The following is a 56,382-nucleotide window of genomic DNA, read 5'->3' as shown; positions in this document are numbered from 1 at the left end:
CGTCGTTACGTGTCGCGTCTGGGATCAACTAGATGATTCATTACTGCCCGTGCGCCGCAGGGCCAGCTTCCGCGCACCCGTTCCGCACCGTACTGGGGCTGGCTCTACTATCCACGACCTGCGCGATCCTGTCGCCGTCGGCCGCCTCGGCGCAGACCGCGCCGACGACCGACATCGAGCTCGGCGAGCTCAGCGTCACCGGCGAGGGCGCCGGCCGCAGCCTCGGCGGCACGCTCTACGGACCGGGCGGTGCGTCCGGTGCGGTCCCCGGTTACGTCGCCAGCCGCAGCACCGTCGCCACCAAGACCGATACGCCGATCATCGAGACCGCGCAGTCGATCTCGGTGATCGGGCGCAAGCAGATCGAGGACCAGAACGCGCTCACCGTGAACCAGGCCCTACGCTACACGCCCGGCGTCACCACCGAGCAGCGCGGCGGCGCCGGCTCGACCCGGTTGGAGCAGTTCCTGATCCGTGGATTCAACGCGCCGATCTTCCTCGACGGCATGGCACTCATCGCCGGCCGCGACGCCAACGCCACCATCGACCCCTATCGGCTGGAGCGGGTCGACGTGATCAAGGGGCCGGCCTCGGTGCTGTACGGGCAGTCGGGGCCAGGCGGCATCGTCAACCTGGTCTCGAAGATCCCGCAATTCGTCCGGCACGGCGAAGTCTTCGTCCAGGGCGGCGGCTTCAACGAGGTCCGCGGCGGCGTCGACGTGGGCGGGCCGATCCAGTCCGAGGTGCCGTGGCTCGCCGATCAGTTCGCCTACCGCATCGTCGGTTCCGGCTGGAACGGCGACGGCCCGGTGGACACGACGCGGGTCGAGCGCGCCTTCGTCAATCCGAGCGTGACCTGGCGGGCCTCGACCGACACGCAGCTCACGATCATCGGCAACTACCAGCGCGACCCGTTCTCCGGCTTCTACGGCGGCTTCCCGGCGGTCGGCACGGTGTTCCCGCGTGACTTCGGCAACGGCGTGATCGGGCGCCTGCCGGTCAACTTCTACGACGGCGACAAAAGCGTCGAGCGCTCGGACCGGACCCAGGCCTCGATCGAATACCTGTTCGACCACCGCTTCAACGAGAACCTGCGCTTCCACTCGGCCGGACGCTACCTGCGTACGCAGGGCGATTATCGCAGCGTCTACAGCGCGTTCAACCCGCGAAACGGCCCGTTCGCCAGCGGCCCGCTGCTGCCGCGCGCAGTGATCGGCAACGTCGTCGCGGCCGAGGCCTACACGATGGATTCGAACGTCGTGGCCAACTTCGACACCGGCCCGATCGCCCACACGGCGCTGCTCGGCGTGGACCACCGCACCTTCAGCACGCGCACCAGCGGGACGCCGTTTCCGAACGCGCCTGACCTGAACGTGCTCGCGCCGAACTACGCGATGAACATCCCGTTCCCGGCCTTCACCACCACCTCGCGCGTCGACGCGCAGCAGACCGGCGTCTACTTCCAGGACCAGATGAAGGTCGACGGCCTGATCCTGACCCTCGGCGGACGCTATGATGTCGCCCGCCAGTCCGGGCCGACCCGCAGCTTCACCGCCACCGGCAGCACGCTGACGCTGCAGGACGCGCCCTCCGACGCCTTCACCGGCCGGGCGAGCCTGCTCTACCTGTTCCCTTCGGGCGTCGCGCCCTACGTGTCCTACAGCCAGGCCTTCGAGCCGATCGTCGCCGGCCGGGTGTTCGACACGGCCTTCGGCACGGTCGGGCGCATCCCCGACCCGCAGCTGAGCGACCAGTACGAGGCCGGCATCAAGTACCAGCCGCCGGGCACCGACATCCTGCTCACCGCATCGGTCTTCGACATCCGCCAGTCGAACCGGACCACCGCCGACACGACGCTCGGCCGCCCCACCGGCTTTGTGCTGCAGACCGGCGAGGTCAGCGTGCAGGGGGTTGAGTTCGAGGCGCGGGCGAACCTCACCGAGGGTGTCACCCTTATCGGCGGCTTCTCGCTCCTCGACATCCGCAACGTCCGGGACGACGGCAGGACCGCCAACGACCTCACCGGGCAGACGGTCCCGCTCCAGGGCCAGCGGCCGGTGTTGGTTCCGGATACCACCGCCTCGCTGCTCGCGACCTACCGATTCCTCGACGGGCCGTTGCTCGGCCTGGAATTCGGTGGCGGCGTCCGCTACCTCGGCCCCTCCTGGGGCGACGCGGCCAACACCTTCAAGGTGCCCGAAAGCGTGCTCGTCGACGCCACGGCCTCCTACGACCTGCGCAACCTCGACCCGACGCTGGCCGGGTTCTCCGTGCAGGTGAACGCCACCAACCTCCTCGACGAGACCTACGTCAGCGGCTGCAACGGCTACACCAGTTGCTATTACGGGCTGCCGCGCACGATCTACGCCACGTTGCGTTACCGTTGGTAGGGCGCGAGACCATGCGTACCGGCTTCCGGCAATCGATGGCGTGGCTGCACGCGTGGTCCGGCCTCGTGGTCGGCTGGGTGCTGTTCGCCGTCTTCGTCACCGGCACCGCGAGCTACTACCGCTCGGAAATCTCGCAATGGATGCGGCCGGAGCTGAAGGCCGCGGCTCCGATGAGTCCGGCCGCCCTCGGCCACGCCGCCGACCTCGCCCGCCTCCATCTCAACACCCATGCGAAGGGCGCGCGCAGCTGGTTCATCACCCTGCCGAGCCCCGACCGGCCGACCCTCGACCTGTTCTGGCGTCGCAAGCCCGGCACGCCGCCGGGCCAGGCGACGCTCGATCCCGCGACCGGCGCGCCAGCCTCGGTCCGCGATACGCGCGGCGGCGACTTCCTCTACCGCTTCCATTTCGAGCTGAGCATGGCGCCCTTGTGGGGCCGCTGGGTTGTTGGCATCTGCGCGATGATCATGCTCGTCGCACTGGTCTCCGGAATCGTCACGCACCGGCGGATCTTCGCCGACCTGTTCACCTTCCGGCGTCACGCCAAGTCGGCGCAGCGCGGCTGGCTCGATGCGCATAACGTCACCGGCGTGCTGGCGCTGCCGTTCCACCTGATGATCATCTACACCGGCATCGTCACGCTCTGCGTGATGTACATGCCCTGGGGCGTCACAACCGCCTATCACGGCGACGCCCAGGCCTTCTACGCGGAATCCGGCCAGATCACCGCTACGCGGCCCCCCGCCGGACGGCCGACGCCGCTGGCACCCCTCGGGCCAATGGTCGAGCACGCGCTGGCAATGAACGCCGAGCCGCTGGAGCGGATCACGGTGCAGAACCCGGGCGACGCCAACGCCGTAGTCGTCGCGGTGTTCGAGGAGCCGCACGGCCTGATGCACCGGCACCCGCAGGTGGCGTTCGACGGCACCACCGGCGCGGTGATCGAGACTCTGGGGCCGATGCGTCCGGCGGCGGGCGCCTTCACCACGATGGTCGGCCTGCACGAAGCGCATTTCGCAGGGCCGGCCCTGCGGGTACTGTTCTTCCTCAGCGGCGTCATGGGCGCGACCATGGTGGCGACCGGACTGATCCTGTGGACCGTGGCGCGGGTACCGAAGCCCGGCAGCGGGGCGAGGGCGCATCTCGGCCTGTGGCTGGTCCAGGCGCTCAACGTCGGCACGATCGCCGGCCTGCCGATCGCCATCGCCTGCTACTTCCTGGCGAACCGTCTGCTGCCGCTCGGCATCGCCGAGCGCAAGGAGACAGAGGTGACGGCCTTCTTCGCCGCCTGGGTCGTCGCCGCCCTGGTGCCGCTGGTTCTGACGCCGCGCGCCGGCTGGACGGGGATGCTCGCGACCGCGGCGGCCCTGCTCGCTGCGGTGCCGGTCCTCGGCGGGCTCACCACCGGTCGTCACCTCGTCGCGAGCCTACGCGCGGGCGACGCGGCGTTCTACGGGTTCGACCTAGCGCTGCTCGGGCTCGGCGCCGCCTTCGCCTTCGCCGCCTACAAGGCCGACGGGCTCAGCCGCCGCACCGTCGTCGAGCGGCCGCGGCCCAGGGCGGTCGCCGCGGCACAGCCCTGATCGGAGGATCGGAAGACGGCGCTACTGCAGCGCCAGGGGCATCGGGTCGACGCCGACCGAGGGGATGCCGCGACGGTCGAGCGAGGCGCGCAACGCCTCGGTCAGCGTGGCGCCGCCGGTGAAGGCGCCGAGCACCGGGCCCTCGTCGGAGCGCGCGTCGCGCGGGGTGCTACCGAGCAGCTGCGTCACCCGGCGGGCGATGGCTGGAGCCGGATCGATCCAGGTGACGGGCCAGGGCGCGAGCCGCTCGAAGCGCGGGCGCAGCAGCGGATAATGCGTGCAGGCGAGGCAGACGATGTCGGTCCGGCGGCCGTCCTCGGCGGTGACGAAGCACGGCGCGATCTCGGCGGCGATCGCCGCGTCGTCCACCGGCGTGCCGGCGAGTTCCGCCTCGGCGTAGTTGGCCAGGTGGTGCGAGCCGACAGAGGTCACCGAGCAGGCGGCGGCGTAGGTCGCGATCAGGTCGCGGGTGTAGGAGCGGGCGACGGTGCCGGGCGTCGCCAGCAGCGTGACGAGGCGCGAGCGGCTTGTCTCGGCCGCCGGCTTGATCGGCGGCACCACGCCGACGAAGGGCGTCGGGAAGCGCTGGCGCAGGGCCGGCAGCACCAGCGTCGAGGCGGTGTTGCACGCGATGACCACGAGGTCCGGTCGGTGCGTCGCGATCAGGCGTGCCATCACGTCGAGCACGCGCTGGACCAGGACCGGCTCCGACAGGCGGCCGTAGGGGAAGGCGGCGTCGTCAGCGGCGTAGACGTAGCGCGCGTCGGGACGGGCGCGGCGCACCTGCTCCAGCACCGTCAACCCGCCGAGGCCGGAATCGAACACGAGGATGGTGGGCTCGGGCGCCCCGCGCAGGACGGCGGCCGACAGGCTCGCTCCGGCCATCAGATCGATCCGCATCAGAACGCGTACCCCAGCATCAGAGCCTCGCAGTCTTGGGCGAGAGGGTTAAGGCCACCTCACTGCGGCTGCAAAAAGGCTATCGATTTCGCTGGGGCTGGCTTGTTGTCCCGTAATCCACCGCTCCGGCGCGATCGCAGACTGAATCGTCGCGCTGCCGTTGTCTGCGAGACCTTCGACCATATCTCCACCGTCCATGACCGCCGGTCGAACGGACGACGGGGAGAACAGACCATGGCTGCGACAGCCGCACTTCGCGACCCGGCCTTCCCGGCTCAAGCCTTTCCGCCGCCGCCCGTCTCCGCCCGCCCGGTGGACCGGGACGCCTGGATCGCCGCCTTCCGCTTCGTTCGCGGCGAGACCGAGCGCCGCGCCGCGCCGCTGTCGCCGGAGGACCAGCAGGTCCAGTCCATGGCCGACGCCAGCCCGACCAAGTGGCACCGCGCGCACACGACGTGGTTCTTCGAGCAGTTCCTGCTGCGCGAGCATCTGCGCGGCTACCAGATCCACGACGAGCGGCTGCACTATCTGTTCAATTCCTACTACGTCGCCGCCGGCCCGCGTCAGCCGCGGATCATGCGGGGGCTGATCACGCGGCCGACCACCGAGGAGATCGCCGCTTACCGCGCCCACATCGATCGCGCGGTCGAGACCCTGCTGGCGCAGGCCGCCCCCGGCGCGCTGGAGAAGGTGCTGCCGATCCTCGAGATCGGCTTGTTCCACGAGCAGCAGCACCAGGAACTCCTGATCACGGACATCCTGCACGCCTTCGCTCAGAACCCGCTGCACCCGGTCTACGATCCCGAGTGGCGCTTCCCGCAGGCGACGAGCAGCCCCGGCGCAGTCGATCTCGCGCACGGCATCCATCAAGTTGGACACGCAGGCGATGGGTTCTCGTTCGACAACGAGCATCCGCGCCACGACAGCCTCATTTTGCCGACGTCGATCGATCGGGGGTTGATCACGAACGCGGAATGGCTGCGGTTCATGGCCGATGGCAGCTATACCCGCTCCGAGCTCTGGCTGTCCGACGGCTGGCTCGCGGCCCAGGCGGAGGGCTGGGAGGCACCGGGCTACTGGCAGCCGGGCGGACAGGGCTGGACTTGCATGACCCTCGCCGGCCGCCGCCCGATCGATCCGGCGCAGCCCGTGACCCATGTCAGCTACTACGAAGCGGACGCCTACGCCCGCTGGGCTGGCCGCGATTTGCCGACCGAGTTCGAGTGGGAGGTCGCCGCCGCCGAGGGCGGGCTCGACGACGCGTTCGGCCTGGTCTGGCAGTGGACGCGCAGCGCCTACACCGCCTACCCGGGCTATCGCCCGCTGCCGGGTGCGCTTGGCGAATACAACGGCAAGTTCATGTCGAACCAAATCGTCCTGCGCGGCTCGTCGGTGGCGACGCCTGAGGGGCATGCCCGCCGGCCTTACCGCAACTTCTTCTATCCCCATCAGCGCTGGCAGTTCACGGGCCTGCGCCTCGCGCAGTCCCGCGCCTGACGAACGTCTTCCGGAGCCATCACGCGTGACCATCAAGCCCGTTTTCGCGGACGCGACGCCGCTCGCGCGCCTGCCCGACGATCAGGCGTTCCTCGCCGACGTGCTCGCGGGCTTCGTCGAGCCGCAGAAGACGCTGCCGGCGAAGTACTTCTACGACGCCGCCGGGTCCGACCTATTCGAGCAGATTACGGTGCTGCCGGAATACTACCCGACCCGGACGGAGCTTGGCATTCTCGACGCGCGCGGTGCCGAGATTTCTGCCGACCTGCCGCGCGGCGCCGCCCTCGTAGAGTTTGGTAGCGGCTCGACCGTGAAGGTGCGCCGGCTTCTCCGCCACATGTCCGACCTCGCCGCCTACGTGCCCGTGGACGTTTCCGAGACGTTCCTGCGTAGCGAGGCGGCGGCGCTGCAGACGGACTATCCGAACCTGCGCATCGCGCCGATCGCTGCCGACTTCACGCAGCCCTTCGCCCTTCCTGCCGATCTCGGCGAGGCCCCGCGCGCCGGGTTCTTCCCCGGCTCGACCATCGGCAACTTCGAGCCCGCGGAGGCGGCTCGGCTCCTCCGCCAGTTCGGCGACGTGCTCGGCGCCGGCGCGACGCTCGTCGTCGGCGTGGACCTCGTGAAGGACGCAGCCGTGCTGGAAGCGGCCTACGACGACGCGGCTGGCACCACCGCGGCGTTCAACCTCAACCTGCTGACTCGGATCGACCGGGAACTCTCCGGCACCTTCGACGCGTCAGCCTTCGGCCATCGGGCGGTGTTCAACCGCACGGCCTCGCGGATCGAGATGCACCTCGTCAGCCGTGCGAACCAGACCGTGACGGTGGCCGGACACGCCTTCGCCTTCGCCGAGGGCGAAACGATCCATACCGAGAACAGCTACAAGTACACGATCGACGGATTTCGCGATCTCGCCGAGCAGGCCGGCTGGGCGGCCATCACCGTGTGGACCGATCCCGAGGCGCTGTTCTCCGTCCACGCACTGCGCTTCGGGTAGGGCTTGATGAAATAAGCCTTCGTGAGCAGGTTGCGTGAAGCGCATCGGAGCCCCCTCTCCCGTAGGGGAGAGGGGCTCCGGGCCTCGTGACCCGAACGTCTAAGCGCCGTTTGCGTCCGACTTCCTGCTCGAAACCCTCAGCCCAGCATCCGCAGGACGGCCTGCCCGGCGCGTTCGCCGTCCAACGTCGCGCCGCCGACCGTCATGGCTCCTCCTCCGGCATAGGCTTCACCGGCGAGGAAGATGCGCTCGCCGATGCCCGCCTGGAGAGCGGCCCGGGCGTCGGCATGACCAGGGCGGGCGATCGAGTAACTGCCGCGGGCATATGGGTCGGTCCACCAGCCGGCGAGCTTCCCGGCCGTCACCGCGCCGCGCGCCTGCGTACCGAGGATCGCCACCAAACGGTCCGTGACCTCTGCGACGGCGGCGGCCTCGCCGAGTTCGCACAAGGCGCGCGATCCGTCTCCGCCGATGTTGGCCACCGCGAGGGGCCTGTCGAACGGCGAGACCTCGAAATAGATCGTCTGGTCCTGGTCGCCGCGCCGCGCCACCGAGACCGCATCGCCCAAGGCCTTCAGATCGATCCGGGCGGGGTCGAGCTGGAGGCCGACCTTGCTGTAGGCCCCCATGCCGAGGCCGCTGAGCGCATCCCGCGTCGGGGCGGGCAAATCCGGCGTGAAGTGGATCGCGCCCGACGCCAGCACGCCGACCGGAACGGTGAGGATCACGGCCGCGGCGTCGAGGATGCCGCCCGGTGTCGTCACCCGCACGCCGCAGCCCGACCAGTCGATTTCAGTCGCGGCCGTCCCAAGGGCGACCGGCATCGACGCAAAGCGGCGGCGCACGAGACTGCCGTAGCCGTCGAGCCAGAGGTCGGTGCCGGACCACAGGCGGTCATAATCGATGAGCGAGACGCGATCGGGCTCCTCGCCGAGCGACAGCCGGGAGAGGCCCGCCGCCGCTTGAACCATGTCAGGGCCGGCGACGGCGGCGGCTTCGGCGAGCGACCGGTCGGGGCCCGCGACCGGCTTCAGCGCGGCGTCGAGACCGGAGAAGGCGGCGCGGCGCCGGTTGCGCTCGATGTCGGTCGCGGGGCGCCCGTCTACGAACAGCGTCCGCGCCCAGCCCTCCTGGCCGGCGATGCGCACGCCGTCGCGTTCGGCGATGGCCCGCCACGGGTTGCGCTCGGCCCAGTGCACATACTCGGCGCCGGCATCGAAGGGGCAGTCCGGCCCGAGCCCGAGCTCGGTGTAGGCGCGTCCTCCGATGCGGTCGCGCGCCTCGATGACGGTGAAGGCTCGGCCGGCCTGGCGCAGGATGTCGGCGGCGGCGAGCCCGGCTGCGCCGGCGCCGACGACGACCACCGGCCCGTCGCGATGGGCCACCTTCACGGCGGGAGCCGCGAGGAGGGCGCCGATCAGCGCGGCGCGGCGGGTGAGGGGCATGACGGCTCCGTTCGCGCGAGAGGATGCGGCGACCGGAGCGGCGCGATCAGGCGCGCTTCTCCATCATCGCCTTCACCTGCATGAGCTGGTCCCAAACCTGGCCGGGCGAGGTCCCCATGAACTCGAAGCCGGCGTTGATGCCCCAGTAGATCCCGAGGCAGATCAGCGGCACGAGCACCCAGGCCAGAATCTCCTCGCCGCGGCGGCGGCGAGTGCGCCGCCGCCGCCGCTCCTCACGGCGGGTGAGGGGCTTCGGTCGTGCCGCCGCCAGCGTGGGTTGCTCGACGGGCAGGAGGGGGCCCTCATGCAGTTCGCTCATCGTCACGCCCCCTCGGTCCTTCGCGGCGGCGTACGGTCGCCGCGTCCATGTCGTGGTTGTCCACGATCCTGAAAGCCGCAATCGCCGTCATGCGCAAGGCCCTGAAGCGCTGGGAGCGCTCCAGGGCCTGCCGAAACGGCGTTTCGTCCGTTCGTCGTCAGGCCCGGACGAGGGGCACCTTCGGCACCGTGCGGACGCCACCGCCGCCGGAATTGCCGCCCTTGTCGTCCTTGGGCGTCTTCTTGCGTGCGGCGGCCCGGGGCTTGGCCCGCTTGTGCTTCTTGACGGCGTTGGTCACGTCGGCCTCGGGCTTCGGTACCACGGGGCCGGCCGGGAACTCGAAGCCCAGCGTCTCCTTGCCGCCGGCCTTCGCCTCGGCATCCTCGGGCTTGCGCACGATGACGCGGACCGCGCCGCCGTTCTTCAGCTTGCCGAACAACACCTCGTCGGCGAGCTGAGTCTTGATGCTCGACTGGATCAGCCGCGCCATCGGGCGAGCGCCCATCGCGTCGTCGTAGCCATGCTCGACCAGCCAAGCGCGCGCCTCGTCCGACAGCTCGATCGTGACGTTGCGGTCGGCGAGCTGCGCCTCGAGCTGGAGCACGAACTTGTCGACGACCTTGGCCACGACCTCCTTCGGCAGATGGCCGAAGGAGATGATCGCATCGAGCCGGTTACGGAATTCCGGCGCGAACAGCTTGTTGATCGCTTCGACGTCGTCGCCCGTGCGCTTGGCCTGGGTGAAGCCGTAGGCCGACTTCGCGAGGTCGGAGGCGCCCGCGTTCGTGGTCATGATGATGATCACGTTGCGGAAATCGACCTGCTTGCCGTTGTGGTCGGTGAGCTTGCCGTGATCCATGACCTGCAACAGGATGTTGAACAGGTCCGGGTGCGCCTTCTCGATCTCGTCGAGCAGCAGCACGCAATGCGGGTGCTGGTCGATGCCGTCGGTGAGCAGGCCGCCCTGATCGAAGCCGACATAGCCGGGCGGGGCGCCGATCAGCCGCGAGACGGTGTGGCGCTCCATGTATTCCGACATGTCGAACCGGAGCATCTCGACGCCGAGCGACGAGGCCAACTGCTTGGCCGCTTCCGTCTTCCCAACGCCGGTGGGGCCGGCGAACAAGTAGGAGCCGATCGGCTTGTCAGGATCGCGCAGGCCCGCGCGGGCCAATTTGATCGCCGAAGTCAGCGCCTCGATGGCGTTGGGCTGGCCGTAGACCACCCGCTTCAGGTTCTCGGTCAAATGCTGAAGCACCACCGCGTCGTCCTTCGACACGGTCTTGGGCGGGATGCGTGCCATCGTGGCGATCGTCGCCTCGATCTCCTTGATGCCGATCACGCGCTTGCGGCGCGCCTCCGGCACCAGCATCTGCGAGGCGCCGGTCTCGTCGATCACGTCGATCGCCTTGTCGGGCAGCTTGCGGTCGTTGATGTAGCGCGCCGACAGCTCGACCGCGGCCTTCACGGCCTCGGTGGTGAACTTGAGCTTGTGGAACTCCTCGTAATACGGGCGGAGTCCCTTCACGATCTCGATCGCGTCCGGGATCGACGGCTCGGCGACGTCGATCTTCTGGAACCGCCGCACCAGGGCGCGGTCCTTCTCGAAGTACTGGCGGTATTCCTTGTAGGTGGTCGAGCCGATGCAACGCAGCGTGCCGGCGGCGAGTGCGGGCTTCAGGAGGTTCGAGGCGTCCATCGCCCCGCCGGAGGTGGCGCCGGCGCCGATCACCGTGTGGATCTCGTCGATGAAGAGCACCGCGTTCGGGTGCGCCTCGATCTCCTTCATCACCTGCTTGAGACGCTCCTCGAAATCGCCACGGTAGCGGGTGCCGGCGAGCAGCGTGCCCATGTCGAGCGAGAACACGGTGGCGTCGGCCAGGACCTCCGGCACCTCCTTCTGCACGATCTTGCGGGCGAGGCCTTCCGCGATCGCGGTCTTGCCGACACCGGGGTCGCCGACGAGGAGCGGGTTGTTCTTCTGGCGGCGGCACAGCACCTGGATCGTGCGCTGGACCTCACTCTCGCGACCGATCAGCGGGTCGACCTTGCCGTCGCGGGCCTTCTTGTTGAGGTTGACGCAGTAGGCGTCGAGGGCGTCGCCCTTCTTCTTGGTGCGGTTCTCGCCGTCGTCGCTCGGGCGTTCGTTCGAGCCTTCCTCGTCCGCGCCGCGAACGGGCTTGGACTCCGACGCGCCGGGGCGCTTGGCGATGCCGTGGCTGATGTAGTTGACCGCGTCGTAGCGGGTCATGTCCTGCTCCTGCAGGAAGTAGGCGGCGTGGCTCTCGCGCTCGGCGAAGATCGCGACGAGCACGTTGGCCCCGGTCACCTCCTCGCGGCCCGAGGACTGCACGTGGATCACCGCGCGCTGGATCACGCGCTGGAAGCCGGCCGTGGGCTTGGCGTCCTGGCGGCCGTCGCCGGTGAGGTTGGAGAGCTCGGTGTCGACGTACTCGACGAGGCTGCGCTTCAGCGTGTCGATCTCGACGTTGCAGGCCCGCATGACTGCGGCCGCGTCCTGGTCGTCGACCAGCGCCAGGAGCAGGTGCTCCAGCGTGGCGTATTCGTGCCGGCGCTCGCCGGCGAGCGCGAGGGCGCGGTGAAGAGCTTGTTCAAGGCTGCGTGAGAAGCTGGGCAATGCTCGAGCCTTTGTGCTGCGTGAGCCTACTTTTTTTCCATAACGCACTGCAGAGGATGTTGGTGTTTGCGCGCAAAGTCCATGACCTGCGTCACCTTGGTCTCGGCGACCTCGTAGGTGAACACCCCGCATTCTCCGACGCCGTTCTGATGCACATGCATCATGATCTGGTAGGCGTCTTCCTGAGTCTTGTTGAAGAACCGCTCGACCACGAGCACGACGAATTCCATCGGCGTGTAGTCGTCGTTGAGCAGCAGCACCCGATACAGGCTCGGTCGCTTGGTCTTCGGCTTGGTACGCGTGATGATCGCGGTGTTCGAGCGATCGTCCCCGCCCGGCGATCCCGGGTCGGACGCGACCGTGGCGGATCGCGCCGCCGCGAGGGAGGGCCGGATTACACGCGTGAGGGGATGAGCGGTGCCCCGCATCGGGACGTCTGTCATCGTGATCGAACCGGCTCCTTCATGCCGGCCGTCGCTCGTCGCATCGCTGCGACGGGTCCGGCCGCGTCGAGCCAATCTAGAGGGCGGGATTCGGTTTCGCCAGTCGTCTGCGCGCAACTGTCCGGGAGCGGCCCGCCGCCCCGGCCTCCGAGTCAGGCGGCCTTCGGCTCGGTCGCAATCGTGACGGAGCTGCCCGTCGCCGCGGCGAAGGGGTTTGCGAAGGGTTTCGCGAAGGGGCCCGCCATGTCAGCCGCCAGGGTCGCGTAGAGGTCGCGGAAGGTCCCGGCGCGCGCCATCCAGAGTTCGCCCGCGGCCTTCACGAAGTCGCCCTGAATCGCCATCACCTTCACCGGGCTACCGGCCTTCACGACCTTCTCGGTAATCGCGACGACCTCGGAGCTGACCTGCTTGAGATAGTCCATCCACTCGATCCCGATGGTCTGGCTCGTGCGGGCGGCGGCGCCGACGCTTCGGCTCAGCGCGGCGGCGCCGGCCTGGGTGCGCGCGAAACCCTGACGAGAGAGCTCACCGGCCGGGTTCGAAGCGAGGGTCATGGTGGGTCTCCTGCGACGCAGCGGGCTCGCCGCGCGACGATGCAAGCTAGGATTCTTGGCCGAACCGGTCGGCGCGGCAAACGATATTTGTGCACCGCACCATCGAACGTCAATCTACGTTTGCACTGCGAAGTACACGTGCAAACTGCGGCGACCCCATTAACCGCGCCGTAACTGCATCACCGTAGCGTGTTTGACAGACGCGATCGGGCCACGCCTCGGGCGCGTCCTAAGCTGAATGGTGCGATGCAAACCGGTCGCGACCGGTCTGTCGAGGGCAATGAGTCGTGATGCGTAGCGTTTCCCGTCGCTCTCGGACCCTGCCCGCCCTGTCGGCCGCGCTCGCCGCCGCCGCGGTGCTGACCGCGATGGCCTCGCCCGCCGAGGCGCGCCGCCACGGTCGCCACGTCCGCCCGGGTGGCGGCTACAACCCGCCCTACGCCGCGATGGTGGTCGACGTGAAGTCTGGCCGCACGCTGCATGCGGTGAACGAGGACGCCCTCCGGCATCCGGCCTCGATCACCAAGGTCATGACCCTCTACATGCTGTTCGAGCAGATGGAGAAGGGGCGTTTCGCGCTCGATTCCGAGCTGACGATTTCGGCCCACGCCGCAGCGCAGGCGCCGTCCAAGCTCGGCCTGCGCCCCGGCCAGACCATCGCCGTCGAGGACGCAATCAAGGCGATCGTCACGAAGTCGGCCAACGACGTGGCCTGCGCCATCGGCGAGAACATCGCCGGGTCCGAGGAGCGCTTCGCCGAGCTGATGACCGCCAAGGCCCATGCGCTCGGCATGAGCCGCACGCATTACGCCAACGCCTCTGGCCTGCCCGATGCCGAGCAGATCACCACCGCCCGCGACTTGACGGTGCTCGCCCGCGCGATCCAGGATCGCTTCCCGCGCTACTACCGCTACTTCCAGACCCGGTCCTTCGCCTTCCGCGGCCGGACCATCGGCAACCACAACCACCTGCTCGGCAACGTCGAGGGCGTGGACGGCATCAAGACCGGATACACTCGCGATTCCGGCTTCAACCTGATGACCGCTGCCAAGTCTGACGACCGCCAGATCGTCGCGATCGTGCTCGGCGGCAAGTCGGGCGCCAGCCGCGACCGGATCATGGCCGACCTCGTCCGGGGGAGCCTACCGCGGGCCTATGCCGGCGCCCGGCAGGCGCCGCCGACCGTCGAGGTCGCCGAGCGCGCCCGCCCGGCGGTCGTCGCCGACGCGGTCTCGCGCACCCGGACACAGCTCGCCTCAGCCGAGGACGACGAGGTCGAGACTACGAACTCGACCGATGCCACCCAGCCCCTCGACATCTCGCCCCGCCGCTCGACCGCGACCCCCGGCAGCGCCGGCGCGTTCAAGCCCGGCGCGCTGCCGAAGGCGGCGCAGGCCTACGCCGCCCCCTCGACCGCGCAGGCCGCGTTCCCCGGCGCGCGCAAGTCCGACCAGCGCATCGCCTCGGCCGACGGCCCGGTCGCCCGCACCGAGGCACCCAAGCCCGTCCTCGGCCCGAAGATCGTGCCGACGGCCTGGGTGATCCAGCTCGGCGCCATGGACGACGAGGGCAAGGCCAAGGCGATGCTCGCCGACGCCAAGGTGAAGGGCGGCGGCAGCCTCTCGAAGGCCGCCCCCTACACGGTCAAGGTCGAGCACAGTGGCGCCACGCTCTACCGCGCCCGCTTCTCCGGCTTCCAGGAGCAGGACGCGGCGCAGGATGCCTGCTCCACCCTGAAGCGCAGCGGCTTCAGCTGCTTCGCCACCCGCAGCTGATCTCTTTCCCGATGCCATCGCGGTCCGTTCGACCGTGACGCTCTACGATCAACGGCCTTCGCCGTGACGATCGTGCCTCGCGCCGACGGCGGATCCCGCCCTCGGCGAAAGCCGTCCCGTACCCCTGGCAACGCGCGTGGAGTATCAGCGATGTCGGTTCGTCAGCCTGTCGCGGGCCGCGTTGACGCGGGCCGCCCCCTCGGCGCTTCCCCCCTGGTCGGGGTGGGCCCGCTTCATCAGCGTCCGGTGAGCCGTGCGGACGGCCTCTGGGGTCGCCCCGCGCTCAAGCCCCAGGATCTGATAGGCCTCGTCCTGCGTCATCGCCCCTGGCTGCGCCGGGCGGCCCGGCCGCGGGTGGCCATCGCGCTCAGCGTCTACACGCCAGCCGGCGTGCCTGCGGTCGAGATACGCCTCTAGCGGAACCACCGCGGCGGGGTCCTGGACGCGGCAGACCGCCAGCACGGCGCGGAGGTCGGCGAGCCCCAGGCTCTCGAGCCGCCGCCCTCCGAGCGGCCCGCCGCGCAGGATGCCGTCGCCGACCTTGCCGTCGTCGCCCACGACGAAGTCGATGCGGGCCGTCCGGTGCCGTCGCGGCGACGGCGTCACGGACGAAACCCAGCGTTTCAGTCGGGCGCCCAGCGTCTCCGGCCCGTCGAGCAGCCAGACGGCACCGAGCCCGAGGACGAGGGCGGGGCCGAGCTGGCCGCGCAGCATCAGGATGGCGGCGAGCGCGAGCGCAACCCACGCGCCCGCTCGCCGGATCAGCCGCGGCGTGAGCCGTGGGCCGAGCCTGCCGCCGTTGCGGCCGAGCCACCACAAGCCGGAACACGCCAGAAGACCGAGGGCGAGCAGCATCGCGTCAGCGCCGCATGTCGAAGGTGGAGCTCGCGCGTCCGCCGACGCGGATGCCCGTTCCCGGCAGAATCTCGTGGAACCCGGTCTCGCGCCTCGAGGCGGGGACCTCGCGCGATCCGCAGCCGGGCTGCGGCGGCAGGCGCACACCTTCGGGCGCATCCTCCGGGCAGAGCCGCGGGCGGGCTTGTCGCTCGATGGCCTGCCGCTGGGTGGCCTGGGCGGGCAGGGAAGGGGCCGTACAGAGGCCGGCCGCGAAGCCGACGACGAGCAGGCGAGGATGGATCATGGCCGGTTCTCCGCGACGTCCGCCGTCGTGATGCGCACGCGGCGGACGCGCCCGTCCCGCTCGACCGCGAGGTCGATCGGCTGGCCCAGGCCCGCCGCCTCGATCGCCGCGGTAAGGTCGGCGAGGCGATGCACCGGGCGGTCGCCGACGCCGACGATGACGTCGCCGACCGTGCCGGTCTGCGGGTCGACGCCGCGCAAGCCCGTGCTCGCGGCTGGCGATCCGCGCAGCACGCGCAGGACCACGACGCCGTCGATGCCGAGCCGGGCGGCTGTGGCCTCCTGCCCGGCGATGATGCCGACGCCGGGATTGCGCACACGCCCGTTGCGGATCAGGTCCGGCACGACGCGGTTCACCACGTCCACCGGCACCGCGAAGCCGATGCCGGCGCTGGCGCCGGACGGCGAGAAGATCGCGGTGTTGACCCCGATCAGCCGCCCGGCGGAATCGAGCAGCGGCCCACCGGAATTGCCGGGATTGATCGCCGCATCGGTCTGGATCACCCCGGACAGCTCGCGCCCCTCGCTCGTCGGCAGACGCCGCTGCAGGGCGCTGATCACGCCGGTGGTCAGCGTGTGGTCGAGGCCGAACGGGTTGCCGATGGCGAAGGTCGACTGGCCGACCTTGAGGTCGGCCGATGTGCCGACGGCCAGCGGCGGCGGCGCCTTGGCGACGCGCCCGAGGCGCAGCACCGCGAGGTCGTAGGCCGGCGCGGCGCCGACCACCGTCGCCGTCACGACCTCGCCCGAGGACAGCCGGACCGAGATCGGCCCGCCCGACTGGATCGCCGCCTGCACGACGTGGTTGTTGGTGACGACGTGGCCGCCGGCGTCCCAGACGAAGCCGGTCCCGGTCTGGGTGTTGCCGGAACCGCCCTGGCCGCCCCCTTGACCGCCCGCTTGGCCCTGCTCGGATTCGTCGTCGAGGCTCATCAGGTCGGCGCCGCGGGCCGCGCCCTGCGCGAAGACGTGGACGACTGAGGGACTCGCCCGCTCGAACAGCGCCACCGTCGTCGCCTCCGCCGGCGCGAGGTCGCCGCGGGCGGTGATCGCGCGGGGGACCTCGCGCGAGAACAGGAATGCGGTGACGTAGGGCTGGGCGACGAACAGCGTCAGCAGCACTAGGACGGCCGCCAGCACGAGGCGCACGAAACGATCCGGCACGATGGGCGACCTCTCCGGCAGGCGGGCGCAGACGCGGGGCAGACCTGCGCGCGGCCCTTAACGTGGCATTCAGCCTGTGCGCTTCAACGTTCTTGCACGGGAATGGTCAAGGTGTGGCGCCGCACCGTCGCGGCGCGGCGGAGACGCTAACGGAATGGTCATTCCTCGAGACCACAGTTTCGGGAAGACAAGACGAAGTTCCGAGGTGTCCGCGTCTGATCTGCCACTTCTGGTGGGCAAGGAGACGCGAACGATTTGCGACGCAATCATGACCGGTTTCTGACCAGGATGCCGCAATGATCGTGAAGCTGCCTTAGAGATGCTTCGTTTTTCGAATGAATACGGTGTGTTCCTGGTCAGCCGACCCTCGCGTCGGCCGCGGACGCCTGAACGGACGATGCCGTTTCGGAAGGAAAAGAGTGAGATGGAAACCGAGGCTCTCGAACGACCCGCCGACCTGACGATCTGGCGCACCCTGCCGGCGACCTCGCCGCTGGCGCAGCCCGAGCGCTACGGCACCCTGCGCGAGGCGATCGCCGCCGCAGCCGGCGCGCTGACCGACCCGGCCAAGCAGCCCTGGATCATCACGGAGGAGGGCGAGATCCTGTCGCCGAACTGGATCCGCACCTACCTCAACTGAGCCCCTGTGCGACCCGCCTCTCCGGCCCTCCACCTTCACGACGAGGGGGCGGGGAGGGCGGCCGGTGGATAAGTGGGACGACGGCGCGTTTTGTCGGCGCCGTTTTGACAAATGTGAATGCCGGCTGGGCTTGCTTATTTTAAGTTGAAGCCGGCTTGATGAGTTCCCCCCTCTCGTCTGGCTGGCACCGCTGGCCGGACGTTCTCCCGATCGTTCTCGTGCCGGCGGTGCCTAATTCGCACCGCGCCACCTATTCGGCCGCATCGCGATCGTCGTCGTATCGCTCCGGATTGATCGCGTGCAGGGCACGCTTGGCCGCCTCCAGCGGGTGCTCGGATTCGATCCGCACCGAGGCGAGGTCCGGGCTCTTGTAGACGGTGACGATGGTGTCCATCACCTCGGTCAGCGTCGTGCGCTTGTCCTCCGGGGCGGCGATCAGCAGTTGCAGCCCCCACGCCGCATAGAGGTCGACCAGCGCTTGGCTGTTGCGCACGTCGAGCTTCGAGAACGCCTCGTCGAGCAGGCATAGGCCGAAGCCGGGATTCTCGTCGCCCGGCCGGTCGCCGGGATAGTAGGCGCTGGCGAGCGAGGCGGCGATCGCCACGTAGAACGGCGCCTGCGCCTCGCCGCCCGATCCGCGCAGCGCCCGGCTCGACATCGTCGTGCGGTTGCCGGCCCCGTCCCGCATCCCGATCTCGTAGACGAAGTAGTTGCGGTAGTCGGCGAGCCGCGCCGCGTCCTCGGCCCCCGAGATCAGGGCGGTGACCTCCGCCAAAGCCGCCGCCATCGGACCCTCGCCGTCGTCGGGCAGCAGCGCCTGCGCGGCGTCGGGCGAGCGCGCCACCTCGGTCGCCAAGGCGTGCACGGCGGCGTAGCGGCGATCGACGGTCGCCTCGAAGGCGTAGGTCTGGCCGGTGAAGCGCTGGGTCGAGAGCCGCTCGTTGAGGGCGTCGAGGCGGGCGCGGACGCGCTCGAACTTGTCGGCCAGCCGCGTCAGCAGGTCCTCGGTCATCAGCCGGCGCATCTCGTCGGTGGCGCGCTCGGCCTGGGCGCGGTAGCGGCGCAGCTCGTGGCCCTCGACCTCGTCGTGCTCGCGCCGGACCCAGGCGTAGCCCAGGGTCGCCGGCTGATCGCCGCGATTGCCGTCGCCGCGCCCGAGCGGGTTGTCGATCCGCCACTGGGCGCAATACTCCGCCAGATCCCGCTCCGCCGCGCGTCCGTGTGAGCGGGCGCTCTCGGCCGCCTCCTGCGCGAGGCCGCGCTCGGCCGACGCCGCGGCCGAGATCGCCTTCGCCTCCAGCCCGGACAGCTCGCTTCGGATCGCGTGGACAGGGGCCGCCGAGAACACCTGGCCGCGCACCATGCGGATGCGCAGGGCGTCCCCGTTGGCGAGCCGGTGCAGGCTGCTCCGCCGAGCGGCGAAGGCGGCCCGCGCCGCCTCGCGCCCGGCCCCGAGCCGCGCCCGCAGGCCGGCCTCCTCCGCAAGCAGGCCGTCGAGCTTCGGCTCCAGCACCTCGGACAGCTCACGCAGATACGCGATGCGCTCGGCGGTGAGCGCCTTGATTTCCTCGGCGAGCCCGGCGATGCCGCGCTTCTCGATCGCCTCGCGCTCGGTGGCAAGGGTACGCTTGCGGCCTTCGATCCCGTCGATCTCCTCCCGCAGGGCGTCGCAATCCTCGACGCCGCGGGCGATCCGCGCCCGGATCGCCGCCGCCGTCCGCGCCGCCTCGCGCAGGACCACGGCCTCGCCGCGCAGGCGCTTGGCTTCCGTGACGGCGATCTCGTGGTTGCGCCGGCTTTCGGCGGTGGGCCCGCGCTGGCCCCGGGTCATCAGCAGGTCGACCGAACGGGTGACCGAGTAGGCCATGCCCGCGGTGGTGCGCCCGCTCGGCGCCACCGCGCGGCTCATCCGGCGCAGCTCGGCGTCGTCGCGTGCGAGGTCGTAGCCGCCGAGCCGCACGCCGAGGAAGGCGGCGGCGTGGGGGTCGTCGGTCTCGATCACCGAGAGCGGCCCGTCGTCGAAGCGCCGCGCGCGCTGGCCGGCGGTGTCGGTGGTCTTCACCAGGATGCAGCGGCTGAAGCGGTCGCGGTTGCCCTGAAGCACGCCCAGCGCTTCTTCCAGGCGATCGGGGGCGACCACCAGCGCCTCGCGCGCCCGGCCGAGCAGGCCTTCGAGCGCCGGCCCCCAATGCGGATCGACGATCTCGGCAAGCTCGCAGACCGGCACCGCGTCGATGTTGCGGCGCGCCAGCTCCATCCGGAAGGCGACCGTGTCGGACGAGAGTCGCGCGGCGTGCCCGGACGCGGGCGCAGGGGCCGTGCGCTCGGCCTCGCTTTCCTGCGCGCGCGCCTTCAGCGCCGTGTCCTCGGCGGCCCGGTCGAGGGCCTCGTCGAACTCGGGGAGGCGAAGCAGGCCCTCGATCAGGTCGGCCAACGGGCCGTCGAGGCGCAAGGTCTCCTCGGGCGGCGCCTCGCGGCGCAGCCCCGAGCGGGCGCAGGCCTCGGCGAGGCGCGCCGCCTGCGGCGCCACCTGGCGCAACACCGGCGCGACCGCCTGGAGCTTGCCCATCTGTCCGACGAGGCCGACGAGGTCGGCGACGCGGGCCGCTAGGTCCCGCCGGTCGCGCTCCAGCATCGATAGGCCGATGGTCGAGGCGGCCAGGCGCCCGTCGGTCGCCCCGCCGACGACGAGGGCCTTCTTCTCGGCGATCTCCCCGTCGATGTCGCGGACGAAGCCGCGGCTCGTGCCGACGCTCTCGCGGGCGATGCGCAGGGCCTCGGTCCCGGCCCGGAGCTTGGTCCGCACGGCGACGAGGTCGTGGCAGCGGCGACGCAGTTCGGCGGTCGCCGCGCGGGCCTCGTGGATGCCGGAGGCGAGCACCGCGTCGGCCCAGGATTCGTAGCGCCCGGCGAGGCGTTTCAGCCGCGCGAGCTTGACCTCCAGCTCCTCGATCGTCTCCAGCAGGCGGCGCCAGTTCTCCACCGATTGCCGGACGCGGGCGACGTCGAGCGGTTCAGGATCGAGGACGAAGCTGCGCACGAAGGCGCTCGAATCGAAGATCGGCTTGAACGCGACGGCGTTCGAGAACGTGCGCAGGAAGTGGCGCGGGTCAGGCGCGGGCGCGCCTTCGCGAAGCGTCGCCAGCACTTCCGCCGTGAAGCGCTCGCCCGACGAGCGGAACTCCTCGAAGCGCTCGGCGCGCACCCGCAGGTCCTTGGCGATCTCGGTCCAGGGCGCGGTGAAGCTGCCCTCGGAATTGGTGCGGAGGTAGTCGCCGATCTCTAAGCGGTGGCCGGTGGCGATGAAGCGGGAGAGCACCTCCTCCTTCTGGTCGCTCGCGCGCGCTGCCAGAGCCAGCCCGAACGAGACCGTGCGCCCGGTCTCCGCGTTCTCGAACACCAGGGCGATGACGGTCTCGCAGGCCTCGCGCGTCGGGCGGCCGCCCTCGGCCGGGTCGCTGATCCAGCCGAGGCAATAGTCGCGCACGGTGCGCGCGCTGCGGCCCGAGGCCGAGGCGTTCAGGGCGAGCCGGCTTGCGTTGTTGCCGGCGAGCACCGTGCCGACCGCATCGAAGATCGTCGATTTGCCGGCCCCCGTCGGCCCGACGAGCGCCGCCGCGCCCCGAATCCGGATCTGCTCGCGCCGGATGAGGTACCAGTTTGAAAGGGCGATGTCGGTGAGGCGGTACACCGGGGGCGGGTCCGATCGGGATGAGGGGGCGCCCAGTTGGCCAACCGCGCGGGCAGACGCAAGGGCGCCCGCACCACGCACGACGGCGCCGGCACCGGTTTTCGGTGTAGAGCGGGACCGAAGGTCCCTCGCTTCCGAGGGTGCGGGCACGGCGACCATGACATCGAGGGTGCATCGGACGGGTTCTCGTTGGGCCTCGAAGCTCGGTCTTTGGTCTCTCGTCGGCCTCGCGCTGGCGTCGCCCGCGGCGGCGGCCGTGTGCAGGTCGACCGATCGGGGCCGGGGTACCGACGTGGTGCTGCTCGCCGGACAGTCGAACATGGTCGGGTTCGGCCTCGGCTTCGACGCGATCCTCGACGGCACGCTCGATCCCCGCATCGTCCAATGGAGCCAGGCCGGCATCCGAGGCCGGATCGTGCCAGCGACCGATCCGCTCCTGCATCCCGGCCCGGCCTCGGGGCGGGTCGGCCTGGGGTTGAGCTTCGCCCGCGCCTACATCGCCGCGCGCCCGCCTGGCCGCCGCATCCTCCTCGTACCCGCGGCCGTCGGCGGGACCGGCTTCGCCAACGGCCACTGGAACCCCGGCGACGACCTGTTCGAGGGCGCTGTGCGGCGGACACGGGCCGCACTCGCCGCGGCGCCGAACGCGTGTCTCGCCGCGATTCTCTGGCATCAGGGCGAGGCCGACGCCGGCGCCTTGTCCGGTCCGGACTACGCCGCCCGGCTCGCCCGCACCGTCGCCGCGTTCCGCGCCCGCATCGGCGGCGCGCGCCAGGTGCCGTTCGTGACGGGCGGTTTCGAGCCGGACTGGGTGACGTCGAGCCCGGCACGGCTCGCGATCCTCGACGCGCTCGCGCACCTTGCCGACACCGTCGCGCTGACGATCAACGTTTCCGCGGACGGACTCGCCGGCAACCCGAACGACAGGATCCACTTCGATGCCGCCTCGCAGCGTATCCTCGGGCGGCGCTACTTCGAGGCCCTGCGTACGCTCAGCCCCGCACCGCACGCGGCGCGTCCCTGACCCTTACGCCTCGCCCGCCTCCGACCACGCGCGAAGCCGGTCGAGCCACGCGTCGGAGGCAAGCACGAGGATGCCGGGCAGCACGCTCACCGGGGTGACGCGCTCGGCCCGGTCGCGCTCGCCCAGCCGCAGGCCGCCGCGGCGGGCGACGAGACGGAGGATCTCGGTCAGCCGCGTCTCCTCCGGCGGGTCGCTGCGGGCTGCGGTGCGGATGCGCTCGGTGACGTCGTCGGTGGTGGCCTCGACCAGGCCGTCTGTGGAAACGCGGTGGTCGCGCAGGCCCTCCTCGTAGATCAGGCGCAACGCCAGCAGCACCAGGGTCTCGTCCTTGCGCAGGCGCTCGGCGACGATGTCGTGGCGCGGCCCGTCCGGCGCGAGGGTCAGCGAAACCATCTGGTCGCGGTGGGAAACGGTCAGCGCGTAGCCGAGGCAGGCGAAGTAGTCGGTGAAGAACGGCGCATAGTGCCGGGCGAGCTCGTAGCTGCGGCCGATGCCGGGGGTGTTCGAATAGATCACCTGGCCCTTCAGCAGCACCGCGAGCGCCCGGGTCAGCTCCTCCACGTCGGGCGCACGGGCGCCGGGCGGCGGCGTCTCCTCGCCGTCGACGATGGCGCGGAACGGCTCAAGCATGCCGATTCCCTGCGGGTCGGTCGCCCGCATGCCGATCGCTAGAGGTGCGGCGGATGACGAAGTCGGGGCAATCGAGCCACCCGTTCGAGAGACGCCCCTCCACCCGGGACACGGCGTAACGGACGCCGAGCGCGCCCTCGAACAGTACGTCGATCTCGCGCAGGCGCTGGAACACCACGAAGGTGTCGACGTCGGCCACCGCGATCGCCGAGCCGCGCAGAGTCCCGTCCAATCCGAGATGGCGGTCGAGGAAGGCGGTCATCGTTTCCGCCGTCACGGTGGTGCGCCGGCGGTAGGCGGCCTTCGCCTCGACGAAGGCCTCGATCGCCGGATTGATCTCGAAATCCGGCAGCGCCTCCAGCTCGATCGGCGCCTTGCGCCCGCGCGGGATCGACAGGTGCGGCGTGCCGATCGGCGGCCGCAGGAGCGAGATCGCCGGCGCCACGTCCGGCGCGCCCGCGGCCGCGCCGACCGCGCGGAGCGCCGCCGCGGTGCGCTCGATGCCCGCCGAATCCGGCCGGTCCATGTAGCGCACGGCGGCCGCGATCCGGCGTTCCATCCGCGCGACCACGTCGTCGACGGCGTCGAGGTGCCGGTCGAGTCCTTCGAAGATCGACAGGATCTGGGTGAGGTCGGCGCGCACCCCGCGCTCGGCGGTGCGCAGCTCCGCCGCCCGGCCCTCGCGCAGGATCGCCTCGGCCAGCGCCCGGATCAGCAGCGGGTCGCGAAGCGCGCGTCCGGCCTCCCGCACGATGGCCGAGCGGAAGCGGAACGGGTTGTAGCGGGTGTTCAGCGTCCGGTAGTCGCTGATCAGGTGGCGCTCGACGAAGTCCTCGAAGTAGAGGCGGAAGGCCGCGCGCATGTCCTCCTCGTAGAGGATGCGCTCCTCGATCTTGCGCATCGCGCCGGCCAGCCCCCGCACGTGGCCGAGGAAGGCCTGCGCCGCGCGCGCCGCATTGCCGAGCGCCTCCGAGCGGTCGGCCGGGTTGGCAATCGCACTCTCCAGGCTGCCGAGCACGTCGAGGATGGCGGCGCCGTAGGAGCGGGTCTCGCCGCGCTCCATCCGCGACAGCTCCTCGAGCAGGAGCCGCGCCTCCGGGTCGAAGTCGACCACCGGCACGTAGCGCTCGCGCCGCTCGATCAGCCAGCCGGTCTCGAGGAAGCGCCGAAAAAGGGCCGAGCGGCGCTCGATCGGATCGATGGGCACCGGCTCGTCGTCGGATTGCTGATCGAGCGCCCACTCGGCGGAGAAGTCGCCGATGGCGGCCAGCAGCTCCGCCTTGCGCACCGGGTCGGGGCTGGTGCCCATCACCTTCCGGTGCAGGTGCAGCAGCAGCGCCGCGTTGAACGCGCGGCTCGGCGAGGCCAGCGGCCGGAACAGGTCGTCGGGAAGCTGCGCGAACAGCATTCTGGGCCGACCTTTCCCGCCGCCGAGCCGTCTGCCTTACTTCGCGCCGAGCAGCTCGACGTCGAAGATCAGCGTCGCGCCGGGTGGGATGATGCCGCCGGCGCCGCGGGCGCCGTAGCCGAGCTCGGCCGGGATCACCAGGGTGCGCTTGCCGCCCTGCTTCATCGTGGCGACGCCGAGGTCCCAACCCTGGATCACCTGGCCGGCGCCGAGGGTGAAGGTGAAGGGCTGGTTGCGGTCCCGCGAGGAATCGAACTTCTTGCCCTTCTTGCCGGCGTCGTCGAGCCAGCCGGTGTACTGCACGGTCACCTTCTGGCCGGCCTTCGGCTCGGGGCCGGCGCCCACGACTTCATCCTGATACTTCAGGCCGGAGGGGAGGGTGGTGTAGTCGGCGTTGGCGGCAGCGGTCATGGCGATCAGCACGGCTCCGGCGATGGGGAGAATAAAGCGAGGCATCGTTCCTCCGTCGGGGCGAGCCTCTGGCGGGCCGCCCGTCGATGGGCCTCTTAACAGGTGGCGCGGGGCCGAGGCCAGCGGGAGCCGTTTCTCCAAGCCCAGCGCGGATCGAAGTCGCGGAACGCGGCGTGCGAGACGGCGGACGCGATCCGTAGCCCGAACTTGTACAGCCCCGGTTGACGGGGAGCCGGCCTTCGCCGTCCATGCCACCTTCACCATGACGGCTCGGAGCGACGATGCGCTTGGATCAAACGGACGGAACGAAGGCCACCACCGATCGGACATCGCCCCGGGGGCGTCGCGCGGTGGCCGCGATGGCGCTGCTGACGTTCGCGACGGCGGCCGAGCCCGCCAGCGCCGCCTCCGTCGCACCGGCGGTCGCCGAGCACGGCATGGTCGTCACCGCGCAGCACCTCGCGACGCAGGTCGGCGTCGACGTGCTGAAGCGCGGCGGCAACGCCATCGATGCGGCGGTCGCCGTCGGCTACGCGCTGGCGGTGGTCTACCCGGCCGCTGGCAACCTCGGCGGCGGCGGCTTCATGACCGTTCAGCTCGCCGACGGGCGCCGGACCTTCCTCGACTTCCGCGAGAAGGCGCCGCTGGCCGCGACCCGCGACATGTACCTCGACAAGGACGGCAACGTCATCAAGGGCTTGAGCGTCAGCGGTCCGCTCGCCGTCGCGGTGCCCGGCACCGTCTCGGGCCTGGAGACGGCGCGCGAGAAGTACGGGACGATGTCGCGGGCCGACCTGATCGCGCCGGCCATCGCCTACGCCGAGGGCGGCTTCGTGCTCAAGCAGGGCGATGCCGACATGTTCGCGATCGCGAGCCCCGACCTGCGCAAGGACCCGGCCTCCGCCGCGATCTTCCTCGATGCGGGCGCGTCGTTCCAGGCGGGCGGAAAGCTGGTGCAGCCGGACCTCGCGGGTACGCTGCGCGCCATCGCCGAGCAAGGTCCGGCGGGCTTCTACGCGGGCCGCGTAGGCGACGCGATCGTCGCCTCGAGCCAGGCCGGCAAGGGGCTCATCGTCCAGGCCGACCTCGACCGCTACCGCACCCGCGAGATGGCGCCGGTGGAATGCGACTATCGCTGCTATCGCGTGATCTCGGCGCCGCCGCCGAGCTCGGGCGGCGTCGTCATCTGCGAGATGCTGAACATCCTCGAAGGCTATCCCCTCGGGGAACTCGGCTGGGGCTCCGCGCAGGCGATCCACTACGAGATCGAGGCGATGCGCCACGCCTACGTCGACCGCAACAGCTACCTCGGCGACCCAGACTTCGTCGACAACCCGACGCGGCGCCTCACCGACAAGGCCTACGCCGCCACCATCCGCGCCGCGATCGACCCGGCCAAGGCCGGGGTGTCGAGCGCGCTAAGGCCGGGCGTCGCCCCGCACGAGGGCAGCAACACGACGCATTATTCGATCGTCGACGGCGCCGGAAACGCCGTGTCGGTGACCTACACCCTCAACGACTGGTTCGGCGCACGCATCACCGTGCCGGGCACCGGCGTGCTGCTCAACGACGAGATGGACGACTTCACCGCCAAGGTCGGGGTGCCCAACATCTACGGCCTGGTGCAGGGCAAGGCCAACGCCATCGCGCCTGGCAAGACGCCGCTCAGCTCGATGAGCCCGACCATCGTCTCGAAGGACGGCAAGCCGGTCCTCGTCACCGGGACGCCGGGCGGCAGCCGCATCCCGACGGTCGTGCTGCAAAGCATCCTCAACGTCGTCGATTACGGCATGAACGTGCAGGAGGCCGCCGACGCGCCCCGCATCCACAACCAGTGGATGCCGGACGTGACCAACGTGGAGCGGTTCGCGCTCTCGCCGGACACCCGCAAGATCCTGGAGGGCATGGGCCACCACTTCGCCGGCTCGCAGCCGGCCAACCACCTCGCTACGATCCTGATCGGCGCGCCGGTGCTGGGCGGCAAGGCCGTCGGGGCGAACCGGTTCTACGGGGCGAACGACCCGCGGCGGAACACGGGGTTGGCGTTGGGCTACTGATTGGGCGTCCGTTTTTGCAGGCTTCGATGGGCGAGCAGCGATGAATCCCGCCGTCCCGCCCGCGCTGACCAAAAAACGAGTCGTCGTTTTCACGCCTTGTGCGTTCCTGGGTGATGGAACCGACACGGGACGATTTGGACGCGCGCGTCTCGCGCTTCTCCGAGAAACTGCCCGATCCCTTGCGGCGCATGGTCGATTGGCTGCGCGAGCCGTCGCGGGTGTGGCTGCGGGTCGGGGCCGCGCTGCTGTTCATCCTCGGCGGGATCTTCTCGATCCTGCCGGTGCTGGGCTTGTGGATGCTGCCGCTCGGCCTCGCGCTGCTTGCACAGGACGTGCCCGGGCTGAAGGTGCCGCTCGAAAGGTCCGCCCGCTGGATCGAGGCGACCTGGGCCGACCTCGTCGCGTGGTGGCGCCGTCGGAAGCGATAAGAGGGGACGACCTGGCGAGCGGCCGCCGCGCTTAGACATCGCGCCGGCCGCGGGTTAGGAGGATCGCATCCCCAGCCGAGGCTCCATGAGTAAGCCGAAACCCCTGACCAGCGCGATCCTCGACCCGGAGAAGCGGGCCGACGACGTCGATCAGACCATCCGTCCGCTGAGCCTGTCCGAGTTCATCGGCCAGCGGGCGGCGCGCGCCAACATGGAGGTCTTCATCCAGGCCGCGAAGATGACCGGCCAGGCGCTCGACCACGTCCTGTTCGTCGGGCCGCCGGGCCTGGGCAAGACCACGCTGGCGCAGATCGTCGCGCGCGAGCTCGGGGTGAACTTCCGCTCGACGTCGGGGCCGGTGATCGCCAAGGCCGGAGACCTCGCGGCCCAGCTCACCAACCTCGAAGAGCGCGACGTGCTCTTCATCGACGAGATCCACCGTCTCAACCCGGCTGTGGAGGAGATCCTCTATCCCGCGATGGAGGATTACCAGCTCGACCTGATCATCGGCGAGGGGCCGGCCGCCCGCTCCGTGAAGATCGAGCTGCCGAAGTTCACGCTGGTGGGCGCCACCACCCGCGCCGGCCTGCTGACGACGCCGCTGCGCGACCGCTTCGGCATTCCGATCCGGCTCGAGTTCTACGACATCGACGAGCTTCAGCTCATCGTCTCCCGCGGTGCGCGCGTGCTCGGGCTCGGCATGTCGGACGACGGCGCCAACGAGATCGCGCGACGCGCCCGCGGCACGCCGCGCATCGCCGGCCGCCTGCTGCGCCGGGTGCGCGACTTCGCCGTGGTCGCCGAGGCGCCGACCGTGACGCGCGCGATCGCAGACAGGGCGCTGAAGCTGCTCGACGTCGACCCGGTCGGCCTCGACGTGATGGACCGCAAGTACCTGACCCTGCTGGCGGTCTCGTTCGGCGGCAACCCCGTGGGGATCGAGACCATCGCCGCCGCGCTTTCCGAGCCCCGCGATGCGATCGAGGACATCATCGAACCCTACCTGCTCCAGCAGGGCTTCGTGCAGCGCACGCCACGCGGACGGGTGCTGACCCGGCGCGCCTTCGAGCACATGGGGTTTCCCGTGCCGAAGCGTGATCCGATCACCCAGGTCGGCCTCTTCACCGACGCCGAGCCCGAGGCGTAGGGTTTTCCTCCGCGCTTGCGCGACCGCCGTGCGGTTTGCCGGGAACTGAGACCATCCAGCAGAGGGCTCGCATGTCGTCTACCACTCGCAGCTATGCATTGAATGCATTGAATCAGGTAGGTAGGGCAAGCAGGCGAAGCCCCCGGTTCTCGCATAAGTCATCCTGTTAGAACGATTAATCAGGGTTCCGCCACTCCTCTCACAAGCTCGCGAACGGCGAACTCTGTAGGCTGATATGCGTCGCAAGCTTGGCTTTAAGCTTCGCAGGTGCGGAACAGGCGAACACGCAGGTTGTTGTGCCGGCAATCGCCCTGGCGCCTCGACGTGCCGGCGAACCACAAAAAGGATCGTCATCCTATGAAGCGTACCGCCACCCTCGCCGTGCTCGGCCTCTCGCTCGCCGCGCTGACCGCCCCCGCATTCGCGCAGGACGCCCTTCCGATCCGCGTCTCGCCGTTCGAGCGCGGCGTCGGCGCCGCCGGCACCGACACCCCCGAGTTCCGCGCCGAGGCGCTTCGCTCGGACGCCGTCAGCATCGAGTCGAGCCGCATCGCCCTGGAGCGTTCGCGCAACCCTCGGGTCCGCAACTACGCCAACCGCGTGATCACCGAGCGTGAGGCCACCACCAAGGCGCTGCTGCCCGAGGGCACGTCGCTGAGCAGCGGCGGCACCGTCGTCTCCGATCGCCAGGGCTTCGACACCCGCATCGACAACCCGGTCGGCCTCGTGCTCGCCCCGGTGACCATCGCCGCCAACCTCGGCACCAGCATCGTCGGCGGCGTGCTCGGCGGCGTCGGCATCATCGACAACAGCCCGACCGAGCCCGGTCGCCGCGTCGCGATCGGCCCGAACGGCCAGAACCGGATCGAGCGCCTGAAGTCGGCCCGCAACGGCCGTGACTTCGACCGCACCTACATCGACCAGCAGGCCCGCTCGGACGCCCGCACCCTGGCACTCTACGAGACCTACTCGCGCAACGGCGACAACGCCGCAGGCCGCCAGTTCGCCAATGAGGCGCTGCCCTACATCGCCGACGAGCACGGCCACTCGGCCACCCTCGCCAACCGCATCGGCGGGTGATTTCTTTTTAGATTGCCGAATGAAAGGGCCGCCCCGGGAGGGGCGGCCTTTTCCATGTCTGAAGTTGCAACGCTGCGATCACTTCGTTGCGCACTCCGTGTCGGCTCCGGCCGGGGCGGATTGCGTTCGGAGTCGACCAGGCAAACCGCGCCGGCGGCAAAGGTTAAATCCGTGTGAACGCAACGCACGGCGACCAGATCGGAGAGCTTGCAAGCAGAGCCAGCCCCAAACCGGGACATGAAGTTCCGCAAATTGGAAACCCGACCTTTACCTTAACGGGGGCATAGTCTGCCTGTCAGTCGCGTAACCGGTGTTTGCCATGGCTTCCCCGCGTACCGTGGTTGCCGACGCCGCCGCCCGGAAACTTGTCTCGCGTACCGGGCGCGCTTCGTCGGCACCACGGATGGGTCTCGTACCCGCCGTCCAGCGCCTTCCCCTCGACGAGATCCTCGTCGGCGACTGCATCGAGGCGATGAACCGCCTGCCGGCATCCTCTGTCGATTGCGTCTTCGCGGACCCGCCCTACAACCTGCAGCTCGGCGACGCCTCGCTGATGCGGCCGGACCAGAGCCGGGTCGACGCCGTCGACGACGACTGGGACAAGTTTGCAAGCTTCGCCAGCTACGACAGCTTCACCCGCGATTGGCTCACCGCCTGCCGCCGGGTGATGAAGCCGAACGCCACCCTGTGGGTCATCGGCTCGTACCACAACATCTTCCGCGTCGGCAGCGCGCTGCAGGATCTTGGTTTCTGGATCCTCAACGACATCGTCTGGCGCAAGGCCAACCCGATGCCGAACTTCCGCGGCAAGCGCTTCACCAACGCGCACGAGACCCTGATCTGGGCCTCCCGCTCCGCCGAATCGAAAGGCTACACCTTCCACTACGACGCGCTCAAAGGGGGGAACGAAGACCTCCAGATGCGCTCGGACTGGTTCATTCCGCTCTGCACCGGGGACGAGCGCCTCAAGGGTGCCGACGGCAACAAGGTCCACCCGACCCAGAAGCCCGAGGCGCTGCTGGCGCGCACGCTGCTCTCGGCGACTAACCCCGGCGACGTGGTGCTCGACCCGTTCTTCGGCACCGGCACCACCGGCGCCGTGGCCAAGCTGCTAGGCCGCCGCTTCATCGGCTGCGAGCGCGAAGAGGTCTACGCGGAGGCCGCGCGTCGGCGCATCGACGCGGTCGTGCCGCTGTCGCGGGCTGCGCTCCTCGTCGCGCCGACCAAGCGCGCCGAGCCGCGGGTGCCGTTCCTCTCCGTGGTCGAGGCCGGGCACCTCAAGGCCGGCGACGTGCTCACCGACGAGCGCCGCCGCTTCAAGGCGACCGTGCGTCCGGACGGCCAGCTCGACGTCGGCGTCGCCATCGGCTCGATCCACAAGGTCGGGGCCCTGGTCCAGGGCCTGCCCGCCTGCAACGGCTGGACGTTCTGGCACGCCGAGCGCGCCGGTAAGCTCGTGGTCATCGACACCTACCGCGCGAAGCTGCGCGCGGTGATGGGCGCGGCAGGCTGAACCACCCGCGCCTGGCGCCCACCACTCATCGTCGTCTTGTCAGTTAAGCCCGCAGTCGCACGCCCCTTCCTCGAACGGCGGGGGCGTCCGACTGCGCTGGCGTCGAACGACGCACAAGCCTGCTCGAACGACTTCCGCACATTGGAAAGCACACGAAAAAGCCGCCCGAAGGCGGCTTGATCCGTTCGTCACGGTGATGCGGCGCTTACGCCCGCATGCGGGTCCGGATCTCGCCGAGGCTGGAACGCACCAGCGCCTGGGCGGCGTCGCCCTGCATGCGCTCGCGCAGGATCGTCTCGGAGACCTTCACCGCGGCGTCGGCCGCGGCGGCGCGGACTTCGGCCTGGGCCTTCGCCTCGGCCTGGGCGATCTTGGTCTCGGCCGACTTGGTGCGGCGGGCGATGAAGTCGTCGAGGCGCTGGCGGCCTTCGGCTGCGGCGCGCTCGGCTTCCTCGCGGGCGCTCGAGATGATCGTCTCGGCCTCGCGCTCCGCTTCCGTGCGGCGACGCTTGTAGTCGGCGAGCACGGCGGCCGCCTCCTCGCGCAGGCGCTTGGCCTCGTCGAGCTCGTGGCGGACGCGGGTGGCGCGGCCGTCGAGGCCCTTGGTCATGATCCCGAAGCCGCCGACCTTCCAGACGATCGCCATGAAAATGACGAACGCGACGGCAACCCAGAATTCCGCTGTCATCAACATGATGGGTTCTTCCGTCTCAGTGCGCGGTCGCGGTGGAATCGAGGGCGCGGTCGAGGCTGGCCTGGTCCGGCGCCTGGCCCGTCAGCCGCTCGACGATCGCCGAGGCGGTCTCGCTGGCGATGGAGCGCACGTTACCCATGGCTTCCTGGGTCCGGCTCTGGATCGTCGCCTCGGAGGCTGCGATCTTCTGGTTGAGCTCGGCCTCGAGCGCCTTTCGCTTGGTCTCGGCGGCGGCGGCAAGGTCGTTGCGGGTGCCCTGGGCGATCTCGCGGGCCTTGCCCTGCGCGTCGCGCAGCGACTTGGCGTAGGCCTCGCCGGCGGCGTCGGCCTCGGCCTTCATCGCCTGCGCCTGGTCGAGGTCGGCGGCGAGTCGCGCGGAGCGGTCGTGCAGGATGCCCTGGATGCGCGGGAGGGCGATGTTGGCCATCAGCCAGTAGAGCAGGCCGAAGGCGAGGGCGAGCCAGATCAGCTGCGCCAGGAAGGTGTGGGTCTCGAAGGGCGGGAACGCAGCGGAATGCACCGGCTCCGGGGCGCCGGCCGGCACCATGTGGACGTCGGAACCGGGAGGCGGTGTGGTGAGGGAATTCGGCTGCGCCATGGCCCCGTCCGTATGACCTTGGAAGAAATCGAGCGCTCGCGCGACGGGCGGAGCGCTCACCGGTGATCGGCCGCCGCGGCCTGGAACGGCGCGGCGGCGATGTCGACGTCGATCAGACGGCGAACAGCAGGAGCAGGGCGATCAGCAGCGAGAAGATGCCGAGCGCTTCCGTCAGCGCGAAGCCGAGGAGCAGCGTAGCGCGCTGGCCGTCGGCGGCCGAGGGGTTGCGAAGGGCGCCCGCCAGGAACTGGCCGAACAGATTTCCGAGGCCGATGCCCGCGCCGGCCATGCCGAGGCAAGCGAGGCCGGCGCCGATGTACTTCGCAGCGACGGGATCCATAGAAAACTCCTGAAGTGTCTAGAAACGAGTGCGTCGTTTGCCGCGGGTGGAGCCGGCCGTTAGTGGCCGGGGTGAAGCGCGTCGTTGAGGTAGATCGCCGTCAGCGTCGCGAAGACGTAGGCCTGAAGCGCCGCAACGAGGAATTCGAGGGCCGTCAGCGCGATCGTCAGGAACAGCGGGAGGGGCGATAGCACGCTCCATGCGCCTGCGGAAAGCAGCCCGACGACGAAGAATGCGAAGATCTTCATCGCGATGTGCCCGGCGAGCACGTTGGCGAACAGACGCACCGACAAGCTGATCGGCCGCGAGATGAACGAGATCACCTCGATCGGCACCAGAAGCGCCAGCAGCGGCTTCGGAACGCCCTGCGGCACGAACAGGCCGAAGAAGTGGGCGCCGTGCTTCATCACGCCGTAGATCACCACGACCGAGATCACCAGGGCCGCGAGGCCGAAGGTGACGACGAGGTGGCTCGTCACCGCGAAGGCGTAGGGGATCATGCCGAACAGGTTGAGGATCAGCACGAACATGAACAGCGAGAACACCAGCGGCATGAAGCGCTTGCCGCCGTCGCCGGTGGCCTGGTGCAGGGTGTCGGCGATGAACTCGTAGAAGATCTCAGCCAGCGACTGCATCCTGCCCGGCACCACCGAGCGGCTGGAGGTCGCGACGATCGTCAGGAGCGCGATGACGCCGACGGCGGCGAACATGTACAGCGCCGACTGGGTGAACGCGAGTTCCTGATGGCCGAGATGCCCGAAGGGCAGAATCGACTTGAGCTCGAACTGATGGATCGGATCCGGTCGCAAGGCGACGGAGTGCCCCGGGTCGATGCTGGCCGCCATGCCGTCTTCCGCCCTCACGTTTCGCTGCCGGCGGCCCGCATGGCCGAACCCGGTCGTTGGTCACAAGACACCGGTCGCCCTCACGGATCCCGTGGGGTGTCCCGTCCGGAACGGGCCCCGGCGAAACCGGACGCCCGCATCACGTTGAAGACGCCGGCGACGAACCCCAGCATCAGGAAGACGATCAGTCCCCAGGGCTTCGTCCCGAGCATCCGATCGAAGATCCAGCCGAGTACCCCGCCCGCGATCACGCCGGCGACGAACTCAGTGGAGATCGTCATGGCCTGCCCGAGGGCGGAGGGATTTCCGGACGACCCTGAACGCGACGGATGAGCGGGAGGGGCCGGGGGCCGCTTCCGTTCGATCTGCGTCTCGAGACGTCGGAGCCTCGCCGAGAGTTCGCTGTCGGGCGGCACGGGCCGTCCGGTCCCACCCTCCTCCCTTGCGTCGTTGCCGCTCACAGCGAAAACTCACATTGGCGAGAGGAACGAAACCGGGCGGATTGCCTCCTTGAAGCGCGGCGCACCTTAGTTTCGGCGCCCCAGGGTGTCAAGGCTCGAAAGGCCGAGCTTAAATCATTCTCGGCATTGAGGAATTCCGGCCCAAGCCCGCACGCGCGCAAGCCGTCGCGCGCAGGCCGGCCGGAACCCCCTCACGCGCCGAGGATCGGCTTGATGATCTTCTCGATTCCATCGACCGTCATCTCGCCGGTGTAACGCTCGCCGTTGATGAAGAAGGTCGGCGTCGAATCGACCTTGAAGGTCTCGAGCCCGCGTTGCTTCACGCCGTTCACGGCGGCGTAAAGCTTCTGGTCCTTGAGGCAGGTCTCGAACTTGTCCTTCGAGATCCCGGCCTGCTTCAGCATCTGCTCCAGGGCGTCGACGGGCTTCGGCGTGAAGGCCCAGGCCGGCTGCTGGTCGAAGAGCAGGTCGGTGATCGGGTAGTACTTCGCGTCGCCGTCGCAGCGCGCCAGCATGAAGGCGGCGGTGGCGAGGGGATCGAGGGGGAATTCCCGTAGCGTGAACCGTACCTTGCCGGTGTCGATGTAGCGCTCCTTGAGGGTCGGGTAGGTTGCCTTGTGGAAGGCGGCGCAGTGCGAGCAGGTCATCGATGCGTACTCGATGATCGTCACCTTCGCGTCCTTCGGCCCGAGCCAGACGTCGCCCAGCGGACCCGGCTGCATCAGCCCGTCGACCGGCACGCTCTCGGCGAACGCGGCCGCCGACAGCTTCGGCAGGATGAGGGCGGCGCCGATGGCGAGGCCCGTGGCTTTCAAAGCGTCGCGCCGGGTGATCATGGCCGTGCCTGCCTTCCGCGTTCCGTCCTGTCGACTTCTCGGGATGCGGTAACCGCGCCGGCGCACCCTGGCAAGGCGCCTAGCGCCGGGGCGAGGTCGCCACGACGGCGAGCCCGAGGCGGTCGAGGGCATCGCGTAGGCCGTCGTGCTCGATGGCGGAGACCGCCTGCGCGATCTCGCCGCGCCGGCCCGGATCCACCGTCGGTTCCGGTGCGCGCCGGGCGACGCGCCCGACCCGGTCCTGCTGCAGCACGATGCGGCCGACGCAGGCCCAGCCGTAATGGGCGTTGATCCGCTGGATCACCACCGGCGCCAGATGCTGCAGCTCGATCGCGAACACGCCCTCGACCCGCACCACCAGCGTGCCCGAATCGGGCGCGTCCTCGGTCCGGCGCTTGCGCTTGGGCCATTCGAGCTTCGAGGGCCTACAGAACTTCGCTAGGCGCTCGCCGACGATGTCCGGCCACGCCGCGAGGATGTCGGTCGAGGCGAAGCCCTGCGCCGCGAAGGCCGGGCCGATGCAGCCCTCGATCAGTTCGGCCAGCGGTTTGACGCGCGCCATGCTTGTGGAAGATCCCGCCGGTTGCGGCGGCGAGGATAGCGCAGGGCCGGCGGCAAAGGGAGCGCTTTCGGCGCACGCGCCATGCCGCTATGCCTGCCGGCGATGCCTGCGTCCGAACCCTCCCCGAAGGCCGCCGACCTGCTGGTCTGGTACGACCGGCACCGCCGCGTCCTGCCTTGGCGCGCGCTGCCCGGCGAGCGGCCCGATCCCTACCGGGTCTGGCTCTCCGAGGTGATGCTGCAGCAGACCACGATCGCGGCGGTGAAGCCCTACTTCGCGACCTTCCTCGCCCGTTTCCCCGACATCGAGGCCCTGGCCGCGGCCCCGGAGGAGGCGGTGATGTCGGCCTGGGCCGGGCTCGGCTACTATTCCCGGGCGCGCAACCTCCACGCCTGCGCCAAGGCGGTCGCTGCGGCTGGGCGATTCCCCGACACCCTCGATGGGTTGCGCAAGCTCCCCGGCGTCGGCGCCTACACGGCGGGCGCGGTGGCGGCGATCGCTTTCGACCGGCCGGAGGCGGCGGTGGACGGCAACGTCGAGCGCGTGATGACGCGGCTGTTTTCGATCGAGGCGCCCTTGCCCGGCGCACGTCCCGAGATCCGGCGCGTGACGCAAGCTTTGGTGCCGACCGAGCGGCCCGGCGACTTCGCGCAGGCCGTGATGGATCTCGGCGCCACCATCTGCACGCCCAAGCGTCCGGCCTGTGCGCTGTGCCCGTGGATGGCGCCCTGTCGCGCCCGCGCGGCCGGCAACCCGGAGACCTACCCGCGCAAGGTCAAGGCGGTGAAAGGCACCCTGCGGCGCGGCGCGGCCTTCGTCGTGGTCCGCTCGGGCGACGAGGCGGTCCTGCTCCGCACCCGCCCGCCGGAAGGCCTGCTCGGCAGCATGGCCGAGCCGCCGATGAGCCCGTGGGCGCCCGACTACGACCCTGCCGGCGCGCTCCTCGACGCGCCGCTCGACGCGCGCTGGAAGCGCCTGCCCGGCCTGGTGCGGCACGGCTTCACCCACTTCCCGCTGGAGCTGACCGTGTTCCTGGCCCGCGTCGCGCTGTCGACGCAGGCGCCGGCCGGGATGCGCTTCACCCCGCGCCGCGACCTCGACGAGGAGCCGCTGCCCGGCGTGATGAAGAAGGTGCTGGCCCACGCCTTCGACCCGAAGCCGGAGCCCGAACTGAAGCCGCGCGGCCGCCCGAAGCGCGACCCGCCGCCGATGCCGATGTTGGCGGTGTGGGAAGCGCCCGAGACGGTCGCCGACCCGCCGCGCTTCCGCCCGGTGCCGAAGCCGGCGCCGCGCGCGGTCGCACCGGTGCCGGCGGAGTCCGACGAGATGTTCGAGGTGGACGCGGAGGTGGTGCCGCCGGTCCGCAAGCCGGCGAGGCGGGCGCCGCGCAAGCGCTGAGCCGGGCGCGATGGCTGCCGAGGTGTACGTGAAAGTGGCAGGTGCCATTCGACACCGCGCGCGATGGGCGTCTAATTCGTCGCCCTGCAGGACGCTACGGAAATGCTGTAGGGCACGCCCTTTCCGCCTTCGCCGAGCCGGAACTTCCTGAACGGGCCACGATGTCGCCGATCATCTCTATCGAGAACCTGTCGAAGACCTATGCCTCGGGCCTCTCGGCCTTGAAGACCGTGAACCTCGCGATCGCCCGCGGCGAGATCTTCGCCCTGCTTGGGCCGAACGGGGCCGGCAAGTCGACGCTCATCAACATCGTCTGCGGCATCGTCACGCCGAGCACCGGCACCGTGACGGTGGACGGGCACGACATCGGCTCTGGCTATCGTGGCGCGCGCAAGGCGATCGGGCTGGTGCCTCAAGAACTCACCACCGACGCCTTCGAGAGCGTGTGGAACACGGTGAGCTTTACCCGCGGACTGTTCGGGCTGAAGAAGGACCCAGGCCACATTGAGCGCGTGCTGCGCGACCTCTCGCTCTGGGAGAAGCGCGACGCGCGGCTGATGACCCTGTCGGGCGGCATGAAGCGCCGGGTTCTCATCGCCAAGGCGCTCTCGCACGAGCCGACGGTGCTGTTCCTCGACGAGCCCTCGGCGGGCGTCGACGTGGAACTGCGCCAGGACATGTGGCGCATGGTGCGGCGCCTGCGCGAGCAGGGCGTGACCGTGATCCTAACCACGCACTACATCGAAGAAGCCGAAGAGATGGCCGACCGGATCGGCGTGATCCGCAAGGGCGAGATCATCCTGGTCGAGGAGAAGGCCGAGCTGATCCGCAAACTCGGGCGCAAGCAGCTCACGCTTCAGTTGCAGGCGCCGCTGGCCGCGTTGCCGGCCGACCTTGCCGACGGCGGCCTTGAATTGAGCCAAGGCGGGCAGGAGCTCGTCTACACCTACGACGCCAAGGCCGAGCGCACCGGCATCACCGGCCTGCTCACCGACCTCGGCGCGGCCGGCATCCGGTTCAGCGACCTGCGCACCAGCCAGTCATCTCTGGAAGATATCTTCGTCGACCTCGTCAGGGAACGCGCATGATCCCGGCGGCCGCGAGATCCCAACCCACCATCCCCCGGCTGCCGGCGAGCGCGAACGCGCGTCGCCACCCGTGCGGCGCTCGCCTCTCGGGGCGTCAGCATCGAGAGGCAAACCGATGAACTGGCCCGCCATCCGCGCGATCTATCGGTTCGAGATGAGCCGCTTCTGGCGCACGGCGATGCAGAGCATCCTCGCGCCGGTGATCTCGACCTCGCTCTACTTCGTGGTGTTCGGTGCGGCGATCGGGTCGCGCATGAGCACCGTCGACGGCGTGCCCTACGGCCTGTTCATCGTGCCGGGCCTGGTGATGCTCGCGCTGCTGACCCAGAGCATCGCCAACGCCTCGTTCGGCATCTACTTCCCGCGCTTCGCGGGCACGATCTACGAAATCCTGTCGGCGCCGATCTCACCGGTGGAGGTGGTGCTCGGCTATGTCGGCGCCGCGGCCTCGAAATCGATCCTGATCGGGCTGATCATCCTCGCCACCGCCGCCCTGTTCGTGCCGCTGCACATCGAGCACCCGGTCTGGATGATGGCCTTCCTGGTGCTGACGGCGGTGACCTTCAGCCTGTTCGGCTTCGTCATCGGCCTTTGGGCCGACGGCTTCGAGAAGCTGCAACTGGTGCCGCTCCTCGTCGTGACGCCGCTGACCTTCCTCGGCGGCAGCTTCTACGCGATCGAGATGCTGCCGCCGTTCTGGCGGACCGTCAGCCTCGCCAACCCGGTGGTCTACCTAATCAGTGGATTCCGCTGGGCCTTCTTCGGCACGGCCGACGTCGCCATCGGCATCAGCCTCGCGATGACCGGCCTGTTTCTGGCGGTCTGCCTCGGCCTCGTCGCCTGGATCTTCCGCACCGGCTACCGCCTGAAGAGCTGAGCGCACGCTTCCTGAAGTCGTTCGTTCGAAAACGCATAAAGACATCTTTATGTCTTGATTGCTTCGTATCCGGTGCTCTGCTAGATGCCTCGGCGAGAGGCAACCCGAGATACGGAGCGACGCGACATGGCCCAGATTTCTTCGGCCCAGGATTACATCGTCAAGGACATCGGCCTGGCCGATTACGGCCGCAAGGAGATCTCGATCGCCGAGACCGAGATGCCGGGCCTGATGGCCACCCGCGAGGAGTACGGCCCGTCGCAGCCGCTCAAGGGCGCCAAGATCGCCGGCTCGCTGCACATGACGATCCAGACCGCGGTGCTGATCGAGACGCTGAAGTCCCTCGGCGCCGACATCCGCTGGGTGTCCTGCAACATCTACTCGACCCAGGACCACGCCGCCGCGGCGATCGCCGCGGCCGGCATCCCGGTCTTCGCCATCAAGGGCGAGACCCTGGAGGAGTACTGGGACTACACCTCGAAGCTGTTCGACTGGCATGGCGGCGGCATGCCGAACATGATCCTCGACGACGGCGGCGACGCCACCATGTTCGTCCACCTGGGCCTGCGCGCCGAGAACGGCGACACCGCCTTCCTCGACAAGCCGGAGTCCGAGGAGGAGGAGATCTTCTTCGCGCTCCTGAAGAAGAAGCTCGCCGAGAAGCCGAAGGGCTGGTTCGCCGGTCTCGCCGACTCGATCAAGGGCGTCTCCGAAGAGACCACGACCGGCGTTCACCGCCTCTACAACCTCGCCAAGGAGGGCAAGCTGCTCTTCCCGGCGATCAACGTGAACGACGCCGTCACCAAGTCGAAGTTCGACAACCTCTACGGCTGCCGCGAGTCGCTGGTCGACGGCATCCGCCGCGGCACCGACGTGATGATGGCCGGCAAGGTCGCAATGGTCGCCGGCTTCGGCGACGTCGGCAAGGGCTCGGCGTCCTCCCTGCGCCACGCCGGCTGCCGCGTGCTGGTCTCGGAGGTCGACCCGATCTGCGCGCTCCAGGCCGCGATGGAAGGCTACGAGGTCGTGACGATGGAAGACGCGGCGCCGCGCGCCGACATCTTCGTCACCGCCACCGGCAACAAGGACATCATCACCCTCGACCACATGCGGGCAATGAAGGACCGGGCGATCGTCTGCAACATCGGTCACTTCGACAACGAGATTCAGGTCGCCGGCCTCAAGAACCTCAAGTGGTCGAACATCAAGCCGCAGGTGGACGAGATCACCTTCGCCGACGGCCACCGCATCATCCTGCTGTCGGAAGGACGCCTGGTGAACCTCGGCAACGCCACCGGCCACCCGTCCTTCGTGATGTCGGCCTCGTTCACCAACCAGACGCTCGCCCAGATCGAACTTTGGACCAACCCGGGCAAGTACCAGAAGCAGGTCTACACCCTGCCGAAGGCGCTGGACGAGAAGGTGGCCCTCCTCCACCTCGAGAAGATCGGCGTGAAGCTCTCCAAGCTCCGCCCCGACCAGGCCGCCTACATCGGCGTCTCCGAGAACGGCCCGTTCAAGCCCGACCACTACCGCTACTGAGGCACTCGGCGCGGGCACGCGCCGACCGGTACGGACGAGCGACAAGAGGGCCCAGCGGAAGCGCCGGGCCCTCTTCGTTTGTCAAGCCGCAAGGGCCATGGCGGACTGTGTCTTCTGTGTGTCGTTCGTCCGCGACCTGCCGGCGACGGGTTACAGCCAAGCTAATTCCCCTTCCGGCGCAAATCCCCGGCGCGTTAGACTACCTGCGGTTCGACAGGTCGTCGGGTCGTCGGATCTCCATCCACCCGAATCGTGCGGGCGGGGACCCGTCGCCGCGCGTTCGTTCGCGTCGATCTGACCGGCGGTTTTTGGAGACGGGACGGATCATGGCGGTCGATCGGGCGGCACGGCGCACAGCCGGGGCCGGCGCTCTCTTCATCGCCGCCGTCGGCCTGCCGGCTCCCTCCCTTGCGGCGGGCGCCGACCTTCCGAGCTGGGGTTTCGGCTCGCACATGCACAACGTCGCCGCCGCAGCGATCTTCGGCGGCCTCGTCGCCTTCGCCACCATCGTCGCCCTTCTCTATCTGAGCGAGCGCTCGCGCTGGACCCGCCGCGAGCGCGAGCAGGCGGCGGCCCTCGACGCCCTCAGCGGCGCCCACGACCGGGCCGAAATGCTGCTCGCCGCTGAGCGCCAGATCATCGTGACCTGGGACGGCCGCAGCGAGGCGGTGGTCGAAGGCGATGTCGGCCTCGCCTTCGACGGCGCGCGTCCGGCCTCCGGCTCGGCCCGCCGCATCCTCGCCTTCGGCAGCTGGCTCGTCCCCGCCGACGCCGAGGCGGTCGAGGCCGCCGTCGAGGCGCTTCGGGTGCGCGGCACGAGCTTCCGCGCGACGCTGCGGAGCCAGTCCGGTGGCAGCATTGAGGCGCAGGGTCAGGCGGTGGCCGGCCGCGTCCTGCTGCGCCTGCGCGAGACCACCGAGGACCGACGGCAGATCTCCGAGTTGCGCGAGACCCTGGAAGATGCCCGCCGCGGCCTCTCGGCGCTGGCCGGCCTCCTCGACGCGATCCCGCAGCCGGTCTGGCGGCGCAACCGCGAGGGCAGCCTCGCCTGGGTCAACACCGCCTACGTCGCCGCCGTGGAAGCCACCACCCGCGAGGGTGCGATCCAGGACGGCATCGAGCTCCTCGACCGTCCGGCCCGCGAGATGATCGCCCGCGAGGACGCCCAGCGCCGCCCCGCCGGGCCACGTCCTGCACTTCGCCTGTCCGCGGTGGTGGCGGGTGGCCGGCGTATCCTCGACGTCACCGAGACCGCCCTGGAGGGCGGACGGGTCGGGATCGCGGTGGACGTCTCCGAGCTGGAGAGTGTGCGCGCCGACCTGCAGCGCCAGATGGACGCCAATGTCCGCACCCTGGACCAGCTGCCGACCGCGGTCGCAATGTTCGATGCCGGCCAGCGGCTGATCTTCCACAACGCCGCCTACCGCCAGCTCTGGGACCTCGACCAAGGCTTCCTCGACGCCCGCCCCCTCGACGGCGAGATCCTCGACCACCTGCGCGCCGCGCGAAAGCTCGAGGAGCATGCCGACTTCCGCAGCTGGAAGCAGGGCGTGCTGGCCGCCTACCGGTCGGCGGAAGCCAACCCGGCCTGGTGGTACCTGCCCGACGGCCGCACACTGCGGGTGCTGGCCGAGCCGAACCCGCAAGGCGGCCTGACCTACCTGTTCGACGACGTCTCGGACCGGATGAAGCTCGAATCGCAATACAATGCGCTGATGCGGGTGCAGGCCGAGACCTTGGATACCCTCAAGGAGCCGGTGGCGGTGTTCGGCGCCGACGGGCGCCTCACCTTTGCCAACCGTGCCTTCGCCGCTGCCTGGCGACTAGACCACGAGAGCCTGGAAGCCCGCCCGCACGTCGAGGCGGTGATCGAGGCCTGCCGCGTGCTGGCGCCAGCCGACGAGCCGTGGCTCGACATCCGCGACGCGGTGGTCGGCCTCGAATCGCGCACCGCCATCGCCTGCAAGCTCGAGATGGTGGACGGCACCGTGCTCGACTGCACCGCCCAGCCTCTGCCCGAAGGCGCGACGTTGATCACCCTGATCGACGTCACCGCAAGCGTGAACGTCGAGCGGGCGCTGACCGAGAAGAACGACGCGCTCGAAAAGGCGGCGCAGCTTCGCGACACCTTCGTCCACCACGTCTCCTACGAGCTGCGCTCGCCGCTCACCAACATCATCGGCTTCACCCAGCTTCTTGGAGACGAGACCGTGGGTGCGCTGAACGCCCGCCAGCGCGAATATTCCGATCACATCATGCGCTCGTCCGGCGCGCTCCTGGTGATCATCAACGACATCCTCGACCTCGCCTCGATCGATGCCGGTTCCCTCGAGCTCCAGCGCGAGACCGTGGACGTTCAGGCCACCATCGAGGCCGCGCTGCTCGGCATCGAGGACCGTCTCGCGGAATCCGATCTCAGCCTCGTCCTCGACGTGCCCGACGACATCGGCAGCGTGTTCGTGGACGGGAAGCGCGTCCGCCAGATCCTCTTCAACCTGATGTCGAACGCCGTCGGCTTCTCCAGCGCCGGCCAGAGCATCACCGTGCAGGCGCGCCGGACGGCCGGCGACCTCGTCCTCAGCGTGCGCGACCGGGGTCGCGGCATGCCGCCCGAGATCGCCGCCCACGTGTTCGACCGGTTCGAGAGCCACACCCTCGGCACGCGCCATCGCGGGGTCGGCCTCGGCCTGTCGATCGTGCGCTCCTTCGTCGAGCTGCATGGCGGCCGGGTCTCGCTCGATTCGCGCCCCGGCGCCGGCACCTGCGTGAGCTGCACCTTCCCGATCGTCCAGCCCGCGTCGCACACGGCGCGGGGCGCGGAATCCGAGGCGACCGAGGAGGCGGCCGAGTAGGCCGCCCCGGTTCAGCCGAGGGCGCGGGCCGCCTCGGCCACGGCCTGGACGCGGGTGTCGACGGTCCTCGAGGCGTCGGCGATGCCGTCCATGTTCAGCCGGACGCGCTGGACGCTCTCGGCCGCGTTCTGCATGTTCACCGACATGTCACGCGTCACCGCCGCCTGCTGCGTCACGGCGGAGGAGACGCTGAGCGAGATTTGGCTGACCTGCCCGATCGTCTGGCTCACGAGCTCGATCGCCCGCACGGCCTCGGCCGTCGCCTCCTGCACGGCGGTGACCTGCCTCCCGATCTCCTCGGTCGCCTGCGACGACTGCGTGGCTAGGGCCTTCACCTCGGCGGCGACCACCGCGAAGCCGCGGCCAGCCTGACCGGCGCGCGCCGCCTCAATGGTCGCGTTCAGCGCCAGGAGGTTGGTCTGGTCGGCGATGGTGCGAATCGTGGTGATGACGCTGCCGATCCGCTCGGCCGAGGCCGTGAGGCCGGAGATGATGGTGCGCGCTTCGTCCGAGCGGCCGACCGCCTCGTCGGATGCCGACTTCGCCTCGACCGCGTGCCGGGTCAGTTCCTCGATCGACGCCGAGAACTCCTCGGCCCCGGCCGCCACCGCCTGGACGTTGCCGGAGGTCTCGGCCGCCGCGCGCGCGGTCTCGGTCGATTGGCGGCTGACCCCCGACATCTCCTGCATGATGTGGCCGAGGTCGACCTGGATGAGGCGCTGGCCTTCAGCGCGGCGGCGGCGCTCGTTCACCTGCGCGGTCACGTCGGTAGCGAACTTCACCACGGCGAAGGGACGTCCATCGCGGTCCAGGATCGGATTGTAGGCGCCGTGGATCCAGACCTCCTGGCCGGCCTTGCCCACCCGGCGGAACTCGCCCGCCTGGAAGGTGCCCGCGGCTAGCATCTTCCAGAACGCGGCGTAGGCGGGCGAGGCAGCGTCCGCCGCCTCGACGAAGATCCGGTGGTGGCGGCCTTTGATTTCGTCGAGGCGGTAGCCCATCGTCGTAAGGAAGTTCGCGTTCGCATCGGTGACGATGCCGTCCAGCGTGAAGTGGATCACCGCCTGGGAGCGGTTGAGCGCATCGATCTGGCCCTGGCAGATTGCTGCCGCCTTGGTCTCGGCGGTGATGTCGGTGGCGAGTTTGACGACCTGTACCGGCCGGCCGCCGCGATCGAGCACCGGATTGTAGGAGGCCTGCAGCCAGATCTCACGGCCGTCCTTGGCGACGCGCTTGAAGGTGCGGGCTTGCGCCTCGCCGCGGGCCAAGGCCTCCCAGAACGCTCGATACTCTGCGGTCTCGCGCTCGGCGCCCTCCATCAAGATTCCGTGATGCTGGCCGCGGATCTCAGACAAGGCATAGCCGAACAGGCTCAGGAAATTCGCGTTTGCATCGAGGATCCGGCCGTCCAGGCCGAACACAATGCGGGCCTGTGACCGGTCGATCGCATCGATGACGGCATTCACCTTCTGGTTGATAAACGACATTCCAGTGTGCCTTGTAGTTCGTGATCTTCATGTAATATTGCGTAGCAAGCTTAAAAAATCGGCTTCCAAGACTTTTAACATGACATATTAGTTTCTGGGTCGTAGCAACAACTTCTAGGTGTAAGTCAAAGGGGCTATCTAAGAGTAAGGTTGCGCCCTGTCGTCCCGCCAGCGGTCGGCGACGGCATCGCAGACATTCCATGACGCCGACGACGCGTTCGCAGCGATCCACACGCTTGGTATCGCAGTCTCGACGCAGACGCTCAATACGACCTCGCCGGCCGGCTTGACCAAGCGGTTTCGCGTGGCCACGACGCAGGCGATGTACGAACCTTCCTCATCCGGCTGGACCGTCTTCCGCAACGGTGACTTCCGCCTGTTCGGCATGTCCCGGTTCCTCACCGGCCTTGCCTACCAGATGCAGGCGGTGGCGGTCGGCTGGTTCGTCTACGACCTGACCCACTCGGCGCTCGCGCTCGGCCTCGTCGGGCTGGCGGGGTTCCTCCCAGCGATGCTGGCCGCGCTGATCACCGGGCACGTCGCCGACACCTACGACCGGCGCCTGGTGGCGGCGGCGTCCTTCGCGGTGCAGGCGGCGACCAGCGCGGCGCTGCTCGCCTACGCATGGAGCGGCGTCGGCGCGGTCTGGCCGATCTACGGGCTCGTCGTGTTGATCGGTACGGCGCGCGCCTTCGCCAACCCCTCCCTGCAGGCGCTGCTGCCGACCTTGGTGCCGCGCGACCTGTTCGGCTCGGCGATCGCCTGGAACGCCTCGCTCTGGCAGAGCGCGTCGGTGCTCGGGCCGGCGCTCGGCGGCTTCCTCTACGCCCTTGGGCCCAAGGTGGTGTTCGGCTCGGCCTCCGCCAGCTTCGCCCTCGCGGCGGTCGCCACCGCCGCGATCCGCTTCCGCCCGGCCCCCGTGTCGGAGCGGCCGCCGGTGACCTGGGCGACGCTGTCGGCCGGGATCGGCTATATCCGGGCCCATCCGGTGGTGCTCGGCGCGATCAGCCTCGACCTGTTCGCGGTGCTGCTCGGGGGCGCCACCGCCCTGCTGCCGATCTTTGCGGCCGAGGTGCTGCATGTCGGCCCGCTCGGGCTCGGGGCGCTTCGGAGCATGCCCGCGGCCGGCGCCGTGCTGATGGCCGTCGTGCTGGCCTACCGGCCGCTGCGGCGCCATGCGGGCGTGAGGATGCTGCGCGCCGTAGCGGTCTTCGGTGTCGCGATCATCGTGTTCGGCCTTTCGACCTCCCTGCCGCTGTCGATGGCCTGCCTGTTCGTCACGGGTGCCGCCGACATGATCAGCGTCTACGTCCGCCAGACATTCGTTCAAGGCGAGACCCCGGACGCGATGCGCGGCCGGGTGTCGGCGGTGAACACCGTCTTCATCGGCGCCTCGAACGAACTCGGCGAGTTCGAGTCCGGATCGGTCGCGGCGCTGATCGGCGCGGTGCCGGCCGTGGTCGTCGGGGGCGCGGCCACCGTGCTGGTCGCCGTGCTCTGGGGCCGGCTCTTCCCGGCACTCCGAGCGCGCGACCGGCTTCTGCGCGAGGGGTGAGGCTGGAGGCCGACGGCCAAGCTAACCCATTCCGGCCAGGATGGGCTGGTCTACGCACCTCCGCCCGGGTCGTCCGGGTCGCTGAAGGAAGCCGACCTTGCTCGTTCGTACCGTGTTCGCGTTCACCCTGTCCGCCACCGCCGCGCTCGCCGCGCCGAACGCTTCGGCCGTGCCCGACCGCGCCGCGATGAAGCAGAACTGCACCGGCGATTACCTCGCCCTATGCAGCGAATTCTCCCCCGACGCCCCGGAGGTCCAGGCCTGCTTCAAGCAGAACCGCGCCAGCCTCTCGCCGAACTGCCAGGCCGCGATCGGTGGATACGTGAAGGCGCAGAAGCGCGGGTGAAGCGGAGCCCGACGGGTCGCCGGGCTCCGCTTCCGAAAACTACTTCCCGGCCAGCAGCGGCGACCAGGTCGGGTCGGAGGCGTAGGACGGGGTCGGCACCGGATTTTCGACCTTGCCGGTGATGTCGACCATGTAGAGCTTGCCGCCGCCCTGGCCGCCGGGATCGCGGAAGAACAGCACGTACTGGCCGTTCGGCGCGAAGGTCGGCCCCTCGTTGTGGAAGCCTTCCGTCAGCACCCGCTCGCCGGAGCCGTCGGGCTTCATCACGCAGATCGCGAAGCCACCCTTGCGCTGGCGGGTGAAGGCGATGAGGTCGCCTTTGGGCGACCAGGCCGGCTGCGAGGCCGAGCCCTCCCCGAACGAGATGCGGTGCGGGTTCGAGCCGTCGGCGCCCATCACGTAGACCTGCTGCGAGCCGCCCCGGTCGGATTCGAACACGATCTGGCCGCCGTCCGGCGAATAGGTCGGCGAAGTGTCGATCGCCATGCCATTGGTGATCGAATGCTGGGCCTTCGAGGCGATGTCCATCGTGACGATGTCTGCGTTGCCGCCCTGCTGCACGCTCATGATGAGGCGGCGGCCATCGGGTGAGAAGCGCGGGCTCGCGCTCATCGAACCGAAGTTGCCCATCGCCGTCCGGCTGCCGGTCTCGAGGTTGATCACCTGCACCCGCGGCTGGTGGCCGGTGGCCTGCGCCATGAAGGCGATGTCCTGCGTCGCCGGCGAGTAGCGCGGGGCGACGACGGCGTTCTCGCCGGTGGTGAGCGCCCGGACGTTGGCGCCGTCCTGGTCCATCACCATCAGGCGCTTGCGGCGGTTCTCCTTCGGGCCGGATTCGTCGACGAAGGCGATGCGGCTGTCGAACCACGGCCCGAGACCGGTGATCTTGGTGTAGACGCTGTCCGAGATCAGGTGCCCGGCGCGGCGCGCGTTGGCGGCGTCGGTGCCGTATTGCTGGCCGGTGATCTGCTGGCCCGAGGTCACGTCCCACAGGCGGAACTCGACCTTGAGGCGGCCCGAGGCGTCGCGCGAGACGCGGCCGGTGACGAGGCCCTGCACGCCGGCCGCGCGCCACTTCTCGAAGCCGGGGGCGGCATCGAAGTTCGGCGATTCGGGGAATCGGCCCTTCTCCAGCGGCAGGAAGTAGCCGGAGCGGCGCAGGTCGTTCGTCACGACGCTCGAGACGAGGCCGCCGAGGTTCGCGTCGCCCGAGAAGTCGGTCACCGCGATCGGCATCGGCTGGAACGAGCCGCCACCGATGCGGAGCTGGAGCTGGGCCTGGGCCGGCGCGCTCAAGCCGATGGCCGCGAGCAGCAGCAGCGCGAGGCCATAGAGGGCGGCGGGCACGTGCCGGGCCCGGGTGAGCGAACGATGCAGCATGGGGTTTGGTCCGGAAACGTTGGAGCGGGTGCCGGCGAGGTCGAGACTTCGGGTCGGCTTCGGCGTCAGGTCGCGGTGAACTCGAACTCCGCGTTGATCGCCTTCCAGTCGTTGTAATAGGGCTGGTACTGCGCCGGGATCTTGTAGGGCGCGCACCGGCGCACGGCGCGCAACGCCGCCTGCGCGATCGACTGGTCGACCGAGCTCGACCCGCCGCGCATGATCCGCGGCTCGGTCGAGAGCGAGCCGTCGGCGTTCAAGCGGATGTCGAGCACCGGCAGCACCACGCCCTGCGCCGCGCCGGGCGGCGCCGAATAGCAGCGCTCGATCTGCTGCTGCAGCATGCCGACGAGGGCGTCGCGCAACGAGGGCGACAGGCGCTGCGCGGTGCCGGTGGCAGCGCCGAGGGAGGCCGTGCGCTGGACCTCGTGACCGGTCGAGCCGGTGGATTGCGACGGCGCCTTCGAAGCCAGGATCGACTTGATGTCGCCGGCATTGAACTTGGCGGCGAGCTCGGCCTGCTTGCGCGCCTTCGCCTCGGCGTCGGCCTTGGCGCGCGCATCGGCGACCGCCTTCGCCTTGGCTTTTGCCGCAGCCTCGGCCTTCGCGGCGGCTGCGGCCTCGGCTTTCTCCTTGGCCTCCTCGGCCTTGGCTTCGGCGATCTCCTTCTGGCGCTCGGCCTCGGCTTCCGCCTTCGCCTTGGCTTCGGCCTTGGCGGCGGCCGCCTTCTCGGCAGCCTTGGCCGCCTCCTTGGCCGCGTCCGCCTTGGCTTTCGCCTCGGCTTTGGCCTTCGCATCCGCAGCCTTGGCTTCGGCGGCGGCGGCTTCCGCCTCCTCGCGCTCGACAAGCTTGGCGAGCTGCTCGCGCTTCACCGCCTCCGCCTTGGCGGCCTCGGCGGCGGCGGCCTTCGCTTCCGCCTTGGCGGCGGCGGCCTTCTCCGCGGCGGCGGCCTTGGCGGCTTCCGCCTTCGCCTCGGCTTTGGCGGCTTCCGCCTTCGCCTCGGCTTTGGCGGCGTCGGCCTTCTCGGCCTCCGCCTTCTCCTTGGCCATCTTGGCGGCCTTGGCCGCTTCCGCCGACGGGTCGGGCTCGTTGACGCGCAGCGGCATCTCGTCGGCGTTGGCGAGCTTCATGTCGCTGGTGCGCGTCGGCGCTGTCGGAGAATCGACTTTCGCGTTCTCCGGCTCCTTCTCTTCGAACTTCTCCGCCTTCTTGTCGGCACGGGGCTTGGCGTCCGACAACGGCTTCTCGGCGTTGCGCTCGCCCTTGGTCAGCTCGGAGAACTGGTTCTCGGTGATCACCTCGATGGGCACGCCCTCCTGCGCCTCGGGAAGCGCAGGCGCGGCGACGCTGAACAGGGCGAAGACCAGCAGCCCGACATGGGTGCCGGCCGAGACCCAGAAGCCCGGTTCGCTGCGGAAGGAGGGGAGCCTCACGGACGCGCTACCGCTGCTCGGGCTCGGTGACGAGTGCCACCTTCTTGAAGCCGCCGCCGGTGACGATCGCCATCACCTGCGCGACCCGGCCGTAGTCGACCCGCTTGTCGCCGCGCACGAAGACGCGCTCCTCGAAGCCGGACTTGGCCTCCAGGGTCAGCTTCGGGATGATGGTGTCGTCGGTGAGCTCGTCCTCGCCGAGGAAGACCTGACCGGACTGGCGGATCGAGATCGTCACCGGCTTGGTGTCCGAGTTCAGGGGCGAGGCCTTGGATTGCGGCAGGTCGAGGGGCACGCCCACCGTCATCATGGGCGCCGCCACCATGAAGATGATCAGCAGCACCAGCACGACGTCGATGAACGGCGTCATGTTGATCTCGTTGATCGGCCCGCCGCGCTTGCCGCGCCGCCGCCGCTTGCCGCCCCCTTGCGCGCCCGCCGCCATGCTCATGTGTCGATCCCTTCGCGGTCGGTCAGGCGGCGAGCGACAGGCGCTCGTCGATCTGGCGCGACAGGATGGCGGAGAACTCGTCGGCGAAGCCTTCCAGGCGCGACTGCTGCTTGGAGACCGTGGCCTGGAGCTTGTTGTAGGCCAGCACGGCGGGAATCGCCGCGAACAGGCCGATCGCGGTGGCGAATAGCGCCTCGGCGATGCCCGGCGCCACCACGGCGAGCGAGGTGTTCTTCGAAGCGGCGATCGAGGTGAAGGCGGTCATGATGCCCCAGACCGTGCCGAACAGGCCGATATACGGGCCGGCCGAGCCGATGGAGGCGAGGAACAGCAGGCGGCCCTCGAGGCGCTCGACCTCGCGCTGGATCGTCACGTCGAGCACCTTGTCGATGCGCTGCGACAGGGATTGGATCTGGCGGCCGGTGCCCTCGAACGAGCGCTTCCACTCGCGCATCGCCGCGACGAACAGGGCGGCAAGGCCCGTGGCCGGGCGGTCGTTGAACGAGCGGTACAGTTCCTCCAACGAGCGGCCGGACCAGAACGCGTCCTCGAAGGCGTCCATCTCGTCCTTGGTGCGGCGGAACAGCAGCGTCTTGTCGACGATGATCGCCCAGCACCAGATCGACGATCCGAGCAGGCCGATCATGACGAACTTGACGACGACGTGGGCCTGCAGGAACAGCCCGAGCAGCGTCATGTCGGCGACGGGCGCAGCCTGCATCGCATCGGCTGGGTTCATGGTCGGTGGTCCTCACGTCCCCATGGCGGAGCGGCTTCCGAGGGGGAAACCCTCGCGACATCCGGCTGAACCATGGGCGATGCCTGAAAAATCGCCCGCGAATCTGTCGAAAGTAGGGTCGTCGCCGCAGCGCACCCTCGACGTCTCGGCCGAGTGAAGCGCCGAACGCGGTTAAGGAAGCGTTGCACGCCGGACCAGGGCGGATCGCAGAATAAGGAATGTTATTTCAATCGAGCGAGACACTACTCAAATCGAAGGCGACGAAAGTATTTGTTTTATATTAAATGTATTTGATTTCTCATCCTAAGGTTGTAATCTTTATATTCGTCAAAATACCGAGTAAATTAATGGCTTTTTTACCCTGATCGGCGATTCATGGTCGAAGATCCTCGTCAACGCGCTCGTGGTGGGCCCGAGCTTGGGTCATCGATGGGTTTCCATGGCATTCCTGACATTGCGCCGGAGCGCGAAGGCTCCTTCCGTCGAGACGATGACCGAGTCGCCGCATGCGGTCGACTTCGAAGCGGTCCTCGGAGCCTTGCCCACCAACGTTCTGGTGTTGAATCCGACCACCGCGGCGATTACTTATGCGAACAAGCGGAGCGTGGAGACGCTGAACGCCCTGCGGCAGCACCTGCCGTCCGTCGTCGATCCCAACCGCATGGTCGGCCAGTCGATGGACGTGTTCCACAAGAACCCCCACCACCAGCGCTCGATCGTCGGCGATCCGTCGCGGTTGCCGTGGCGCACCAAGATCAAGCTCGGCCCCAAGACCCTCGATCTTCACGTGTCCGCCGTCCACGCCGCCAACGGCGAGTACATCGCCGCGGTGCTGTCCTGGGCCGACGTGTCGCCGCTCACGGACGGGATCGCCAGCTTCGACCGCACGATGCAGGCCGCGCTCAATCAGACCGCCGCCGCCACGGGCGCGATGCGGCAGGCCGCCGACAGCGTGCTGAACGCCACCGGACAGACCTCTGAGAGCGCGGGACGGGCGGCCTCCAGCGCGGCGGAGACCACGGTCAACGTGCAATCGTTGGCCGCGGCCGTGGAGGAGTTCAGCGCCTCCAATGCCGAGATCACGCGGCAGATGACCCATTCCAGCAGCGTGACGGCGCAGGCCGTGACGGAGGCGCAGCAGGCGATGGAGAACGTCAGCACCCTGTCTGAGACCTCGCAGCGCATCGGTGTCGTCGTCGGGTTGATCAACTCGATCGCGAACCAGACCAATCTCCTGGCCCTGAACGCCACCATCGAGGCGGCACGCGCCGGCCCCGCCGGCCGGGGCTTCTCGGTGGTGGCGGCCGAGGTCAAGGAACTGGCCGCGCAGACGGCCAAGGCGACGAGCGACATCTCCGATCAGATCAACATGATCCAATCCGCCACCCGGATGACCGTTTCGTCGATCGAGCGGATCTCCGAGGTGATCAAGGGAATCGATGCCGGCTCGACGACGGTCGCCGCGGCGGCCGAGGAGCAGGCCGCCGCCTCGGCCGAGATCAGCCGGAGCGCGCGCGACGCCGCCGACCTGACCACCGAGGTGAGCGGCGGGATCAGCGCGGTGGCGGCCAGCGCCGCGACCTCGACGGATTCAGCGCAGACCGTGCTCCACGCCACCACCGACATGGACAACCAGATGGCCGAGGTCACGCGGGCGGTCGCGACCTTCCTGGAGGAAGTCCGGCGGATCTGATCGCGCCGCCCCCCTTCACGAGAACGTCTTCGAGCGACGCCGCTGCCGACTCGCTCGAAGGCGAAGCGCGTGCATCAAAGGCTGTCGGGAGCGGACAACGCCCGGCGCAGACCCGGGGGCAGGCGGATCGCCCGGCCCTCGCGGACGCAGGCCACGACCACGGACGCGCGGACCAGGAGGTCGTCGCCGCGGAGCACCTCCTGGTGAAGGTGCATCGAGGCGCCGCGCAACTCGTGCGTGCGGGTGAGGATCGTCAGCGCGTCGTCCATCCGCGCCGGCTTCAGATAGTCGATCTCCATCCGGCGCACGACGAAGACCAACCCGTCGGCCTCGCGATGCAGTTCGGATTGGTCGCCCGCCAGCCCGCGCAGCAACTCGGTCCGGCCGCGCTCCATGAAGCGCAAATAGCTCGCATGGTAGACGAAGCCCGAGAAGTCGGTGTCTTCGTAGTAGACGCGCACCGGCAGCGCGTGGGCTTCGATCGATGACGTCACGGTTCGGCGCCGCTCCTGCGCAGACTTCCAGAGGGACAGGCCTGACGAGCCGGCGCCTTGCATTCGGACGAGGCTACCACGTTTGCCGATCGTCGGGACCTTAGTACCGGGTTGGCTCGGTGTTTGGTCGCCTGCCGCGGTTCCGAGGACGCGTCCGCGAAAGCCGGCCGATCGATCGCAGGCTCGCCCTGAACCGAGCCAAAAGCGCCGTCCCGATCCGCCGCGACGCAACGGCCAAGCTCAGTCCTCGGGCGGGCGGCAGGGTTTCGCTGAGCGCAGATCTTCGCCGCCTTACGCGGGTTTGGCGGCTCCCGCCGAAGCCTGTCGAAGACTATACCGCAGCGTAATCGCGCATTCACGCGTAGAAAAATCGAAGTCTTGGATGCATGATCGTTGCTTGAGCGATCGAATGTTAAGCTGCGTTGAGGAATTCGGCCGGAATGTGATCTGGATGCCCAAAATGTGCGGGTCTTATTTCAGCCCCGTTCGGTCTCGATTGGCGCCGCCCTCGTCAACGACCAAGGACCGAAGCATGCACATCCGACCCGTCGCCAAGATCGCCGCCGCCACCCTCGGAACCGCCCTGTCGCTCGTCGCCGCCACCCAGCCGGCCGCCGCCCAGAGCGGAGGCGCGTCCTGGTACGGCAGCGGCCATCGCACCGCGAGCGGCGAGCGCTTCAACCCGAACGGGATGACCGCCGCCCACCGCAGCCTGCCCTTCGGCACCCGCGTCCGCGTCGAGAACCAGCGCACCGGCCGGTCCGTGGTGGTGCGGATCAACGATCGCGGGCCGTTCGTGCGTGGCCGCATCATCGACCTCTCCCGCGGCTCGGCCCGGGCGCTGGGTATGGGCGGTACCACCTACGTCTCGCTGCACGTCATGAACTGATGCGGATGCCGGCCGGCGTTGCCGCGCGCGCCGGCCGGCCCCATCTCCGAGCCTGAACCGGAGACGCAGCGGACATCATGGCAAAACCCCTCATCGTCGACATCCCGCACGACCTCGGCCGCGACGAGGCGCGCCGCCGCATCGAGACCGGCGTCGAGCAGGGGCGGGCGCTGCTCGCCAAGAGCGGCATCAGCATCGAAAATCTCACCTGGACCGGCGACCGGCTCGATTTCGCGATCTCGGCGATGAAGCAGAACATGAACGGCCAGATCGACGTCGGCCAGGAGAGCGTGCGGGTAGAGTGCCACCTGCCGTTGTTGCTTGCGCTCTTCGCCGACAAGGTGAAGCGGATGGTCGGCAAGGAAGGCAACCTGCTCCTGACCAAGAAGTAGCGCGCAAGGCGGCGCACGCCGGAACACCCGGGGCGACCCCGCCGTTCACGCTCGTCACGCGGCGCGCGCTCAAGACGCGCCGCGACGTCAAGCGAGGAGCGTTTCCCATGGCCGATCCCGGCGCGATCCCCGAGGTGCCGACGAACCCGACGCCGGCCCCCGACACGCCCTACGACCCGCCCACCGTGCCGAGCCCGGGCCCGAGCCCCGAGATCCCGGGCGACAGCCCGAGCGAAGCGCCCGGCATCACCCCAGCCGAGGTTCCGGTGACCACGCCCGGCATGCCGACGCCGACCGGCCCCGCGAACCCGGTCGCCTGAGCGCGCTCCGGTTTACTTGAGCCGACTTCGATTTGTGGTGAGGCGGCCGCGCTGCCATAAGCCCGGCATGGCCGCCCCACCGCTTCTGACCCTTCAAGACGTCGCCCTCACCTTCGGCGGCACGCCCCTGATCGAGGGGGCGGGTTTCTCCGTCGCGCCCGGCGAACGCACCTGCCTCGTCGGCCGCAACGGCTCGGGCAAGTCGACCTTGATGAAGATCGCCGCCGGGCTCGTGGAGCCCGATCGCGGCGTCCGCTTCGTCCAGCCGGGGACGACGATCCGCTACCTCGCGCAGGAGCCGGATTTCTCCGGGTTCGCCACCACCCTCGAATTCGTCGAATCGGGCCTCGGCGATGGCGACGCGCATCACCGTGCCCGCTACCTGCTCGAAAGCCTCGGCCTCGACGGCAGCGAGGATCCGACGCGGCTCTCGGGCGGCGAGGGCCGCCGCGTGGCGCTGGCGCAAGCGCTGGCACCCGAGCCCGACGTGCTGCTCCTCGACGAGCCGACCAACCACCTCGACCTGCCGGCGATCGAATGGCTCGAGGCCGAGCTGAAGGGGACGCGCGCCGCGATGGTGCTGATCAGCCACGATCGGCGCTTCCTCTCGGCCCTGTCGCGCGCCACGATCTGGCTCGACCGCGGGGTCACCCGACGCATCGAGCAAGGCTTCTCCGGGTTCGAGGCTTGGCGCGACGCCTTCTTCGAGGAGGAGGAGCGCGACCGGCACAAGCTCGAGCGCAAGATCAACGACGAGGAGCACTGGCTCCGCTACGGCGTCACCGCCCGGCGCAAGCGCAACGTCCGCCGCCTCGGCAACCTGCATGCGCTGCGCAAGGAGCGCCGCGACGACCGCCGGCCGGTCGGCACCGTCACGATGCAGGCCGGCGAGGCCGAGGCCTCGGGCACGCTGGTGATGGAGGCCAAGAACGCGAGCAAGAGCTATGGCGAGCGCCGGATCGTCTCCGACCTGTCCCTGCGGGTGATGCGCGGCGACCGCCTCGGCATCGTCGGCGCGAACGGCGCCGGCAAGACCACGTTGATCAACCTGCTCACCGGCAAGCTGCAGGCCGACGACGGGAGCGTCCGCCAGGGCACCAACCTGAAGATGATGTTGCTGGACCAAGCCCGCGCGGTGCTGGAGCCGAGCATGACCGTCACGGAAGTGCTCACCGGCGGCAGCGGCGACGCGGTGGTGGTGAACGGCGTCAGCCGCCACGTAGTCGGCTACCTCAAGGACTTCCTGTTCACCCCCGAGCAGGCGCGTACCCCGGTCTCGGTGCTCTCGGGCGGCGAGCGCAACCGCCTGCTGATCGCCCGCGCCCTGGCGCAGCCGGCCAACCTTCTGGTGCTCGACGAGCCGACCAACGACCTCGACCTCGAAACGCTCGACCTGCTGCAGGAGATGCTCGGCGACTATTCCGGCACCCTGATCCTGGTGAGCCACGACCGCGACTTCCTCGATCGCGTCGTCGGCAGCGTTCTGGTCTCGGAAGGGGAGGGGCGCTGGGTCGAGTATGCCGGTGGCTACACCGACATGGTCAACCAGCGCGGCGTCGGCGTGCAGGCCCGCGCCGGCGCCAAGGGAAAAGCCGAGGCGCGCGGAAAGAGCGAGCCGCGCGAGCGGGCGGAGGCCGCGCCCGCTGTCAAGGGCAAGCTGAACTTCAAGGACCAGCACGAGCTCAAGACGCTGCCTGCCCGCATGGAGAAGTTGCAGGGCGTGATCGCGCAGCTGCGCACGGTGCTGGCCGATCCCGGCCTCTATGCCCGCGACGCGGCCCGGTTCGACAAGGCGTCGGCGATGCTCGCCCAAGCCGAGACCGAGCTGTCTGGGGCGGAGGAGCGCTGGCTCGAGCTGGAGATGCTGCGCGAAGGCTGAGACCATCCCGGCCTTCATGATGCCGCGATGGCGGTCCATGCCGTCCGGCAAGCCTCGGGGGCGTCGCCGGTGTTGCGACATCGTCCGCTCGCCATGATCCGCTCGTAATGAACCGCTCGCCATGACACACCAAGGCCTGCGTTCCGCGGGCTGGCTCCTCGGGTTGCCTGGGCTCGGCCTGATCTGGGTCGGCGCGACGCTGTATGCCGCGCCGGATATCGCCGCGCGGATCGCGGCGGCGGGCGAGACGGTGGCTCAGGCGACCGAGGCCGGCTCGCCCGAGCCGTGGCTGCGCGTCTCGGTCCGCGGGCGTGATCTCGTCGCCGAGGGCGAGGCGGCCTCGGCCGCCTGAGC

General features: G+C 69.5%; 51 protein-coding genes. 25 read left to right on the top strand and 26 right to left on the bottom strand.

All coding sequences use genetic code 11. The features are described 5' to 3' along the window. The first annotated feature begins 32 nt into the window (after positions 1-32). Together FV229_RS03570 and FV229_RS03565 are read left to right on the top strand one after the other, a co-directional pair. Positions 33-2,390, top strand: a complete 2,358-nt coding sequence (locus tag FV229_RS03570; protein WP_147750626.1) for a TonB-dependent siderophore receptor — start codon at positions 33-35, stop codon at positions 2,388-2,390. Positions 2,391-2,401: 11 nt separating this feature from the next. Further along, positions 2,402-3,973, top strand: a complete 1,572-nt coding sequence (locus FV229_RS03565; protein ID WP_147750625.1) for a PepSY-associated TM helix domain-containing protein — start codon at positions 2,402-2,404, stop codon at positions 3,971-3,973. A 21-nt stretch (positions 3,974-3,994) separates the two neighbouring features. Here the strand turns inward: FV229_RS03565 and murI are convergent, their stop codons facing one another. Beyond that, positions 3,995-4,873, bottom strand: a complete 879-nt coding sequence (gene murI / locus FV229_RS03560) for a glutamate racemase (protein WP_147750624.1) — start codon at positions 4,871-4,873, stop codon at positions 3,995-3,997. A 234-nt stretch (positions 4,874-5,107) separates the two neighbouring features. Between murI and egtB the strand changes: the two genes are divergently transcribed. Then, positions 5,108-6,370, top strand: a complete 1,263-nt coding sequence (egtB, locus tag FV229_RS03555; RefSeq protein WP_147750623.1) for an ergothioneine biosynthesis protein EgtB — start codon at positions 5,108-5,110, stop codon at positions 6,368-6,370. Positions 6,371-6,395: 25 nt separating this feature from the next. After that, positions 6,396-7,370: an L-histidine N(alpha)-methyltransferase gene (egtD, locus tag FV229_RS03550; RefSeq protein WP_246688031.1), complete on the top strand. Its 975-nt coding sequence runs from the start codon at positions 6,396-6,398 to the stop codon at positions 7,368-7,370. A gap of 137 nt (positions 7,371-7,507) precedes the next feature. Here egtD and FV229_RS03545 read toward each other — a convergent pair whose 3' ends face one another. From FV229_RS03545 to FV229_RS03525, 5 genes are all read right to left on the bottom strand, one after another. Continuing rightward, positions 7,508-8,815, bottom strand: coding sequence for an FAD-dependent oxidoreductase (locus FV229_RS03545; protein ID WP_147750621.1), 1,308 nt, complete (start codon positions 8,813-8,815; stop codon positions 7,508-7,510). A 46-nt stretch (positions 8,816-8,861) separates the two neighbouring features. Further along, on the bottom strand, positions 8,862-9,134 hold the full coding sequence (locus FV229_RS03540) for a hypothetical protein (protein ID WP_147750620.1): 273 nt from the start codon (positions 9,132-9,134) through the stop codon (positions 8,862-8,864). A gap of 157 nt (positions 9,135-9,291) precedes the next feature. Then, positions 9,292-11,772 (bottom strand): ATP-dependent Clp protease ATP-binding subunit ClpA, encoded by a 2,481-nt coding sequence (gene clpA, locus FV229_RS03535; protein ID WP_147750619.1) that lies wholly within the window; start codon positions 11,770-11,772, stop codon positions 9,292-9,294. A gap of 26 nt (positions 11,773-11,798) precedes the next feature. Continuing rightward, entirely contained in the window at positions 11,799-12,200 is a 402-nt protein-coding gene (gene clpS / locus FV229_RS03530; protein WP_147750636.1) for an ATP-dependent Clp protease adapter ClpS, read from the bottom strand. A 167-nt stretch (positions 12,201-12,367) separates the two neighbouring features. Beyond that, the gene (locus tag FV229_RS03525; protein ID WP_147750618.1) at positions 12,368-12,769 is read right to left on the bottom strand and encodes a phasin family protein; all 402 of its coding nucleotides are present in this window, start codon (positions 12,767-12,769) and stop codon (positions 12,368-12,370) included. A 290-nt stretch (positions 12,770-13,059) separates the two neighbouring features. On the opposite strand from FV229_RS03525, the gene FV229_RS03520 reads away from it, so the two are divergent. After that, entirely contained in the window at positions 13,060-14,544 is a 1,485-nt protein-coding gene (locus FV229_RS03520) for a D-alanyl-D-alanine carboxypeptidase (protein ID WP_147750617.1), read from the top strand. Positions 14,545-14,688: 144 nt separating this feature from the next. Here the strand turns inward: FV229_RS03520 and FV229_RS03515 are convergent, their stop codons facing one another. Genes FV229_RS03515 through FV229_RS03505 form a run of 3 tightly spaced genes read right to left on the bottom strand, consistent with a single transcriptional unit; the run spans position 14,689 to position 16,848 of the window. Continuing rightward, the gene (locus FV229_RS03515) at positions 14,689-15,399 is read right to left on the bottom strand and encodes a DnaJ domain-containing protein (RefSeq protein WP_147750616.1); all 711 of its coding nucleotides are present in this window, start codon (positions 15,397-15,399) and stop codon (positions 14,689-14,691) included. A gap of 4 nt (positions 15,400-15,403) precedes the next feature. After that, complete coding sequence (locus FV229_RS03510; protein WP_246688030.1) at positions 15,404-15,685, bottom strand: hypothetical protein; 282 nt, start codon at positions 15,683-15,685, stop codon at positions 15,404-15,406. Continuing rightward, on the bottom strand, positions 15,682-16,848 hold the full coding sequence (locus FV229_RS03505; protein WP_147750615.1) for a trypsin-like peptidase domain-containing protein: 1,167 nt from the start codon (positions 16,846-16,848) through the stop codon (positions 15,682-15,684). The genes FV229_RS03510 and FV229_RS03505 overlap by 4 nt, the downstream gene beginning before the upstream one ends. A 424-nt stretch (positions 16,849-17,272) precedes the next feature. On the opposite strand from FV229_RS03505, the gene FV229_RS03500 reads away from it, so the two are divergent. Next, positions 17,273-17,488: a hypothetical protein gene (locus FV229_RS03500; RefSeq protein ID WP_147750614.1), complete on the top strand. Its 216-nt coding sequence runs from the start codon at positions 17,273-17,275 to the stop codon at positions 17,486-17,488. A 250-nt stretch (positions 17,489-17,738) separates the two neighbouring features. Here FV229_RS03500 and FV229_RS03495 read toward each other — a convergent pair whose 3' ends face one another. Then, complete coding sequence (locus FV229_RS03495; protein ID WP_147750613.1) at positions 17,739-21,179, bottom strand: SbcC/MukB-like Walker B domain-containing protein; 3,441 nt, start codon at positions 21,177-21,179, stop codon at positions 17,739-17,741. Positions 21,180-21,474: 295 nt separating this feature from the next. On the opposite strand from FV229_RS03495, the gene FV229_RS03490 reads away from it, so the two are divergent. Further along, positions 21,475-22,203: a sialate O-acetylesterase gene (locus tag FV229_RS03490; RefSeq protein WP_187275046.1), complete on the top strand. Its 729-nt coding sequence runs from the start codon at positions 21,475-21,477 to the stop codon at positions 22,201-22,203. Positions 22,204-22,206: 3 nt separating this feature from the next. Here the strand turns inward: FV229_RS03490 and FV229_RS03485 are convergent, their stop codons facing one another. From FV229_RS03485 to FV229_RS03475, 3 genes are read right to left on the bottom strand one after another with little or no spacing between them, the layout of a single operon-like run. Continuing rightward, positions 22,207-22,833 carry a DUF4194 domain-containing protein gene (locus FV229_RS03485; RefSeq protein WP_147750611.1) on the bottom strand — a complete coding sequence of 209 codons (627 nt, stop codon included), beginning with the start codon at positions 22,831-22,833 and terminating at the stop codon, positions 22,207-22,209. After that, entirely contained in the window at positions 22,826-24,241 is a 1,416-nt protein-coding gene (locus tag FV229_RS03480; protein ID WP_147750610.1) for a Wadjet anti-phage system protein JetA family protein, read from the bottom strand. The genes FV229_RS03485 and FV229_RS03480 overlap by 8 nt, the downstream gene beginning before the upstream one ends. A 36-nt stretch (positions 24,242-24,277) precedes the next feature. Further along, positions 24,278-24,697: an FKBP-type peptidyl-prolyl cis-trans isomerase gene (locus FV229_RS03475; RefSeq protein ID WP_147750609.1), complete on the bottom strand. Its 420-nt coding sequence runs from the start codon at positions 24,695-24,697 to the stop codon at positions 24,278-24,280. 314 nt (positions 24,698-25,011) lie between these two features. Here FV229_RS03475 and ggt point away from each other — a divergent pair, with 314 nt between their 5' ends. The 5 genes from ggt to FV229_RS03450 all read left to right on the top strand — a co-directional run bounded on the left by ggt (position 25,012) and on the right by FV229_RS03450 (position 30,877). Beyond that, a complete protein-coding gene (gene ggt, locus FV229_RS03470; RefSeq protein ID WP_210246580.1) occupies positions 25,012-26,709 on the top strand; it encodes a gamma-glutamyltransferase in 1,698 nt (565 codons plus the stop codon). 113 nt (positions 26,710-26,822) lie between these two features. Further along, positions 26,823-27,137, top strand: a complete 315-nt coding sequence (locus FV229_RS03465) for a hypothetical protein (protein ID WP_147750607.1) — start codon at positions 26,823-26,825, stop codon at positions 27,135-27,137. An 85-nt stretch (positions 27,138-27,222) separates the two neighbouring features. Further along, positions 27,223-28,284 (top strand): Holliday junction branch migration DNA helicase RuvB, encoded by a 1,062-nt coding sequence (ruvB, locus tag FV229_RS03460; protein WP_147750606.1) that lies wholly within the window; start codon positions 27,223-27,225, stop codon positions 28,282-28,284. Between the two features lie 357 nt (positions 28,285-28,641). After that, positions 28,642-29,364, top strand: a complete 723-nt coding sequence (locus tag FV229_RS03455) for a DUF4142 domain-containing protein (protein ID WP_147750605.1) — start codon at positions 28,642-28,644, stop codon at positions 29,362-29,364. A gap of 319 nt (positions 29,365-29,683) precedes the next feature. After that, entirely contained in the window at positions 29,684-30,877 is a 1,194-nt protein-coding gene (locus tag FV229_RS03450) for a site-specific DNA-methyltransferase (protein ID WP_147750604.1), read from the top strand. A 205-nt stretch (positions 30,878-31,082) separates the two neighbouring features. Here the strand turns inward: FV229_RS03450 and FV229_RS03445 are convergent, their stop codons facing one another. The 7 genes from FV229_RS03445 to FV229_RS03415 form a co-directional block, all read right to left on the bottom strand. Beyond that, entirely contained in the window at positions 31,083-31,568 is a 486-nt protein-coding gene (locus tag FV229_RS03445) for an ATP F0F1 synthase subunit B (protein ID WP_187275048.1), read from the bottom strand. A 19-nt stretch (positions 31,569-31,587) separates the two neighbouring features. Beyond that, on the bottom strand, positions 31,588-32,118 hold the full coding sequence (locus FV229_RS03440) for a F0F1 ATP synthase subunit B' (RefSeq protein ID WP_238270850.1): 531 nt from the start codon (positions 32,116-32,118) through the stop codon (positions 31,588-31,590). A gap of 163 nt (positions 32,119-32,281) precedes the next feature. Continuing rightward, a complete protein-coding gene (locus FV229_RS03435; protein ID WP_007566773.1) occupies positions 32,282-32,509 on the bottom strand; it encodes a F0F1 ATP synthase subunit C in 228 nt (75 codons plus the stop codon). Positions 32,510-32,568: 59 nt separating this feature from the next. Continuing rightward, positions 32,569-33,354: a F0F1 ATP synthase subunit A gene (locus FV229_RS03430; RefSeq protein WP_147750601.1), complete on the bottom strand. Its 786-nt coding sequence runs from the start codon at positions 33,352-33,354 to the stop codon at positions 32,569-32,571. 80 nt (positions 33,355-33,434) lie between these two features. Further along, entirely contained in the window at positions 33,435-33,815 is a 381-nt protein-coding gene (locus FV229_RS03425) for an AtpZ/AtpI family protein (protein ID WP_147750600.1), read from the bottom strand. A 191-nt stretch (positions 33,816-34,006) separates the two neighbouring features. Further along, positions 34,007-34,651 (bottom strand): DsbA family protein, encoded by a 645-nt coding sequence (locus tag FV229_RS03420; protein ID WP_147750599.1) that lies wholly within the window; start codon positions 34,649-34,651, stop codon positions 34,007-34,009. A gap of 79 nt (positions 34,652-34,730) precedes the next feature. After that, on the bottom strand, positions 34,731-35,213 hold the full coding sequence (locus FV229_RS03415; protein ID WP_147750598.1) for a DciA family protein: 483 nt from the start codon (positions 35,211-35,213) through the stop codon (positions 34,731-34,733). Positions 35,214-35,315: 102 nt separating this feature from the next. Between FV229_RS03415 and mutY the strand changes: the two genes are divergently transcribed. The 5 genes from mutY (at position 35,316) to FV229_RS03390 (ending at position 42,970) form a co-directional block, all read left to right on the top strand. Further along, entirely contained in the window at positions 35,316-36,611 is a 1,296-nt protein-coding gene (mutY, locus tag FV229_RS03410; RefSeq protein WP_147750597.1) for an A/G-specific adenine glycosylase, read from the top strand. A gap of 161 nt (positions 36,612-36,772) precedes the next feature. Further along, positions 36,773-37,699, top strand: coding sequence for an ABC transporter ATP-binding protein (locus FV229_RS03405; RefSeq protein ID WP_147750596.1), 927 nt, complete (start codon positions 36,773-36,775; stop codon positions 37,697-37,699). A gap of 115 nt (positions 37,700-37,814) precedes the next feature. Further along, the gene (locus tag FV229_RS03400; RefSeq protein ID WP_147727174.1) at positions 37,815-38,576 is read left to right on the top strand and encodes an ABC transporter permease; all 762 of its coding nucleotides are present in this window, start codon (positions 37,815-37,817) and stop codon (positions 38,574-38,576) included. 135 nt (positions 38,577-38,711) lie between these two features. Beyond that, on the top strand, positions 38,712-40,118 hold the full coding sequence (gene ahcY / locus FV229_RS03395) for an adenosylhomocysteinase (RefSeq protein ID WP_147750634.1): 1,407 nt from the start codon (positions 38,712-38,714) through the stop codon (positions 40,116-40,118). Positions 40,119-40,444: 326 nt separating this feature from the next. Next, a complete protein-coding gene (locus tag FV229_RS03390; protein ID WP_147750595.1) occupies positions 40,445-42,970 on the top strand; it encodes a PAS domain-containing sensor histidine kinase in 2,526 nt (841 codons plus the stop codon). An 11-nt stretch (positions 42,971-42,981) separates the two neighbouring features. Here FV229_RS03390 and FV229_RS03385 read toward each other — a convergent pair whose 3' ends face one another. Further along, on the bottom strand, positions 42,982-44,457 hold the full coding sequence (locus FV229_RS03385; RefSeq protein WP_147750594.1) for a PAS domain-containing methyl-accepting chemotaxis protein: 1,476 nt from the start codon (positions 44,455-44,457) through the stop codon (positions 42,982-42,984). A 322-nt stretch (positions 44,458-44,779) separates the two neighbouring features. Between FV229_RS03385 and FV229_RS03380 the strand changes: the two genes are divergently transcribed. Both FV229_RS03380 and FV229_RS03375 read left to right on the top strand, forming a co-directional pair. After that, positions 44,780-46,012: an MFS transporter gene (locus tag FV229_RS03380; RefSeq protein WP_147750593.1), complete on the top strand. Its 1,233-nt coding sequence runs from the start codon at positions 44,780-44,782 to the stop codon at positions 46,010-46,012. Between the two features lie 97 nt (positions 46,013-46,109). Continuing rightward, positions 46,110-46,358 (top strand): hypothetical protein, encoded by a 249-nt coding sequence (locus FV229_RS03375; RefSeq protein ID WP_147750592.1) that lies wholly within the window; start codon positions 46,110-46,112, stop codon positions 46,356-46,358. 39 nt (positions 46,359-46,397) lie between these two features. Here FV229_RS03375 and tolB read toward each other — a convergent pair whose 3' ends face one another. The 4 genes from tolB to tolQ all read right to left on the bottom strand — a co-directional run bounded on the left by tolB (position 46,398) and on the right by tolQ (position 50,361). Beyond that, the gene (tolB, locus tag FV229_RS03370) at positions 46,398-47,738 is read right to left on the bottom strand and encodes a Tol-Pal system beta propeller repeat protein TolB (RefSeq protein ID WP_147750591.1); all 1,341 of its coding nucleotides are present in this window, start codon (positions 47,736-47,738) and stop codon (positions 46,398-46,400) included. A 65-nt stretch (positions 47,739-47,803) separates the two neighbouring features. After that, positions 47,804-49,171 (bottom strand): cell envelope integrity protein TolA, encoded by a 1,368-nt coding sequence (tolA, locus tag FV229_RS03365; RefSeq protein WP_147750590.1) that lies wholly within the window; start codon positions 49,169-49,171, stop codon positions 47,804-47,806. A 7-nt stretch (positions 49,172-49,178) separates the two neighbouring features. Continuing rightward, entirely contained in the window at positions 49,179-49,622 is a 444-nt protein-coding gene (locus tag FV229_RS03360) for a biopolymer transporter ExbD (protein ID WP_187273574.1), read from the bottom strand. 22 nt (positions 49,623-49,644) lie between these two features. Continuing rightward, the gene (gene tolQ, locus FV229_RS03355; protein ID WP_147750589.1) at positions 49,645-50,361 is read right to left on the bottom strand and encodes a protein TolQ; all 717 of its coding nucleotides are present in this window, start codon (positions 50,359-50,361) and stop codon (positions 49,645-49,647) included. A gap of 490 nt (positions 50,362-50,851) precedes the next feature. Here tolQ and FV229_RS03350 point away from each other — a divergent pair, with 490 nt between their 5' ends. Next, positions 50,852-52,054 carry a methyl-accepting chemotaxis protein gene (locus FV229_RS03350; RefSeq protein ID WP_246688028.1) on the top strand — a complete coding sequence of 401 codons (1,203 nt, stop codon included), beginning with the start codon at positions 50,852-50,854 and terminating at the stop codon, positions 52,052-52,054. A 74-nt stretch (positions 52,055-52,128) separates the two neighbouring features. Here FV229_RS03350 and ybgC read toward each other — a convergent pair whose 3' ends face one another. Continuing rightward, on the bottom strand, positions 52,129-52,548 hold the full coding sequence (gene ybgC / locus FV229_RS03345) for a tol-pal system-associated acyl-CoA thioesterase (RefSeq protein WP_238270657.1): 420 nt from the start codon (positions 52,546-52,548) through the stop codon (positions 52,129-52,131). A 532-nt stretch (positions 52,549-53,080) separates the two neighbouring features. Between ybgC and FV229_RS03340 the strand changes: the two genes are divergently transcribed. From FV229_RS03340 to FV229_RS03320, 5 genes are all read left to right on the top strand, one after another. After that, on the top strand, positions 53,081-53,437 hold the full coding sequence (locus FV229_RS03340) for a septal ring lytic transglycosylase RlpA family protein (protein ID WP_238270665.1): 357 nt from the start codon (positions 53,081-53,083) through the stop codon (positions 53,435-53,437). A 77-nt stretch (positions 53,438-53,514) separates the two neighbouring features. Then, positions 53,515-53,829, top strand: coding sequence for a polyhydroxyalkanoic acid system family protein (locus FV229_RS03335; protein WP_147750586.1), 315 nt, complete (start codon positions 53,515-53,517; stop codon positions 53,827-53,829). Between the two features lie 107 nt (positions 53,830-53,936). Continuing rightward, a complete protein-coding gene (locus FV229_RS03330) occupies positions 53,937-54,149 on the top strand; it encodes a hypothetical protein (RefSeq protein ID WP_147750585.1) in 213 nt (70 codons plus the stop codon). A gap of 67 nt (positions 54,150-54,216) precedes the next feature. Beyond that, positions 54,217-56,028, top strand: coding sequence for an ATP-binding cassette domain-containing protein (locus FV229_RS03325; protein WP_147750584.1), 1,812 nt, complete (start codon positions 54,217-54,219; stop codon positions 56,026-56,028). Positions 56,029-56,149: 121 nt separating this feature from the next. Beyond that, a complete protein-coding gene (locus FV229_RS03320) occupies positions 56,150-56,380 on the top strand; it encodes a hypothetical protein (protein WP_147750583.1) in 231 nt (76 codons plus the stop codon). Positions 56,381-56,382 lie beyond the last annotated feature (2 nt).

Origin of the sequence: Methylobacterium sp. WL120 (assembly GCF_008039465.1) — a bacterium.
GTDB classification, from domain to species: Bacteria; Pseudomonadota; Alphaproteobacteria; order Rhizobiales; family Beijerinckiaceae; genus Methylobacterium; species Methylobacterium cerastii.
The sequence above is the reverse complement of the archived record's forward strand: the minus strand, read 5'-3'. Positions and strand labels throughout refer to the sequence as shown.

Bases quoted from the DNA above. Each gene is read 5' to 3' on its own strand.
- FV229_RS03570 (WP_147750626.1), top strand. From the start codon at position 33: ATGATTCATTACTGCCCGTGCGCCGCAGGGCCAGCTTCCGCGCACCCG.
- FV229_RS03565 (WP_147750625.1), top strand. From the start codon at position 2,402: ATGCGTACCGGCTTCCGGCAATCGATGGCGTGGCTGCACGCGTGGTCC.
- murI (WP_147750624.1), bottom strand. From the start codon at position 4,873: ATGCGGATCGATCTGATGGCCGGAGCGAGCCTGTCGGCCGCCGTCCTG.
- egtB (WP_147750623.1), top strand. From the start codon at position 5,108: ATGGCTGCGACAGCCGCACTTCGCGACCCGGCCTTCCCGGCTCAAGCC.
- FV229_RS03545 (WP_147750621.1), bottom strand. From the start codon at position 8,815: ATGCCCCTCACCCGCCGCGCCGCGCTGATCGGCGCCCTCCTCGCGGCT.
- FV229_RS03540 (WP_147750620.1), bottom strand. From the start codon at position 9,134: ATGAGCGAACTGCATGAGGGCCCCCTCCTGCCCGTCGAGCAACCCACG.
- clpS (WP_147750636.1), bottom strand. From the start codon at position 12,200: ATGCGGGGCACCGCTCATCCCCTCACGCGTGTAATCCGGCCCTCCCTC.
- FV229_RS03525 (WP_147750618.1), bottom strand. From the start codon at position 12,769: ATGACCCTCGCTTCGAACCCGGCCGGTGAGCTCTCTCGTCAGGGTTTC.
- FV229_RS03520 (WP_147750617.1), top strand. From the start codon at position 13,060: ATGCGTAGCGTTTCCCGTCGCTCTCGGACCCTGCCCGCCCTGTCGGCC.
- FV229_RS03515 (WP_147750616.1), bottom strand. From the start codon at position 15,399: ATGCTGCTCGCCCTCGGTCTTCTGGCGTGTTCCGGCTTGTGGTGGCTC.
- FV229_RS03510 (WP_246688030.1), bottom strand. From the start codon at position 15,685: ATGATCCATCCTCGCCTGCTCGTCGTCGGCTTCGCGGCCGGCCTCTGT.
- FV229_RS03500 (WP_147750614.1), top strand. From the start codon at position 17,273: ATGGAAACCGAGGCTCTCGAACGACCCGCCGACCTGACGATCTGGCGC.
- FV229_RS03485 (WP_147750611.1), bottom strand. From the start codon at position 22,833: ATGCTTGAGCCGTTCCGCGCCATCGTCGACGGCGAGGAGACGCCGCCG.
- FV229_RS03480 (WP_147750610.1), bottom strand. From the start codon at position 24,241: ATGCTGTTCGCGCAGCTTCCCGACGACCTGTTCCGGCCGCTGGCCTCG.
- FV229_RS03475 (WP_147750609.1), bottom strand. From the start codon at position 24,697: ATGCCTCGCTTTATTCTCCCCATCGCCGGAGCCGTGCTGATCGCCATG.
- ggt (WP_210246580.1), top strand. From the start codon at position 25,012: ATGGCGCTGCTGACGTTCGCGACGGCGGCCGAGCCCGCCAGCGCCGCC.
- FV229_RS03465 (WP_147750607.1), top strand. From the start codon at position 26,823: ATGGAACCGACACGGGACGATTTGGACGCGCGCGTCTCGCGCTTCTCC.
- ruvB (WP_147750606.1), top strand. From the start codon at position 27,223: ATGAGTAAGCCGAAACCCCTGACCAGCGCGATCCTCGACCCGGAGAAG.
- FV229_RS03455 (WP_147750605.1), top strand. From the start codon at position 28,642: ATGAAGCGTACCGCCACCCTCGCCGTGCTCGGCCTCTCGCTCGCCGCG.
- FV229_RS03450 (WP_147750604.1), top strand. From the start codon at position 29,684: ATGGCTTCCCCGCGTACCGTGGTTGCCGACGCCGCCGCCCGGAAACTT.
- FV229_RS03440 (WP_238270850.1), bottom strand. From the start codon at position 32,118: ATGGTGCCGGCCGGCGCCCCGGAGCCGGTGCATTCCGCTGCGTTCCCG.
- FV229_RS03435 (WP_007566773.1), bottom strand. From the start codon at position 32,509: ATGGATCCCGTCGCTGCGAAGTACATCGGCGCCGGCCTCGCTTGCCTC.
- FV229_RS03430 (WP_147750601.1), bottom strand. From the start codon at position 33,354: ATGGCGGCCAGCATCGACCCGGGGCACTCCGTCGCCTTGCGACCGGAT.
- FV229_RS03420 (WP_147750599.1), bottom strand. From the start codon at position 34,651: ATGATCACCCGGCGCGACGCTTTGAAAGCCACGGGCCTCGCCATCGGC.
- FV229_RS03415 (WP_147750598.1), bottom strand. From the start codon at position 35,213: ATGGCGCGCGTCAAACCGCTGGCCGAACTGATCGAGGGCTGCATCGGC.
- mutY (WP_147750597.1), top strand. From the start codon at position 35,316: ATGCCTGCGTCCGAACCCTCCCCGAAGGCCGCCGACCTGCTGGTCTGG.
- FV229_RS03405 (WP_147750596.1), top strand. From the start codon at position 36,773: ATGTCGCCGATCATCTCTATCGAGAACCTGTCGAAGACCTATGCCTCG.
- FV229_RS03400 (WP_147727174.1), top strand. From the start codon at position 37,815: ATGAACTGGCCCGCCATCCGCGCGATCTATCGGTTCGAGATGAGCCGC.
- FV229_RS03390 (WP_147750595.1), top strand. From the start codon at position 40,445: ATGGCGGTCGATCGGGCGGCACGGCGCACAGCCGGGGCCGGCGCTCTC.
- FV229_RS03385 (WP_147750594.1), bottom strand. From the start codon at position 44,457: ATGTCGTTTATCAACCAGAAGGTGAATGCCGTCATCGATGCGATCGAC.
- FV229_RS03380 (WP_147750593.1), top strand. From the start codon at position 44,780: ATGTACGAACCTTCCTCATCCGGCTGGACCGTCTTCCGCAACGGTGAC.
- tolB (WP_147750591.1), bottom strand. From the start codon at position 47,738: ATGCTGCATCGTTCGCTCACCCGGGCCCGGCACGTGCCCGCCGCCCTC.
- FV229_RS03360 (WP_187273574.1), bottom strand. From the start codon at position 49,622: ATGAGCATGGCGGCGGGCGCGCAAGGGGGCGGCAAGCGGCGGCGGCGC.
- tolQ (WP_147750589.1), bottom strand. From the start codon at position 50,361: ATGAACCCAGCCGATGCGATGCAGGCTGCGCCCGTCGCCGACATGACG.
- FV229_RS03350 (WP_246688028.1), top strand. From the start codon at position 50,852: ATGACCGAGTCGCCGCATGCGGTCGACTTCGAAGCGGTCCTCGGAGCC.
- FV229_RS03340 (WP_238270665.1), top strand. From the start codon at position 53,081: ATGCACATCCGACCCGTCGCCAAGATCGCCGCCGCCACCCTCGGAACC.
- FV229_RS03335 (WP_147750586.1), top strand. From the start codon at position 53,515: ATGGCAAAACCCCTCATCGTCGACATCCCGCACGACCTCGGCCGCGAC.
- FV229_RS03330 (WP_147750585.1), top strand. From the start codon at position 53,937: ATGGCCGATCCCGGCGCGATCCCCGAGGTGCCGACGAACCCGACGCCG.
- FV229_RS03325 (WP_147750584.1), top strand. From the start codon at position 54,217: ATGGCCGCCCCACCGCTTCTGACCCTTCAAGACGTCGCCCTCACCTTC.
- FV229_RS03320 (WP_147750583.1), top strand. From the start codon at position 56,150: ATGACACACCAAGGCCTGCGTTCCGCGGGCTGGCTCCTCGGGTTGCCT.